The 56,154-nt window shown below is 67.2% G+C and carries 54 protein-coding genes (2 of these 54 cut by a window edge); 25 read left to right on the forward strand and 29 right to left on the reverse strand.

Annotation, left to right across the window (positions count from 1 at the left end; all coding sequences use genetic code 11):
* Both H556_RS0102640 and parC read right to left on the reverse strand, forming a co-directional pair.
* On the reverse strand, positions 1-104 hold the beginning of the coding sequence (locus H556_RS0102640) for a LemA family protein (protein WP_024352967.1). Its footprint begins 466 nt before the window's first position; only the first 104 of its 570 coding nucleotides appear in the window; its start codon is at positions 102-104; the stop codon falls past the left edge of the window.
* Between the two features lie 151 nt (positions 105-255).
* Positions 256-2,469, reverse strand: a complete 2,214-nt coding sequence (gene parC / locus H556_RS0102645; RefSeq protein ID WP_024352968.1) for a DNA topoisomerase IV subunit A — start codon at positions 2,467-2,469, stop codon at positions 256-258.
* A gap of 103 nt (positions 2,470-2,572) precedes the next feature.
* Here parC and H556_RS0102650 point away from each other — a divergent pair, with 103 nt between their 5' ends.
* Positions 2,573-3,640 (forward strand): NAD(P)H-dependent flavin oxidoreductase, encoded by a 1,068-nt coding sequence (locus H556_RS0102650; protein WP_024352969.1) that lies wholly within the window; start codon positions 2,573-2,575, stop codon positions 3,638-3,640.
* A gap of 31 nt (positions 3,641-3,671) precedes the next feature.
* Here H556_RS0102650 and recO read toward each other — a convergent pair whose 3' ends face one another.
* Positions 3,672-4,403: a DNA repair protein RecO gene (gene recO / locus H556_RS0102655; protein ID WP_024352970.1), complete on the reverse strand. Its 732-nt coding sequence runs from the start codon at positions 4,401-4,403 to the stop codon at positions 3,672-3,674.
* Positions 4,403-4,858, reverse strand: a complete 456-nt coding sequence (locus H556_RS0102660; RefSeq protein ID WP_024352971.1) for a nuclear transport factor 2 family protein — start codon at positions 4,856-4,858, stop codon at positions 4,403-4,405. The genes recO and H556_RS0102660 overlap by 1 nt, the downstream gene beginning before the upstream one ends.
* A 194-nt stretch (positions 4,859-5,052) precedes the next feature.
* On the opposite strand from H556_RS0102660, the gene H556_RS0102665 reads away from it, so the two are divergent.
* Positions 5,053-6,561, forward strand: coding sequence for an acetyl-CoA hydrolase/transferase family protein (locus H556_RS0102665; protein WP_024352972.1), 1,509 nt, complete (start codon positions 5,053-5,055; stop codon positions 6,559-6,561).
* Positions 6,562-6,576: 15 nt separating this feature from the next.
* Here the strand turns inward: H556_RS0102665 and H556_RS0102670 are convergent, their stop codons facing one another.
* The 11 genes from H556_RS0102670 to folK form a co-directional block, all read right to left on the reverse strand.
* A complete protein-coding gene (locus H556_RS0102670; protein ID WP_024352973.1) occupies positions 6,577-7,815 on the reverse strand; it encodes a serine hydrolase domain-containing protein in 1,239 nt (412 codons plus the stop codon).
* Between the two features lie 4 nt (positions 7,816-7,819).
* Positions 7,820-8,785, reverse strand: a complete 966-nt coding sequence (gene era, locus H556_RS0102675; RefSeq protein ID WP_024352974.1) for a GTPase Era — start codon at positions 8,783-8,785, stop codon at positions 7,820-7,822.
* Complete coding sequence (gene rnc / locus H556_RS0102680) at positions 8,782-9,498, reverse strand: ribonuclease III (protein ID WP_024352975.1); 717 nt, start codon at positions 9,496-9,498, stop codon at positions 8,782-8,784. The genes era and rnc overlap by 4 nt, the downstream gene beginning before the upstream one ends.
* On the reverse strand, positions 9,498-10,424 hold the full coding sequence (gene lepB, locus H556_RS0102685; RefSeq protein WP_024352976.1) for a signal peptidase I: 927 nt from the start codon (positions 10,422-10,424) through the stop codon (positions 9,498-9,500). Before lepB ends, rnc begins: the two co-directional genes overlap by 1 nt.
* A 112-nt stretch (positions 10,425-10,536) precedes the next feature.
* On the reverse strand, positions 10,537-10,938 hold the full coding sequence (gene acpS, locus H556_RS0102690; RefSeq protein WP_024352977.1) for a holo-ACP synthase: 402 nt from the start codon (positions 10,936-10,938) through the stop codon (positions 10,537-10,539).
* Positions 10,935-11,693 (reverse strand): pyridoxine 5'-phosphate synthase, encoded by a 759-nt coding sequence (locus tag H556_RS0102695; protein WP_024352978.1) that lies wholly within the window; start codon positions 11,691-11,693, stop codon positions 10,935-10,937. The genes acpS and H556_RS0102695 overlap by 4 nt, the downstream gene beginning before the upstream one ends.
* Before the next feature lie 15 nt (positions 11,694-11,708).
* Positions 11,709-12,293: an orotate phosphoribosyltransferase gene (gene pyrE / locus H556_RS0102700; RefSeq protein WP_024352979.1), complete on the reverse strand. Its 585-nt coding sequence runs from the start codon at positions 12,291-12,293 to the stop codon at positions 11,709-11,711.
* A 45-nt stretch (positions 12,294-12,338) separates the two neighbouring features.
* Positions 12,339-13,118: a TIGR00730 family Rossman fold protein gene (locus H556_RS0102705; RefSeq protein ID WP_024352980.1), complete on the reverse strand. Its 780-nt coding sequence runs from the start codon at positions 13,116-13,118 to the stop codon at positions 12,339-12,341.
* 36 nt (positions 13,119-13,154) lie between these two features.
* A complete protein-coding gene (locus H556_RS0102710) occupies positions 13,155-15,308 on the reverse strand; it encodes a RelA/SpoT family protein (RefSeq protein ID WP_169469179.1) in 2,154 nt (717 codons plus the stop codon).
* A 170-nt stretch (positions 15,309-15,478) separates the two neighbouring features.
* Complete coding sequence (gene rpoZ, locus H556_RS0102715; RefSeq protein WP_024352982.1) at positions 15,479-15,838, reverse strand: DNA-directed RNA polymerase subunit omega; 360 nt, start codon at positions 15,836-15,838, stop codon at positions 15,479-15,481.
* A 130-nt stretch (positions 15,839-15,968) separates the two neighbouring features.
* Positions 15,969-16,523, reverse strand: coding sequence for a 2-amino-4-hydroxy-6-hydroxymethyldihydropteridine diphosphokinase (folK, locus tag H556_RS0102720; RefSeq protein ID WP_029673151.1), 555 nt, complete (start codon positions 16,521-16,523; stop codon positions 15,969-15,971).
* A gap of 22 nt (positions 16,524-16,545) precedes the next feature.
* On the opposite strand from folK, the gene H556_RS0102725 reads away from it, so the two are divergent.
* Together H556_RS0102725 and H556_RS0102730 are read left to right on the forward strand one after the other, a co-directional pair.
* Positions 16,546-17,127 carry a LabA-like NYN domain-containing protein gene (locus tag H556_RS0102725; protein ID WP_024352984.1) on the forward strand — a complete coding sequence of 194 codons (582 nt, stop codon included), beginning with the start codon at positions 16,546-16,548 and terminating at the stop codon, positions 17,125-17,127.
* On the forward strand, positions 17,124-17,768 hold the full coding sequence (locus H556_RS0102730; protein ID WP_024352985.1) for a uracil-DNA glycosylase: 645 nt from the start codon (positions 17,124-17,126) through the stop codon (positions 17,766-17,768). The genes H556_RS0102725 and H556_RS0102730 overlap by 4 nt, the downstream gene beginning before the upstream one ends.
* Positions 17,769-17,772: 4 nt before the next feature.
* Here H556_RS0102730 and H556_RS0102735 read toward each other — a convergent pair whose 3' ends face one another.
* Positions 17,773-18,981, reverse strand: a complete 1,209-nt coding sequence (locus tag H556_RS0102735) for an N-acetylmuramoyl-L-alanine amidase family protein (protein WP_024352986.1) — start codon at positions 18,979-18,981, stop codon at positions 17,773-17,775.
* Between the two features lie 449 nt (positions 18,982-19,430).
* Between H556_RS0102735 and H556_RS0102740 the strand changes: the two genes are divergently transcribed.
* Genes H556_RS0102740 through H556_RS0102750 form a run of 3 tightly spaced genes read left to right on the forward strand, consistent with a single transcriptional unit; the run spans position 19,431 to position 24,461 of the window.
* Positions 19,431-22,139, forward strand: coding sequence for an Rne/Rng family ribonuclease (locus H556_RS0102740; RefSeq protein ID WP_024352987.1), 2,709 nt, complete (start codon positions 19,431-19,433; stop codon positions 22,137-22,139).
* Between the two features lie 54 nt (positions 22,140-22,193).
* On the forward strand, positions 22,194-23,618 hold the full coding sequence (locus tag H556_RS0102745) for a M48 family metalloprotease (RefSeq protein WP_024352988.1): 1,425 nt from the start codon (positions 22,194-22,196) through the stop codon (positions 23,616-23,618).
* A 45-nt stretch (positions 23,619-23,663) separates the two neighbouring features.
* The gene (locus tag H556_RS0102750) at positions 23,664-24,461 is read left to right on the forward strand and encodes a thioredoxin domain-containing protein (RefSeq protein ID WP_024352989.1); all 798 of its coding nucleotides are present in this window, start codon (positions 23,664-23,666) and stop codon (positions 24,459-24,461) included.
* Between the two features lie 25 nt (positions 24,462-24,486).
* On the opposite strand, the gene H556_RS0102755 is transcribed toward H556_RS0102750, so the two are convergent.
* Positions 24,487-25,275, reverse strand: coding sequence for a thiazole synthase (locus H556_RS0102755; protein ID WP_024352990.1), 789 nt, complete (start codon positions 25,273-25,275; stop codon positions 24,487-24,489).
* 107 nt (positions 25,276-25,382) lie between these two features.
* A complete protein-coding gene (gene thiS, locus H556_RS0102760; RefSeq protein WP_024352991.1) occupies positions 25,383-25,580 on the reverse strand; it encodes a sulfur carrier protein ThiS in 198 nt (65 codons plus the stop codon).
* A 149-nt stretch (positions 25,581-25,729) separates the two neighbouring features.
* On the opposite strand from thiS, the gene H556_RS0102765 reads away from it, so the two are divergent.
* The 5 genes from H556_RS0102765 (at position 25,730) to aat (ending at position 29,284) form a co-directional block, all read left to right on the forward strand.
* A complete protein-coding gene (locus H556_RS0102765) occupies positions 25,730-26,080 on the forward strand; it encodes a DUF1493 family protein (protein ID WP_024352992.1) in 351 nt (116 codons plus the stop codon).
* 147 nt (positions 26,081-26,227) lie between these two features.
* Positions 26,228-26,683 (forward strand): type II 3-dehydroquinate dehydratase, encoded by a 456-nt coding sequence (aroQ, locus tag H556_RS0102770; RefSeq protein ID WP_024352993.1) that lies wholly within the window; start codon positions 26,228-26,230, stop codon positions 26,681-26,683.
* 40 nt (positions 26,684-26,723) lie between these two features.
* Positions 26,724-27,212, forward strand: a complete 489-nt coding sequence (gene accB / locus H556_RS0102775; RefSeq protein ID WP_024352994.1) for an acetyl-CoA carboxylase biotin carboxyl carrier protein — start codon at positions 26,724-26,726, stop codon at positions 27,210-27,212.
* Positions 27,213-27,217: 5 nt separating this feature from the next.
* On the forward strand, positions 27,218-28,570 hold the full coding sequence (gene accC, locus H556_RS0102780) for an acetyl-CoA carboxylase biotin carboxylase subunit (protein ID WP_024352995.1): 1,353 nt from the start codon (positions 27,218-27,220) through the stop codon (positions 28,568-28,570).
* Positions 28,571-28,576: 6 nt separating this feature from the next.
* Positions 28,577-29,284, forward strand: a complete 708-nt coding sequence (aat, locus tag H556_RS0102785; RefSeq protein WP_024352996.1) for a leucyl/phenylalanyl-tRNA--protein transferase — start codon at positions 28,577-28,579, stop codon at positions 29,282-29,284.
* On the opposite strand, the gene H556_RS0102790 is transcribed toward aat, so the two are convergent.
* Together H556_RS0102790 and H556_RS0102795 are read right to left on the reverse strand one after the other, a co-directional pair.
* A complete protein-coding gene (locus tag H556_RS0102790; protein ID WP_024352997.1) occupies positions 29,251-29,949 on the reverse strand; it encodes a DUF2155 domain-containing protein in 699 nt (232 codons plus the stop codon). The two genes, aat and H556_RS0102790, sit on opposite strands and share 34 nt — an antisense overlap.
* Complete coding sequence (locus tag H556_RS0102795) at positions 29,946-30,338, reverse strand: NADH:ubiquinone oxidoreductase subunit NDUFA12 (protein ID WP_024352998.1); 393 nt, start codon at positions 30,336-30,338, stop codon at positions 29,946-29,948. The genes H556_RS0102790 and H556_RS0102795 overlap by 4 nt, the downstream gene beginning before the upstream one ends.
* A gap of 219 nt (positions 30,339-30,557) precedes the next feature.
* Here H556_RS0102795 and H556_RS0102800 point away from each other — a divergent pair, with 219 nt between their 5' ends.
* The 3 genes from H556_RS0102800 (at position 30,558) to H556_RS0102810 (ending at position 34,762) form a co-directional block, all read left to right on the forward strand.
* Positions 30,558-33,188: a TSCPD domain-containing protein gene (locus H556_RS0102800; RefSeq protein WP_024352999.1), complete on the forward strand. Its 2,631-nt coding sequence runs from the start codon at positions 30,558-30,560 to the stop codon at positions 33,186-33,188.
* Between the two features lie 102 nt (positions 33,189-33,290).
* Entirely contained in the window at positions 33,291-33,785 is a 495-nt protein-coding gene (locus tag H556_RS0102805; protein ID WP_029673152.1) for a pentapeptide repeat-containing protein, read from the forward strand.
* 65 nt (positions 33,786-33,850) lie between these two features.
* The gene (locus H556_RS0102810; protein WP_024353001.1) at positions 33,851-34,762 is read left to right on the forward strand and encodes a pentapeptide repeat-containing protein; all 912 of its coding nucleotides are present in this window, start codon (positions 33,851-33,853) and stop codon (positions 34,760-34,762) included.
* Between the two features lie 63 nt (positions 34,763-34,825).
* Here H556_RS0102810 and aspS read toward each other — a convergent pair whose 3' ends face one another.
* Positions 34,826-36,658: an aspartate--tRNA ligase gene (aspS, locus tag H556_RS0102815; protein ID WP_024353002.1), complete on the reverse strand. Its 1,833-nt coding sequence runs from the start codon at positions 36,656-36,658 to the stop codon at positions 34,826-34,828.
* Between the two features lie 196 nt (positions 36,659-36,854).
* On the opposite strand from aspS, the gene H556_RS0102820 reads away from it, so the two are divergent.
* From H556_RS0102820 to H556_RS0102830, 3 genes are all read left to right on the forward strand, one after another.
* Entirely contained in the window at positions 36,855-37,514 is a 660-nt protein-coding gene (locus H556_RS0102820) for a P-loop NTPase family protein (protein ID WP_024353003.1), read from the forward strand.
* 79 nt (positions 37,515-37,593) lie between these two features.
* A complete protein-coding gene (locus H556_RS0102825; protein WP_024353004.1) occupies positions 37,594-39,828 on the forward strand; it encodes an RNA degradosome polyphosphate kinase in 2,235 nt (744 codons plus the stop codon).
* Entirely contained in the window at positions 39,825-41,315 is a 1,491-nt protein-coding gene (locus H556_RS0102830; protein WP_024353005.1) for a Ppx/GppA phosphatase family protein, read from the forward strand. Before H556_RS0102825 ends, H556_RS0102830 begins: the two co-directional genes overlap by 4 nt.
* Before the next feature lie 209 nt (positions 41,316-41,524).
* Here the strand turns inward: H556_RS0102830 and rnd are convergent, their stop codons facing one another.
* On the reverse strand, positions 41,525-42,679 hold the full coding sequence (gene rnd / locus H556_RS0102835) for a ribonuclease D (protein ID WP_024353006.1): 1,155 nt from the start codon (positions 42,677-42,679) through the stop codon (positions 41,525-41,527).
* 81 nt (positions 42,680-42,760) lie between these two features.
* On the opposite strand from rnd, the gene purM reads away from it, so the two are divergent.
* A complete protein-coding gene (purM, locus tag H556_RS0102840) occupies positions 42,761-43,798 on the forward strand; it encodes a phosphoribosylformylglycinamidine cyclo-ligase (RefSeq protein ID WP_024353007.1) in 1,038 nt (345 codons plus the stop codon).
* A gap of 244 nt (positions 43,799-44,042) precedes the next feature.
* On the opposite strand, the gene H556_RS0102845 is transcribed toward purM, so the two are convergent.
* Positions 44,043-45,635, reverse strand: a complete 1,593-nt coding sequence (locus H556_RS0102845) for a S10 family peptidase (protein ID WP_024353008.1) — start codon at positions 45,633-45,635, stop codon at positions 44,043-44,045.
* A gap of 202 nt (positions 45,636-45,837) precedes the next feature.
* On the opposite strand from H556_RS0102845, the gene purN reads away from it, so the two are divergent.
* On the forward strand, positions 45,838-46,428 hold the full coding sequence (gene purN / locus H556_RS0102850) for a phosphoribosylglycinamide formyltransferase (protein WP_024353009.1): 591 nt from the start codon (positions 45,838-45,840) through the stop codon (positions 46,426-46,428).
* 109 nt (positions 46,429-46,537) lie between these two features.
* Positions 46,538-48,595, forward strand: coding sequence for a M13 family metallopeptidase (locus H556_RS0102855; RefSeq protein ID WP_155802400.1), 2,058 nt, complete (start codon positions 46,538-46,540; stop codon positions 48,593-48,595).
* Positions 48,596-48,676: 81 nt separating this feature from the next.
* On the opposite strand, the gene H556_RS0102860 is transcribed toward H556_RS0102855, so the two are convergent.
* Both H556_RS0102860 and ndk read right to left on the reverse strand, forming a co-directional pair.
* A complete protein-coding gene (locus H556_RS0102860; protein WP_024353011.1) occupies positions 48,677-48,889 on the reverse strand; it encodes a hypothetical protein in 213 nt (70 codons plus the stop codon).
* 186 nt (positions 48,890-49,075) lie between these two features.
* Entirely contained in the window at positions 49,076-49,495 is a 420-nt protein-coding gene (ndk, locus tag H556_RS0102865; protein WP_024353012.1) for a nucleoside-diphosphate kinase, read from the reverse strand.
* 103 nt (positions 49,496-49,598) lie between these two features.
* Here ndk and H556_RS0102870 point away from each other — a divergent pair, with 103 nt between their 5' ends.
* Together H556_RS0102870 and H556_RS0102875 are read left to right on the forward strand one after the other, a co-directional pair.
* Positions 49,599-51,485, forward strand: a complete 1,887-nt coding sequence (locus H556_RS0102870) for an ABC-F family ATP-binding cassette domain-containing protein (protein WP_024353013.1) — start codon at positions 49,599-49,601, stop codon at positions 51,483-51,485.
* Positions 51,485-51,730 (forward strand): DUF2164 family protein, encoded by a 246-nt coding sequence (locus H556_RS0102875; RefSeq protein ID WP_024353014.1) that lies wholly within the window; start codon positions 51,485-51,487, stop codon positions 51,728-51,730. Before H556_RS0102870 ends, H556_RS0102875 begins: the two co-directional genes overlap by 1 nt.
* Positions 51,731-51,792: 62 nt before the next feature.
* On the opposite strand, the gene H556_RS0102880 is transcribed toward H556_RS0102875, so the two are convergent.
* From H556_RS0102880 to H556_RS0102895, 4 genes are read right to left on the reverse strand one after another with little or no spacing between them, the layout of a single operon-like run.
* Positions 51,793-52,098: a hemolysin gene (locus H556_RS0102880; protein ID WP_024353015.1), complete on the reverse strand. Its 306-nt coding sequence runs from the start codon at positions 52,096-52,098 to the stop codon at positions 51,793-51,795.
* Between the two features lie 17 nt (positions 52,099-52,115).
* Complete coding sequence (locus H556_RS16600) at positions 52,116-52,502, reverse strand: hypothetical protein (protein WP_245559403.1); 387 nt, start codon at positions 52,500-52,502, stop codon at positions 52,116-52,118.
* A complete protein-coding gene (locus tag H556_RS0102890) occupies positions 52,484-52,945 on the reverse strand; it encodes a DNA polymerase III subunit chi (RefSeq protein WP_024353016.1) in 462 nt (153 codons plus the stop codon). The genes H556_RS16600 and H556_RS0102890 overlap by 19 nt, the downstream gene beginning before the upstream one ends.
* Before the next feature lie 25 nt (positions 52,946-52,970).
* A complete protein-coding gene (locus H556_RS0102895) occupies positions 52,971-54,446 on the reverse strand; it encodes a leucyl aminopeptidase (RefSeq protein ID WP_024353017.1) in 1,476 nt (491 codons plus the stop codon).
* A 158-nt stretch (positions 54,447-54,604) separates the two neighbouring features.
* On the opposite strand from H556_RS0102895, the gene H556_RS0102905 reads away from it, so the two are divergent.
* Positions 54,605-55,738, forward strand: coding sequence for an LptF/LptG family permease (locus tag H556_RS0102905; RefSeq protein ID WP_024353018.1), 1,134 nt, complete (start codon positions 54,605-54,607; stop codon positions 55,736-55,738).
* Positions 55,735-56,154 carry the start of an LPS export ABC transporter permease LptG gene (gene lptG / locus H556_RS0102910; protein WP_024353019.1) on the forward strand. It continues 684 nt past the right edge of the window, so only the first 420 of its 1,104 coding nucleotides appear in the window; it begins with the start codon at positions 55,735-55,737; the stop codon falls past the right edge of the window. The genes H556_RS0102905 and lptG overlap by 4 nt, the downstream gene beginning before the upstream one ends.

Raw genomic sequence — 56,154 nt, forward strand, 5'->3', positions numbered from 1 at the left:
GACTGGTTGGCGGTCTGATCCAGCTTCACCAGCCGGTTATAGGCGCCGACCACGACGAACAGCAGAATGGCGACGATGACGCCGATGATGATCAGGGTGATCATTGAGCCTCCTCCAGAGTTTCAGACGGAATATGGGGGGACTTCCCCGCCGCGCCCAATGAATTCGACGTCACCCTTCCCTCTCCCCGCGCAACAGGAAGGCAAACGCGCGCGCGCCTTCTCCCTCCCCATGAAGGGGAGGGAGAAGGATAGATCAGCGAAACTTCCTCAGCCCGCGCGGACCCTGCCGCCCCGCCCCGGCGCGCTTGCCCAGCCAATCCTTCCAGTCTGGCCAGTTGCGGCGGCGACCGCCGCCATCGACCCATTCCGGCCCGGCCTCGGCGTTAAACACCGTCACATCGGCCAGACCGCCCTGCTTGTAGTTCTGCAGCTTCACGCCCTTGCCACGGCCCATTTCGGGCAGGTCCGCCAGGGGGAAGACCAGCGTCTTGATGTTCTCGCCGATGACGGCGACGTGGTCGGCCTGCGGGTTCGAGGGCACGCGCAGCATGACCAGCATCTCGCCGTTCAACACCTGCTTGCCGCCGCGCTTCTGGGCCAGAAGGTCGTTCTCGGGCGCGACGAAGCCGTAGCCCGCCTTGGAGGCAATCAACAGCTTCGCGTCCGGCTCATGCGCCACGACGTTGATGATGTCGGCCTTCTCGTCCAGGTCGATCATCAGGCGCAACGGCTCGCCATGTCCGCGCCCGGAAGCCAGCTTGTCGGCGCCGATGGTGAAGATGCGCCCGTCCGATGCCCCTACCAACAGCTTGTCCGTCGTGAAGGCGGGGATCAGGAAGCCCAGCTTGTCGCCTTCCTTGAACTTCAGCTCGGAGGGATCGTCGACCTTGCCCTTGGCGGCGCGGATCCAGCCGCGATCCGACAGGATGACGGTGATCGCTTCGCGCGGGATGAAGGCTTCCGGCGCGACGAAGGCCGAGGCGTCGACCGCCTCGCCGATCAAGGTGCGGCGCGGCGAGATCAGCGCCTTGCGCACGGCCTCCAGTTCCTTGCCGATCGCCTTCCACTGTTTCGCCTCGGAAGACGTCAGCGCCTGCAACGCTGCAAGTTCTTCCGACAGCTCCTTGAATTCCTTCTCGATCGTCATTTCTTCGAGACGGGCCAGCTGACGCAGGCGGGTGTCGAGAATGAAGTCGGCCTGAAGCTCGCTCAGTCCGAAGGTCGCGATCAGGGCCGCCCTGGGCTGCTCTTCCTCGCGGACGATGCGGATGACTTCGTCCAGGTTCAGGAAGACGATGCGAAGGCCTTCCAACAGGTGCAGGCGCTTCTCGACGCGGGCGATGCGCCACTGGCTGCGGCGGTTCAGCACTACACGGCGGTGATCCAGAAAGGCCCGCAGGCATTCTTTCAGCCCCATGACGCGCGGCGTGCCGGTGGCGTCCAGCACGTTCATATTAATGGGGAAGCGCACCTCGAGATCGGACAGCTTGAACAGGCTTTCCATCAGCATTTCAGGCTCGATGGTGCGGTTCTTCGGTTCGAGGATCAGGCGGATATCCTCCGCAGACTCGTCGCGCACGTCGCCCAGCAGGGGCGCCTTCTTGTTCTCGATCAGGTCAGCCAGGGCCTCGATCAGGCGCGACTTCTGCACCTGGTACGGCATCTCGGTGATGACGATCTGATAGGCGCCGCGATCGAGCTTTTCCTCGACCCATTTGGCGCGCAGGCGCACGCCGCCGCGCCCCGTCTCATAGGCGTCCAGGATCGCCGCCTGGCTTTCCACCGAGACGCCGCCGGTCGGGAAGTCCGGTCCCGGCACGATCTGCATCAGGTCGACCGTCGTCGCGTCCGGCCGCTCCAGCAGCAATTGGCAGGCGTCGATCAGTTCGCCCACATTATGCGGCGGGATGGAGGTCGCCATGCCCACGGCGATGCCCGACGACCCGTTGGCCAGCAGGTTGGGGAAGCCCGCCGGCAGGACCACCGGCTCTTCGTCCTGATCGTCATAGGTGGGGCGGAAGTCGACCGCGTCCTGGTCGATGCCGTCCAGCAGCAGGACGGCGGCGGGCGTCAGCTTGCACTCGGTGTAGCGCATGGCGGCTGCGCTATCGCCGTCGATGTTGCCGAAATTCCCTTGGCCGTCCACCAGCGGATAGCGCTGGGCGAAGTCCTGAGCCAGGCGGACCAGCGCCTCATAGATGGAGGCGTCGCCGTGCGGGTGATAGCCGCCCATCACCTCGCCGACGACCTTGGCGCATTTACGCGCGGCCGCCTGCGGGTTCAGCCGCATCTGGTGCATGGCGTACATGATCCGCCGGTGCACCGGCTTGAAGCCGTCGCGCACGTCGGGCAGCGCGCGGTTGGTGATGGTCGACAGGGCGTAGGCCAGATAGCGGCGCGACAGCGCCTCGCCCATCGGTTCTTCGACGATGCGGCCGCCGTCGGGCGTCGGGGTGTGGATGGTCATGCGACTTCGAATCAATGATCGGACGAGGAAAGTCTAGCGCAGCCGGGGCCTGACGCCGGGATTGTCAGCGCCTATCTGTGCAGAAACGCGCGAAGGAGCCCCGATGAAGACCGCCCTGACCGATCGCCTCGGCTTGTCCTTCCCCCTGATCCAGGCGCCGATGGCGGGAACCTCGACCGCCGAACTGGCGGCCGCCGTGTCGAACGCGGGGGCGCTGGGCTCCATCGCCCTGGGCGCCATCGACGCCGAGGCGAGCCGGAAGGCCATCCGGGCGGCGAAGGCGCTGACCGACCGGCCGTTCAACGTCAATCTGTTCTGCCATACGCCGATCGCGGCCGATCCGGTGCACGACGCGGCATGGATCGACAGCCTGCGCCCGATCTTCAGTGAGTTCGACGCGGCGCCGCCCGAACGGCTCAACGACATCTACCAAAGCTTCCTGACCGACGACGCCAAGCTGGCCGTGCTGGTCGAGGAAAGGCCCGCCGTGGTCAGCGTCCATTTCGGCCTGCCGCGCGCCGACCAGATCGCGGCGCTGAAGGCGGCGGGCAGCATCCTGATCGCCAGCGCCACCACGCCCGAGGAAGGCCGCGCCGCTGTCGCCGCCGGGTTCGACATGGTGGTCGCCCAAGGAGTCGAGGCGGGCGGCCATCGCGGCGTCTTCGACCCGGCCGACGATCCGCGCTTTGCGACCCTGCCGCTGACTCGCCTGCTGGCGCGCGACCTGCCGGTTCCGGTCATCGCGGCGGGCGGGATCATGGACGGCGCAGGGATCGCGGCGGCGCTGGCGCTGGGCGCGGCCGGGACGCAGATGGGCACGGCCTTCGCCGCCTGCCCGGAGTCGGCGGCCGATGCGGCGTATCGTTCGGCGCTGGCGGGGCCGGAAGCGGGGCGCACGCGGGTCAGCGCCGCTATCTCGGGCCGCCCGGCGCGCGGAGTGGAGAACGCCTTCATGCGCCGCGCCGATGAGACGAAGATCGCCGCCTATCCCTACGCCTACGATCTCGGCAAGGCGCTGAACGCGGCGGCCAGGGCCAAGGGCGACAACGGCTATGCCCCGCACTGGTCCGGGCAAGCCGCGCCGCTGGGCCGCGCCCTGCCGGCCGCTGAACTGGTCGCGATGCTGGAAAGGGAAACGCGCGAGGCGATTGCTGGGCTGTCCCGCCTCTAACCTGCCACCGGGATGAGCGGCCGTGGGGCAGTTATAGCCGCCCCGACTCGCCCAGCTTGTCGATCATCCACACCCGCGCGGGCGGCAGGGGCCGGTTCAGGGCGTGGAAGACGAACTGCTCAAGGAAATGTCCCGTCAGCTCCAACCCCGCCTTCACGTCGCCCTCGCCCAGCCCCGCCTGCGCGCCCAGCATGAAGGGCGGCAGCGTCAGCAGTTTGTCGGCATAGGGCGCGCCCGCCTCCCGGCTGACGGCGCGGCCGGTGCGGGGGCTGACCCAGACCAGATCGTCCATCGACCCCGTCGAGGCGCAACGCGACAGGTCGAGACCAAACCCCAGATCCTCCAGCAACCCGGCCTCGAACCGCACGAAGATGGCGGGCCAGACCTCCGGCACGGCGAAGGCCCCCATCAGCGCCTCGAAGGCGTAGAAGGCGCCGGGGTGCGGCTCCCGCTCCGGCAGGGCGCCCTGCGCCACCGCTGCCGCGGCGCTCAGCCCGGTCAGGGCCAGCGGGTCGTCGAACAGGGCGGCCGGGCCTTCGCCCACCGGCTCCAGCCGCGCCGAGCCCAACTGATCCGAAGTCCTCGACCGCAGATCAGCCACGACCCGCGCGCCGGGCTGAAGGAAGGGCCGCATCCGGCGCGACGCCCCGCCCGCGACATAGGCGGCGCGGCGGCCGTGCCGCTCGGTCAGCAGATCGACCACAGCGCCCGTATCGCCATGCGCCCGCGCCGACAGCACGAAGGCGTCGTCCTGAACCTCCATCAGTCGGCCTTGATGGCGTCGACGACGGCGCGCGCCCGGTCGTTCGGCACGGCGAAGCTGAGGACATACTGCTCGATCTTCCAGCCGTCGTCAGTCAGGCGCAGCACGCCCGAACCGCGCGTGGTCCCATAGGCGTCATTATCCAGCACCTCATCGAACCAGGCGACGCAGCGGCAGTCGATGGGGGCGATGGTCACGGTCCGTGCTGTCGGCCGATAGGTCCATCCGCGCCCTTGCGAGAAGTAGGGCGTGGCGTAGGCGCGGAACTCCGGCAGGCTCCACCGCTCGCCCGCGTCGGTGCCGATGAAGCGAGCGTCCGGCGTGAAGGTCGCGAAATAGGCCTCGCCGTCCGCGACCGAGGCTGCGGCATGCATGGCGTCCAGCGTCTGCTCGACAGGCGCAGTCTCTGCGGACGCGGCGGACAGTTGAAGCATCATCAGGGCGGCGGTGATCATGGCTTTGTTCTAGTCCTGTTCCGTCAGCGGGGGAAGCACGGCGCGCCTTGTCGCATCCCTGATCTGTCCCGGCCTGCTAACGCCTTTGTGATCACAGACTGTTACGACCAAAGCCGTATTGGAATCAGGGTGATGCGGCGCCTATGTCCGCTACGTTTTCCGAGCCCTTCCCGGCTCCAGTCGTCAGGTTTGCGATGTCCCGCGTCCGTAACGCCGCCCTCAAGTCGAAGATCATGTCCGCCCAGGACGCCGCCGCCCTGATCCCGGCGAACTCGACCGTGGGTATGAGCGGCTTCACCGGCTCGGGCTATCCCAAGGTCGTGCCGATGGCCCTGGCCGAGCGGATCGAGGCCGAGCACGCGGCGGGCAATCCGTTCCGGCTGAAGGTCTGGACCGGCGCCTCGACCGGCCCGGAACTGGACGGCGCCCTGGCCAAGGCCGACGGCATCGAGTTCCGCCTGCCCTACAACTCCGACCCCATCGCCCGCGAGAAGATCAACAAAGGCGAGATGGAATACCTTGACATGCATCTGTCGCAGGTGGCGCCGGTGGCCTGGCAGGGTTTCCTCGGCCCGCTGGAGACGGCGGTGGTCGAAGTCTCGGGCATCCGTGAGGACGGGGCGCTGATCCCCTCGTCGTCCATCGGCAACAACAAGACCTGGCTGGATCGCGCTGACCGCATCATCCTGGAGGTCAACAGCTGGCAGAACGCGGCGCTGGAGGGGATGCATGACATCTACTACGGCACCGCCCTGCCGCCCGCGCGCGTGCCGATCCCGCTGACCAGGCCGACCGACCTGATCGGCGAGACGGTCTTCCGCGTCGATCCGTCCAAGATCGCCGCCATCGTCGAGACCGACAGCCCCGACCGCAACCTGCCCTTCGCCGCGCCGGACGCCAGCGCCACGGCCATCGCCGGGCATCTGATCGAGTTCCTGCAGCACGAGGTGAAGCTGGGCCGCCTGCCCGCCCATCTGCTGCCGCTGCAATCGGGCGTCGGCAATGTCGCCAACGCCGTGCTGGCGGGCCTGGCGGACAGTCCGTTCGAGAACCTGACCGCTTATACGGAGGTGCTGCAGGACGGGATGCTGGACCTGCTGGACAGTGGCAAGCTGACCGTCGCCTCAGCCACCGCCTTCTCGCTCAGCCCCGAGGCCGCCGCCGATCTGAACAGCCGCATGGAGCAGTTCCGCGGCAAGATCATCCTGCGTCCGCAGGAAATCTCGAACCACCCGGAGATCATCCGCCGTCTGGGCTGCATCGCCATGAACGGCCTGATCGAGGCCGACATCTACGGCAACGTCAACTCGACCCACGTCATGGGCTCGCGCATCCAGAACGGTATCGGCGGCTCGGGCGACTTTGCGCGCAACGCCTACATCTCCTGCTTCGTCACGCCGTCGACGGCCAAGGGCGGCAAGATCTCGGCCATCGTCCCCATGGCCAGCCACGTCGACCACATCACCCAGGACGTGCAGGTCATCGTCACGGAACAGGGTCTGGCCGACCTGCGCGGCCTGTCGCCCAAGCAGCGCGCGCGGGTCATCATCGCCAACTGCGCCCACCCCGACTATCGCGACGCACTGAAGGACTATTACGACCGCGCGCTGGAAGGGTCATACGGCCTGCAGTCGCCGCACCTGCTGACCGAGGCGCTGTCCTGGCACCAGCGCTACATCGAAACGGGGTCGATGAAGGCCTGATCGGCCTTCGTCGCCCTAGCGCGCCAGCGCGGCCGGGACCGGGCGGCCGAGAGCCTCGGCCATGGCCTGCTGATTGAGCAAAAGCACCAGGTCGCGCAGGTGGTAGTTGTTCGACAGCACCACCACCGTCACCTCCTGATCCGGCTGATAGGACACCAGGTTGCGGAAACCCGCCCAACTGCCGGTGTGATAGATCTGGCGGTCGCTGAACGGCGCCGAAGTCCGCTCGCCCAGAGCGCTGACATAGAGGCCATAGCCATAGGCGCGGTGCGGGCCGCGCCGCTCCGGCATATCGTCCGGCGCATGGTCGGCGATCAGGTCGGCATAGGCCTTTTGGCTCAGCACATGGCCATGATGCAGGCCACGGTTCCAGGCCAGCATGTCATCCAGCGTCGAGTAAAGCGCCCCTGCCCCCGCCACGATGCTGACGTTGGCGATCGGCTGCGGCGTCAGCCCGGCCGGAAACAGGCCGTAGCCCATAGCCAGTCCCTGAGCGTCGTCGTTCACGTCCGAGCCGGTGTCCTTCATGCCCAGCGGCCTGAGGATGGACTGCTCCATATAGTCTTCGAACGCCATGCCGCTGGCCTTGGCCACGATCACGGCGGCCAGGTTGAAGGCGGCGTTATTGTAGCGGATTTTGGTTCCCGGCTCGAACTGCAGGCCATAGCGGGCCGAGGTCTCGGTCAGTTCCTGCGGCGTGCGACGGGTGACGCGGATGCGCCCCCATTCGGCCTGAGCCATCAGGTCCGGGATGCCCGAGGTGTGCGACAGCAGGTGATGGATGCGCAGCGGCGCCCATGCGGCGGGGCACGGCTCGATCCACTTGCAGACGGGATCGTCAACCGACAGCTTGCCCTCGTCCTGAAGCTTCAGGACAGCGACGGCCGTGAACTGCTTGGACACCGAGGCCAGGCGGAATCGGGTGTCCAGTGCGAACGGCGTGTCCTGCTCATAATTCGCCTTGCCGTAGACCTGGCGGAACAAGACCTGATCGCCTTTGGCCACCAGGACGGCGCCGGTGAACTGTTTGGTCGCAGCCAGGTGATCCAGCCGTTCCTTCAACTGCGGCAGGGCCTCGACCACTTCGACCGGCGGGCGCTTCGGCGTAGCCGGCTGGTTGACGACCGCCGCCTGGGTCTCCGGCGCGACAGCGTTGAGGAACCACGCGCCCGCCCCGGCCGATATCAGGCCGGCGGCGACGAGCGAGCCGAGAAACCAGGGCCTGCCGCCCGCGGTCTTGGGAACGATGAACACGAGACTAGACGTCAAACTCCAGGCCGAACTGGGCGTACAATGCCTTTGAGTCTTGCCATTTGGGATCGACCTTGACGGTCAAAAACAGGTGAACGGGCCGATCCAGGATCTCGATCAGCTCTTCACGCGCCTTCTGGCCGATCCATTTCAGGGTCTGGCCTCCCTTGCCCAGAACGATCGGGCGCTGGCTTTCACGCTCGACATAGATGGTCTGTTCGATGCGGGCCGAGCCGTCGGCGCGGTCCTCGAAGCTGGTCGTCTCGACCGCCGCCGAATAGGGCAGTTCTTCGTGCACGCGCAGATAGACCTTCTCGCGCGTGATCTCGGCGGCCAGAACGCGCAGGGGCACGTCCGCCGACTGGTCTTCGGGGTACAGCCACGGGCCTTCCGGCATGGCCATCGCCAACCGCGTCATCAGATCGTCCACACCGTCGCCGCTCAGCGCCGAGATCATGAAGACCTCGGAATAGACGCCCGTCTCGAACAGGCGCTGCGACAGGGCCAGCAGGGTGTCCCGGCGCATCCCGTCGATCTTGTTCAGCGCCAGAATGACCTTGGTGTCCGTCGCCTGCAGGTTGGCGATGATGGTCTCCGTGTCCTCAGCCGAGCGACGGTCGGCAGGCGTGCCTTCACGGCCCTCGGCGTCGATATGCGACTGGGCGTCGATCAGGTGGACGACGACATCGGCGTCCTGCGCGCCGCCCCAGGCCGAGGCGACCATGGCGCGATCCAGACGGCGGCGCGGCGTGAAGATGCCGGGCGTGTCCACCAGCACGATCTGGGCGTCGCCCTTGATGGCGATGCCGCGCACGGGAAAGCGCGTGGTCTGCACCTTCTGGGTGACGATGGAGACCTTGGAGCCCGTCAACCGGTTCACCAGCGTCGACTTGCCTGCATTGGGCGCGCCGATGATGGCGGCGAAACCCGCGTGCTGGTTGCTGATCTCGGTGGTTTCGGGAGTTTCGGTCAAATCACGCCTTCACGTTTCAAAAGAGCGATGGCTGCGGCCTTTTCCGCCTCCTGTCGCGAACGCCCTTGAGCTCGGGCGGGTTCATATCCTGTCACCGTCGCCTCGACCGTAAAGGTCGGCGCGTGGTCCGAGCCGGTGCGCTGGACCACCGCATAGGTCGGCAGCGGGCGGCCCTGGCCCTGCGCCCATTCCTGCAGGGCGGACTTGGGATTGGTGATGGCCGGCGCCGGGGGCGCCGCCAGTTCTTCGGCCCAGGCGCGCTCGAACACGGCCTGAGCCGCGATCAGGCCGCCGTCGCGATAGACAGCCGCCAGGATCGCCTCAACAGCATCGGCGATGACTCCGGCCTTTCTGCGGCCGCCGGTCTTGGTCTCGCCGGGCGACAGGCGCAGGGCGTCGCCCACGCCCAGCGCCTCGCCCACGCGGGCGCAGGCGCTCTTGTCCACCAGGGCGTGCAGGCGGGCCGAAAGCTGCCCCTCGTCCGCCGCCGGGAAGTCGCGCACCAGACGGTCCGCGACCAGCAGGCCCAGCACCCGGTCGCCCAGGAACTCCAGCCGCTCATTGTCGGCCGGAACCTGCGGCCCGGCGCCCTCGCCTACGCTGGAGTGCGTCAGGGCATGCTCCAGCAGGGAGGCGTCCTTGAAGTCATGCCCCATACGGCGACGCAGGGCCGCCACGGCCTCGGCGCGCACATTCGTGCGTCCGCCCGCCATCAGTCGAGGATCTTGAAGAACCGGCTGAAGCGCACATTGGCGAACCAGCTGACCGGGTTGAACAGCGAGGCGCCCGGCGTCCACGAGAACATGATGATCTCGGCCTTGCCGACCAGATTCTCGGCCGGAACCATGCCCACGCCCGAGGACATCTCGACACGGCTGTCGATGGAGTTGTCGCGGTTGTCGCCCATCATGAAGTAGTGGCCGGCCGGAACCTCATACAGGGGCGTGTCGTCCAGTTCGTTGCCGGGGCCGAAGTCCTGGGTCATGAAGCTCTTGCCGCCCGGCAGGGTCTCGCGCACCTGGGTCACGGCGCGCGGGCCGAACATGTCCGCCATCTCGGCGCGGGTGACCACCACGTCCTGAACCGGCGCGCCGTTGATGTAGAGCTTGTTGGCGATCATCTGCACCTTGTCGCCCGGCAGGCCGATCACGCGCTTGATGTAGTCGGTCTTGTTGTCGCGCGGCAGCTTGAACACGGCGATGTCGCCGCGCGCAGGCTCGCGCCCCAGGATGCGGCCGTTGAACACCGGCGGGCTGAACGGGATCGAGTGCTTGGAATAGCCGTACGACCACTTCGACACGACGATGTAGTCGCCCTCGTACAGGTTCGGCTCCATCGAGGCCGAGGGGATGGTGAAGGGCTGGAACAGCAGCACCCGCAGCACCAGCGCGATCAGCAGGGCGAAAACAACGGTCTTGATGATCTCGACCGTTTCGTTGTTCGCGGACTTTTCTTTCTTCACTCGCTTGGCCTTCCTGGAGCGCCGGGGCGCATAGATCGGGGTCTCGCTGTCGAGCGCCTCGGGGTCATCCCCCATGTCGAAAGGCGCGTCGCCGTCGTCGCTCCAGATCGGCCGTTGGTCTGCCGGATCGAGGGCTGGATCGGCCGCTGCGCCGTTCGCCTTGGGGTCGTCGCTCATCGTCTGCTCGAATCCCCCGCCGAACGCGGGGTTTGAAGGTCGAGGCGTAGTCTCTGAAATCGCCGCGAGCAAGACTTTGGATGATGAAGGAACCGCAACCTTCGCGGCGGCGTCAGGCCCTGGGCAGGGCCTCGATCACCACGAAGGCGAGCGCATAGGGATGTTCGTCGCTGAGGGTCAGGTGGATGCGCGCCTCATGACCCGGCGGCGTCAGGCGGGCCAGATGTTCGGCCGCGTGGCCGGTCAGGGCCAGGGTCGGCTGCCCAGACGGCAGGTTCACTACCCCCATGTCGCGCCAGTAGACGTCGGAGCGCATCCCGGTGCCCAGCGCCTTGGCGCAGGCTTCCTTGGCGGCGAACCGCTTGGCGTAGCTCCACGCCGGGTCGGCCTTCCGGTCCGAACGGGTCCGCTCCAGCTCGGTGAAGACCCGCTGTTTGAAACGGTCGCCGAAACGGTCCAGCGACGCCTGAATGCGCCGGATGTCCGACAGATCGGCGCCGACGCCGATAATCACGACCCGGCCCCGAGCGTGGCCTCGTCCATCGCCGCCCGCATCCGGCGGATGGCGGCGTCCAACCCGACGAAGACCGCCTCCCCGATCAGGAAGTGGCCGATGTTCAGTTCAACGATCTCGGGAATGGCCAGGATCGACCCCGCCGTGGCGTAGTTCAGACCGTGGCCCGCATGGACCTCCAGCCCCAGAATATCGGCCTGGGCGGCGGCGGCGGCGATACGCTCGAACTCGGCTTCACGCTCGGCCGGATCGCCCAGCAGGCAATAGCGGCCGGTGTGGAATTCGACTACCTGGGCGCCGACGGCGGCCGCGGCCTCGACCTGGTCCTCGGACGGCTCGATGAACAGGCTGACGCGGATTTCGGCGTCCGACAGGGCCTTCACCACCGGGGCGATGCGGGCCTCATGACCGGCCACAGCCAGACCGCCCTCGGTCGTGACCTCCTCGCGGCGTTCGGGCACCAGACAGGCGGCGTGCGGCGTGTGGCGCAGGGCGATGGCCAGCATCTCTTCCGTCACCGCCATCTCGAAGTTCAGCGGCTTGTCCGCGCGGCGGCACAGGGCCGTCAGCACGTCGATGTCGGCGTCGGTGATGTGACGGCGATCCTCGCGCAGATGGGCGGTGATGCCGTCGGCTCCGGCCGCCAGCGCCGCCTCGGCCGCGCGGGCCGGATCGGGATGAGCGCCGCCGCGCGCGTTACGAACCGTGGCGACGTGGTCGATATTGACGCCCAGGCGAACCCGCTGACGCTTCATCCCGTTCTCTCTTCTCTACTTGGACAATCGGCGGCTGCCCGGATCCTCGACCGGCAGGGCGGCCAGTTCCGGCGGCAGGGCGTCGGCTGGATAGGCCGGGACCTCCATCGAGGCGAGGGCGATCAGGGGCACGCCCACATCGACCTTGCCGCCCGAGCGATCGACGATGCAGGCGGCGGCGACGACATGGCCGCCCGCCTTCTGGATCGCGGCGATGCATTCGCGCGAAGAAAGCCCCGTGGTGACGATGTCCTCGACCATGACGATCTTCTCGCCCGGCTCGACCGAGAAGCCGCGACGCAGTTTGAATTCGCCGCCCTCGCGCTCGACGTACATGGAGCGGACGTTCAGGTGCTTGGCTGTCTCATAGCCGGGGATGATGCCGCCGACGGCGGGCGAGATCGCCGCATCGACCGGGCCGACCGTGGCAACGATCTTTTCCGCCAACGCCTTGCACAGGCGCTCGCAGCGGGCGCCGTCCATGAAGACCAGGTTCTTCTGCAGGAAGACCGGGCTGTGCAGGCCGGACGAGAGGACGAAATGGCCTTCGCGCAGGGCGCCGGCGTCGCGGAATTCGTTGAGGACGTCTTCAGTGTTCATGAACGCCGTCCTTAGACCCTGAGACGGCCGCCCTCAACCCGCGCCCTATTTGATCTCGTGGCCGGGCTTCAGACCGCCTTCCAGCAGCTTGGCCCACACCGTCTCGGCGTCGTCGGCGAAGGCGAACAGATCCATGTCCGAGGCCTTGACCATGCCGTGCTCGATCAGGGCGTCGAAGTTGACGACCGAGCGCCAGTAGGCCTCGTCGAACAGGATGATGGGGATCGGCGGCGCTTTGTCCGTCTGGCGCAGGGTCAGGATTTCAAACAGCTCGTCCAGGGTGCCGAAACCGCCAGGGAAGACCACCAGCGCATTGGCCCGCATGGCCAGGTGCATCTTGCGCATGGCGAAGTAGTGGAACTGGAACGTCAGCTCCGGCGTCGACCAGGGGTTCGGGAACTGTTCGTGCGGCAGGGTGACGTTGAAGCCGATCGACGGCGCCCCCGCCTCGTGCGCGCCCTGGTTGGCAGCCTGCATGATGCCCGGCCCGCCGCCCGTGGCGATGACGTTGTCGCGCACCTCGCCCGGTTCGCCCCTGAAGGCGCCGCCGCGTTCAGAGGCGATGCGGCCGAACTGACGAGCCTGTTCGTACCAATAGGCGTGGCGGCCGTCGCCATTGACGCCCACGCGGGCGCTGCCGAAGACGACGATGGTCGAGCGCACGCCCCAGGCCTTCAGCGCCTGCTCGGCCTTTTCATATTCCATCAGGAAACGCACGCCGCGCATCGATTCGCCCAGCAGGAAGTCCTGATCCAGGGCGGCCAGACGATAGGAGGGCGAGGCCACCTGGGCTTCGTTGGCGAGTCTTTGTTGTTCGGGAGACATTTCGACCTTTGAGAAAATGGATGGCGTCGGCGCGGCTCAGCCGCGCGCGCGATCGACCGTATCGACGTAAGGATTGGCCCTCAGCGCCGCAATGATCATGGTGGCGTGGCGGGCGTCCTCGACCTCCACGTCGATATCGACGTCATAGAAGTCGTGCTGACGATGGGCCATCGACAGGTTCAGGATGTTGCCGCCCGCCTCGCCGATGATGGAGGCCACCTGCCCCAGCACGCCGCGCGCATTGGTCAGGGTGGCGTGCAGCTTGACCGACCCGACCGCGCTGCGCTCGGCCTGCGGCGTCCATTGCAGGTCCTGCCAGACGGAATCGTCGTCGGCGAACTCCGCAAGGCTCTGGCAGTCGATGGTGTGGACCGTCAGCCCCTTGTCCGGCTCAAGAATGCCCACGATGCGGTCGCCCGGCACCGGCGAACAACACTGACCGAAATGGATGCTGACGCCGGGCGTCAGCCCGCCGCCGCGCACGAACAGACGCGGCGATTCCTCGCCGATGCGCTTGCGCTCCGGCCCGGCTTTCAACTGCCCCTTCAGCGCCGGGAACAGGGTCTCGGCCACCCGCGTCGCCGTCAGCCGCCCTCGGCCGATGGCGTCGAACATGTCTTCTTCGGACGGCATGGCGAAGGTCTTCAGCACCTCGGTCAGCTTGACCTCGCCCAGCGACTTGCCCGCCCGCTCCAGCGTCTGTTCCAGCGTCGCCTTGCCCAGACGCACGAACTCTTCGCGTTCGGAAGTACGAATGTGGCGGCGGATGGCCGAGCGGGCGCGGCCCGTGACCGTCAGGCTGCGCCAGTCGGTCGGAATCTCGCGTTTGGTCCCGCGAATGATCTCGACCACGTCGCCGTTCTGAAGCGCGGTGCGCATGGGCTTCAGCTCGCCGTTGATCTTGACCCCGACGGCCGTGTCGCCGACCTCGGTGTGGACGGCATAGGCGAAGTCCAGCGGCATCCCCCCGCGCGGCAGGGTGATCAGCGTCCCCTTCGGCGTGAAGACGAAGACCTGGTCCAGGTACATTTCGAGCTTGGCGTGCTCGACCCAGTCTTCGCCACCCTCTCCGTGCTCGATCACCTGAACCAGATGGCGCAGGTTCAGCAGGGGGTCGCGGCCGCCATCGGCCTCCATCGCCTCGCGGTCGAAGCCATAGGACTGATTCTTGTAGCGCCAGTGCGCCGCCACCCCGTCCTCGGCCACCCGGTCCATCGCCTCGGTGCGGATCTGCATCTCGATGCGCAGGCCGCCCGGCCCGACCACCGTGGTGTGCAGCGAGCGGTAGTTGTTCGACTTGGGCGTCGAGATGAAGTCCTTGAACCGTTCCGGCACCATCGGCCAGGCGCGGTGGATGACGCCCAGGGCGCGGTAACAGTCGTCCTCGCTCTCCACGATGACGCGGAAGCCGTAGATGTCCGACAGGGACGAAAAGCCGACCGTCTTGCGCTGCAGCTTGCGCCAGATGGAATAGGGCGTCTTCTCCCGCCCCTTGACCCGCGCCTGCACCCCGGCTTCGGCCAGGACGCGCTCGATCTCGGGCGAGACGGCCTCGATGGCGCTGCCGTTCTCGAGCTTCAGGGCTTCCAGACGACGCTGGATGGCGACGCGGGCCGTGGCGTTCAGATGCTCGAACGCCAGTTCTTCCAGCTCGGCGGCGATGGAGTGGATGCCGATCGACCGGCCCAGCGGGGCGTAGACTTCCAGCGTCTCGCGGCTGATGCGCTCGCGCTTCTCCGGCTTAACGAAGTGAAGAGTGCGCATGTTGTGCAGCCGGTCGGCCAGCTTGACCAGCAGCACCCGCACGTCGCGCGAAATGGCCAGGATGAATTTGCGCAGGTTCTCGGCCTGGCGCGTATGCTCGGCCTGAAGCTCCAGCCGCGACAGCTTGGTCACGCCCTCGACCAAGACGGCGATCTCCTCGCCGAACATGTCCGCAATGTCGTCGCGGGTGGCCGAGGTGTCCTCGACCACGTCGTGCAGCAGGGCCGTGACGATGGTCGCCGTGTCCAGCCGATAGTCCGTCAGAATGCCCGCGACCTGGATCGGATGGGCGAAATAGGGATCGCCCGAGGCCCGCAGCTGCGAGCCGTGCATCTTCATCGCATAGACATAGGCGCGGTTCAGCAGCGCCTCATCGGCGGTCGGGTCATAGGCCTTGACCGCCTCGATCAGTTCGAACTGGCGCATGATCGGTGCGCGCTTGGTATCAGACAATGCAGGGCCTTCAGACGACTTCGGCGCCGCCTCGGGAAGAGACGACGCCGATGTCTTGTCCTGCAGATTCGCGGCGGGGTCCATCGGCGAGTCTGTTTGAGACCGCGCCGCCCGTCGAGCTACCTTGGTGACCGGATCGGTCGTCAGTAGCGCTCCTCCTGGCCCCCGTCCCGGTCGCTCTGCAGCGCGCGGATCAGTTCGGCTTCGGCCATGTTCATGTGCTGCGGCTCGGCCAGCAGGGCCACGACTTCGGCTTCGTCCTCGGCCTCGGTGCGCTCATCGACGCGCTGCAGGGTGGTGATGATGTTCTCGCGCAGTTCTTCCGGCACGACGGTCTCGTCGGCCAGTTCGCGCAGGGCGACGACCGGGTTCTTGTCGTTGTCGCGATCCAGCGTCAGCGGGGCGCCGTTGGCGATGTTGCGGGCGCGGTGGCCGGCCATCAGAACCAGACCAAAGCGGTTCGGCACCTTTTCGATGCAGTCTTCGACAGTGACGCGGGCCATGAAAATCCTCTGGCGGCAGGGAGAACCGCACAAAATATAGGTTGAAAGCCGATTGTGCAACGCCGCGAAGGCGTCATTGAGGCGGATCGGCGTCCGTCGCCCCTCCCCTCGCCCGACAGACCATCCCGCGTCAAGCCCTGCGCAGGGGGAAGGCGTCGCGCCCGACCTCGGCTGCATCCGCTAGATCGCGCGCCATCCGGCCGCAGAGCGGATGCCTCCACTCCGGCGCCAACTCGGCCAGCGGCCCCATAACGAACAGCCGCTGGGCCGCGCGCGGATGCGGCAGGATCAGCCCGTCGAGGTCGCCGCTCAGCCGCCCATAGGCGATCAGATCCAGATCCAGCGTGCGCGGCGCGTTGCGCGTGGTGCGCACCCGCCCGCAGACATCCTCGATCCGCGCCAGCGTCCGCATAAGAGTGGGGGCGTCCTGGGCGGTGCTGACGATCGCCACCCCATTCAGGAACGGCGGATCGGTCGGATCGGGCCAGGCCTGCGACGACCACCAGGACGACCGCGCCAGCACATCCACCCCCTCGGCGCGAAACCGGGCCAGCCCTGCCTCCAGCGCCTCAATGCAGGACGACCATGCGCCCTTGTCATTGCAGCCAAGGGCGACGATGACTGCGTCGTCCAGATCGAAGGCTGTTTCGGCCGCGTCGTTCCGGGCGTTCATTTTCTCGACCATTCCGACGGACTCATTTTTCTGCATGACCGACCACCCCGACGACCGCATCGCCCTGTTCCTCGACGGCGCCAATCTCTATTCGGCCGCGCGCGCCCTGAACTGCGATCTGGACTTCAAGAAGCTGTCTCAGCGCTTCACCGGCGAAGGCCGGCTGATCCGCGCCTATTATTACACAGCGGTGATCGAGGGCGAGGAATTCTCGCCGATCCGGCCCCTGGTCGACTGGCTCGACTACAACGGCTTCACCGTCGTGACCAAGCCGGTCAAACGCTATGTCGATGCTCAGGGCCACAGCCGCACCAAGGGCAATATGGACATCGAGATCGCGGTCGACATGCTGGAACTGGCGTCACGCCTGGATCATGCCGTGCTGTTCTCCGGCGACGGCGACTTCCGCCGCCTGGTGCAGGCCATGCAGTCCAAGGGCGTGCGCGTCACCGTCGTCTCGACGGTCAAGAGCCAGCCGCCCCAGATCTCGGACGACCTGCGCCGTCAGGCCGACGCCTTCATCGACCTGGCCGACATCGTCAATGAGGTGGGCAAGCCCAAGGCCCCGATGAATCAGGGCGTGACCCGCACCCTGGATCGGAACGACCGCGCGTGAGCGCTCTTCTGAACCCGGAGCCGCCCCGCGACTGCCCTCTCTGCCCGCGTCTGGTCGCCTATCGGGCCGAGAACGCGCGCCAGAACCCGGACTGGTGGAACGGCCCTGCGCCTTCGTTCGGCGACCCGGACGCGCGCCTGCTGATCGCGGGACTGGCGCCGGGGCGCACCGGCGCCAACCGCACCGGCCGCCCCTTCACCGGGGATCACGCAGGCTGGCTGCTGTACGACACGCTGAAGAAGACCGGCTTCGCGGAAGGTCGCTACGATCCCGACGGCGACGACGATCTGCGACTGGTCGACTGCATGATCACCAACGCCGTGCGCTGCGCCCCGCCTCAGAACAAACCGACGGCGACGGAAGAGAACACGTGCCGCCCCTTCCTTGTGGATCGGCTGGCCGCCCTGCCCCGGCTGAAGGTGATCGTGACGCTGGGCGACGTGTCCCGGCGCAGCATCCTGCGGACGCTGGGCTATCCCGGCTCGGCCATTCCCGCGGGACACGGCGTCGAGGGCAAGGTCGGCGCCTATACGCTGATCAACAGCTATCACTGCTCACGGCTGAACACGAACACGGGCCGCCTGACCGCCGAGATGTTCGAGGACATCTTCAGGCGGGCGAAGGCGGCGCTGGAGGCCTGAGGCTTCAGCCCCCGGCGATCTCGCCGGCGACCATCACCGGGGCGGCGGGTTCGCGGAAATAGCGGTCGATGCCCTCGGCGACCGAGCGCATCAGGCGGCGGCGGGCGCGTTCGTCGGTCAGGACGCGCTCGTCTTCCGGATTGGTGATGAAGCCCATCTCCAGCAGCACGGCGGGCACGTCAGGCGCCAGCAGCACCGCCAGACCCGCGTCGCGATGGCTGCGGCGCAGCAGGGGATGGTTGTCGCCCTCGATATGGGTCAGCAGCACCCGCGCGAACTGGGCCGAGCGGTTCTGGGTGGCGCGCTGGGTCATGTCCAGCAGGATGCGGTCGACCGAGGGATCGCGCCCCGGCAGGCGCAGATCACGCTGCCAGTCTTCGCCCTTGGTGAACTCGCGCACGGCCCGTCCGGCGCCCTGTTCGGACAGGGTGTAGACGCTGGCGCCGCGCAGCGCCGGGTCGGAACCGGCGTCGGCGTGCAGGGAGATGAACAGGTCCGCGCCCGCATCGCGCGCCACCTGAACCCGGCGACCGTGGGCCACATAGATGTCGCCGTCGCGCGTCAGCCGCACGCGATAACGGCCGGTGCGCTCCAGCGCGGCCTTCAGTTCCTGAGCGGCGGCCAGGGTGACGGCCTTTTCCTGAACATGCTGCCCTTGCGCGCCCGGATCGCGGCCGCCGTGGCCCGCGTCGATGACGATCAGGGGTTTCTCAGCACGGGCCTGCTCGCGGCGCGGGGCGACGACGGGCGCAGCCGCCGCGCCTGTCGCCTTCAGGTCGATGACATAGCGATAGTGGTCCACCCCGTCGCCGGGCGGCAGCAGGAAACGACGCTCGATCTCAGCGCCGCGCGCGAGGTCCAGACGCACGCGCGATGAAGAGCCCGAAGCCGACACCTCATAGCCGCGCACCAACCCCGAGCCTGAACCGTCCAGCCCCCGTCCCGGCTGAACGCCCGACAGCGCCAGGATGACCCGCCCGGACGACCCGTCCTCGATCACCTGACCGCGCGTACTGCGGCCCAGATCGACGACGATGCGGGTGCGCTGGGCGTCGCCGCCGAAGCGCAGTCGCATGACTTCTCCGTCCGGCCCGAAGGCCAGCCCACGCCCGGCCGCCAGTACGACCGCGCATACGACGAGAACGGCGACGGCCGTCATCGCCCATTCGCGGACGCCCCAAAGGGCCAGATTGTCACGCCACCGACCGGCCATGAACCGAAGTTACCCTGTAGTTTGTCCCTGCATGATGCCGCCGCAGATTAAGGATTTCGTTAAGACCTCTTACCGTCGCGGTTCTTTTATTTTCCGCCGCATGTGCCTATTATGAGTTCCGCATGCGACTGATCGCGCCGCCCGCAGTTCTGCGGGACCGGGCGCGCCCTCCTCGCGGCGTTGACTTTCACCTATTCCGAGGATCGCCCGGCCTGGCCGACGATCCGGAGAACGGGTTCGGGATGCAGCCCTGATCGGCGCGTTCGGACCCAGGACCGACAACCTTATGGGCCACTACGCCTGCGATCCTCTTCGGCAAGACCTTGCCGCACTCGCTTTCTGCGAGGGGATGACGCGCGCCCCGGCCCCCATTTCCATTCGGCGAGCCGCCCCCATTCCCGCGATTGAACTCGCGGCGCACGGCCTGGCGCGCCTGAGAGAGACCCTTCATGTCAAAAACCATGTTGATCGACGCGGCGCACGCGGAAGAAACGCGCGTCGCGATCGTGGACGGCCGCCAGGTTGAGGAATTCGATTTCGAATCCCGCGCGCGCCGTCAGCTTCGCGGGAACATCTATCTCGCCAAGGTCACCCGCGTAGAGCCCAGCCTGCAGGCCGCCTTCGTCGAATACGGCGGCAACCGCCACGGCTTCCTGGCCTTCAACGAAATCCACCCGGACTATTATCAGATCCCGGTCGCCGACCGCGAAGCCATCATGGCCGAAGCGCAGTCGGACGATGACGACGATCACGACGATCTGGGCCGCGAGAGCGACGACGGCGAATCGGACGGCGGCCTGGCCGACGAGGAGCGCCTGAAGCGTCGCCTGATGCGCCGCTACAAGATTCAGGACGTCATCAAGCGCCGTCAGATTTTGCTGGTGCAGGTCGTCAAGGACGAGCGCGGCGCCAAGGGCGCGGCCCTGACCACCTGGCTGTCGCTGGCTGGCCGCTACTGCGTGCTGATGCCCAACACCGGCAAGGGCGGCGGCATTTCGCGCAAGATCACCAACACCTCGGATCGTCGTCGCCTGAAGGCCGCCGCCGCCGCGCTGAAGGTGCCGCAGGGCATGGGCCTGATCATCCGCACGGCGGGCGCCAAGCGCACCCGCGCCGAGATCAAGCGCGACTATGAATATCTGCTGCGCCTATGGTCGACGATCCGCGAGACGACGCTGGGCTCCAACGCCCCGGCGATGATCTACGAGGAAGAAAACCTGGTCCGCCGCGCCGTGCGCGACATGTATGACAAGGACTTCGACGGCATTCAGGTCGAGGGCGTCGAGGGCTTCAAGCAGGCCCGCGACTTCATGCGCGTGCTGATGCCGTCCCAGGCCAAGAAGATCCACCTCTATCAGGGCTCGCGCCCGCTGTTCGCCTCGAACGGCATCGAAGAGGTGCTGACCCAGATTCACCAGCCGGTCGTGCCGCTGAAGTCGGGCGGCTATCTGGTCATCAACCAGACAGAGGCTCTGGTGGCCATCGACGTGAACTCGGGTCGCGCCACCAAGGAGCGCAACGTCGAGGCCACGGCGACCAAGACCAATATGGAAGCCGCCGTCGAGGCCGCCCGCCAGCTGCGCCTGCGCGACCTGGCCGGTCTGATCGTCATCGACTTCATCGACATGGACGAGGGCAAGAACAACCGCGCGGTTGAGAAGGCCCTCAAGGACGCCCTGGCCAAGGACCGCGCTCGCATCCAGATGGGCCGCATCTCCAGCTTCGGCCTGATGGAGATCAGCCGCCAGCGTCGCCGCCTGGGCGTGATCGAGGGCGCGACCGAGGTCTGCGAATGCTGCCAAGGCGCCGGGCGCGTCCGCTCGGCCGAATCGGCGGCCCTGACCACCCTGCGCGCCGTCGACATCGAGGCCGGAAAGAACGGCGCGGGTTCGGTGAACCTGCGCGTCTCGACCGCCGTGGCGCTGTATATTCTGAACCACAAGCGGGCCTATCTGCAGTCCCTGCTGGAGTTGCGCGGCCTGAACGTCGTCATCCAGATCGACGACAGCCTGGCCCAGGGCGAGCACTCGATCGAGCGCACCGAGACCAATGAGGACTTCGTCGCTCCGGAAAGCCACATCGACCTGGCCGAGCTGGACGACGGCTTCGATGACAGCGCCTTCTCCGACGAGGATGAGGATCACGACGAAGACGAGGACTTCGGCGAAGATCAGGACGAGGCTGAACAGGACTCCGAAGACGAGGACGACGACGAAAGCCGCGCACGTCAGGAACAGGACGATGACGGCCGTGGAGGCCGTCGCCGCCGTCGCCGTCGCGGCGGACGCCGTGAGGACGAAGCCGAAGCCGAAGCCGTCGCCGCAGAGGACGATGACGACGGGCGAGGCGGTCGCCGTCGCCGGGGCCGTCGCGGCGGTCGCCGGGTCCGCGAGGAAGGTGAACGCGACGTCTTCACCTGGGTGCGCGGCCGCACGCCCTCGCTGCAGGACCCCTATGTCTGGTTCGACCCGATCAACCCGACGCCCGTCCGCGCTGAACGCGCTGCAGAGGGGGATGCTGAGCGCAACGACGCACCGCGCGATGTTCACGCCGAACAGGCGAACGAGGGCGAAGGCCGCAACGGCCGCTCGCGCCGTCGTCGCGGTCGTGGTCGCAGCCGAGGCGAGGTAACGCACGACGCCAAGGTCGAGGATCGCGCGGTCAACGAAGGCCTGCCGCCTGTCGGCTCGCCCGACACGCCCATCGCCGTGGTGATCGAAGACGAAACGCCTGCCGTTTCGGCCGACGCCTCGCCCGAAACCGTGACCGAGGCCGCCTCGACGCTGGAACCGGTTGAAGCGCCCAAGCGTCGCCGCGTGCGCCGCAAGGTCACCTCGGCCATCGCCGAGGAACTGAATGAGGTCGCCGCCGAACAACAGGCCGAAGCGCCTGCGGCTGAAGCCGAAACCGTCGCTCAAGAAGCCGAGGTCGAAGCCGAACAACCGGCGCCGGTTCCGGCTGAACTGGACGTCACGCCCGCCGTGGCCGCCCGCATCGAGCAGGCGATCGAAGAGGTCCTGGTCGAAGAAGCCGTCGTCCTGGCTGAACCGATCCCGGCGCCGACGCCTGAAGTCGATATCGCCGCGATCATCGCCGACGATCCGAATCAGATCGGCGCACCGCCCGCCAAGCCGAAACGCGGCTGGTGGCGCCGTTGATCGGACACGATTAGGCTGGAAGCTGCGGGGGAGACCATCGCTCTGGAGTTCTTCATGACCAGGACGCCCCCCGCCGCAACCCGCATCCGGCGCTATCTGGCCGCCGGGGCCTGCGCCCTTGCAGTGCTGACGTCGGCCGCATCAGCGCAGGCCCAGAGCCTGATCCGGGACACCGAGATCGAAGGCATCATCCATGACTGGTCCGAGCCGGTGCTGGACGCCATGGGTCTTGACCCGAACGAGGTCGAGATTCTGCTGGTCAACGACAACGACCTGAACGCCTTCGCCACGCGCGGGCGGATCATGGGGTTGAACACCGGCCTGATTCTGCGGACCAAGAGCCCCAATCAGCTTCTGGGCGTGATCGCCCACGAAGCCGGACACATCAAGAATCGCCACACCCTGCGCGACGGCGCCCAGAACGCCGGGATGCAGCCGATGATCATGACTATGGCGCTGGGCGCCCTGGCCGCGATTGCTGGCGCGCCAGATGCAGGCGCCGCCCTTTTGGCCTCCAGTCAGTATTTCGGCACGCTGGGCGCCCTGCGCTACATGCAGAGTCAGGAAGGCGAGGCTGACATCACCGGCGCTCGCGCCCTTGAACGCGCAGGTGAATCCGGGCGCGGCATGGTCGAGTTCTTCGAGAATTTCCGCTCGCAGGAAATCTTCTCGGACCAGCGCCGTTTCCCCTATTTCCGCAGTCACCCCCTGTCGTCTCAACGGATTGAAGCCCTGCGCCCAGCGGTAGAGGCAGCCTCCAGTTACGACAAACGCGACAGCCCGCAGCGCATGGCCGAGCACGCCCTGGTCCTGGCCAAGATCCGCGCCTTCATGGATGCGCCCAACGCCACCTTGCGCGACTACCCGTCCAGCGACGCCTCCCTGCCCGCCCGCTACGCCCGCGCCATCGCCTGGTTTCGCGACGGCCAGACTCAGAAAGCGCTGGACGCGGTCGACGTGCTGCTGACCGAACAGCCAGAAAACCCCTACTTCTGGGAGCTGAAGGGTCAGATTCTATTCGAGGAAGGCCGTCCGGCCGAGGCGATCGGCGCCCATGAACGCTCCGTCGAGTTGAAGCCGGACGCGCCGCTGCTGCGCATCAACCTGGCCCACGCTCTGATCGAAACCAATGACACGGCCCGGCTGACCGAGGCTGAAGACCAGCTGAAGCGCGCTCTGGCGCTCGAAGGCGACAACAACCTGGCCTGGCGCCTTCTGTCCCAAGCCTATTCCAGCCAGGGTAAGGAGGGTGAGGCGCGCCTGGCCTCGGCTGAATACTGGTTCGCCCTGCGCCGCTCCGAACAGGCAGCCCAGTTCGCCATGCGCGCGCGCGACATGCTGGACCGCAACTCCATCGAATGGCGCCGCGCAACCGATATTGTCCTCGCCTCTGGCGCCACCGAAAAAGACATCACCGACGCCGAGCGCCGCAATGAACAGCGCAGCCGCTCCGGGGTGATCCCGCCCGGCGGGGAATGAGTCATTCCCGCCCCCTGCTGCACTTCTTGATAAGACGAGATCCTGATGACTGAAGACGCGCGCCCCGAACCGACCCCGACCGTCACGCCGAAGAAGGCGCGCCTGGGGCTGTCGGGCACGACGCTGGGCTGGGCCGCCGCCGGGATGTCGGCCGTCGCACTGGCCCTGTCGGCGGCGCCCTATTTGACCGGCGGTTTCGGCGAGCGGGTGCGGGCCTATCTGATCCAGAACCCGCAGGTGCTGGACGAAGTGCTGGCCGCACGTGAAACGGCGGAATCCCAATCGCGCGTTCAGAGCATCAACGCCGCGGCCGCCGCCAATCCGCCCCTGCTGGCCGCCGATCCGCGCGACCCGGCCTTCGGGCCTGAGAACGCCAAGGTGACGGTAATCGAGTTCTTCGACTTCCGCTGCCCCGGCTGCAAGGCGGTGGCCCCCGAATACCGCGCCCTGATGGCCGCCCACCCCGAGGTGCGCTTCGTTTTCAAGGACTGGCCGATCCTGGACCGGGGCGAGGACGTGACGTCCCAATACGCCGCGCGCGCCGCACTGGCCGCGCATCAGCAGGGCAAATACCTCGCCGTCTATGACGCCCTGATGGCCGAGCGCGCGCTGGACCGCGCCGCCATCGACCGCATCCTGACCGACAACGGCGTCGACATGACCAAGGCCAACGCCGCCATCTCGGCCCCCGAGATGACGCGCCACGTCACCGACATCCACACGGCGGCGGCGGCGCTGGGCCTGCAGGGCACGCCGACCTTCTTCATCAACGGCGTCGCCAGCCCCGGCATCGACCCGCGCGAAGTCGGCGCCCTGATCGAAGCGGCCAAGAAAAAGGGCTGACCTTTCGGTCAGCCCCGCTTCATCTTCAGATCAGCCCCGCCAGCGGCGATGATGGATCGGCGTAGAACCGCTTCTTCATACGCCCGGCCAGATAGGATTCGCGCCCGGCGATGACCGCGTGCTTCATGGCGCTGGCCATCAGCAGCGGATCGCGCGCCTCGGCGATGGCCGTGTTCATCAGCACCCCGTCGCAGCCCAGTTCCATGGCGATGGTCGCATCCGACGCCGTGCCGACGCCCGCATCGACCAGCACCGGCACCTTCGATTGCTCGACGATCAGGCGAATGTTGATCGGGTTCTGCACCCCCAGCCCCGAGCCGATCGGCGCGCCCAGCGGCATGATGGCCACGGCGCCCGCGTCCTCCAGCTTGCGCGCATAGACGGGATCGTCGGTGCAATAGACCATGACCTCAAAGCCCTCGGCGGTCAGCAACTTCAGCGACCGCAGCGTCTCCTCCATGTCGGGGAACAGGGTCTTGGGATCCGCCAGAACCTCCAGCTTGACCAGGGTCCAGCCGCCCGCCTCGCGCGCCAGACGCAGGGTCCGCACGGCGTCCTCGCCGGTGAAGCAGCCCGCCGTGTTCGGCAGATAGGTGTATTTCTTCGGGTCGATGAAGTCTGTCAGCACCGGCTGGTTCGGATCGGTCAGGTTCACCCGGCGCACGGCCACGGTGACCATCTCGGCGCCAGACGCCTCGGCCGCCGCCGCGTTCTGGGCGTAGTCGCGATACTTGCCGGTGCCCACGATCAGGCGCGAATTGAAGGTGCGGCCGGCGACGGTCCAGCTGTCGGTGCGGGGAGCGGTGTCAGTCATGCCTAGGGAAGTAGCGCCGCCCGCCGCTGGGGGGAAGCGCCGTTGCGGGATTTGATCGCCCTGCCCTTTTCTACCGCTCATCTCCGTGGGGATGAGCGGATTTAAAGTCAGCCGCCGCCCACGAACTGCACCAGTTCGATCCTGTCGCCCTCGGCCAGCGCCGTCTCGCCGTGCAGCGAGCGCGGCACGATCTCCAGATTGCGCTCGACCGCCACCTTCTTGGGGTCCAGCGACAACTCCTGAACCAGACCCAGAATGGTCGTGGCGCCGGTCTCCCGCGCCTCGCCGTTGACTTCGATACGCAAACTGTTCGCTCCAGGGGATGCAGGGTGGAGAGGCAAAGCCTCTCGGAGACGTCAGATAATGGGGGTTCCGGCGCGGGACATCAAATCCACGACTTCAGTGAGCTTTCGCCCCCATTGCGGACATCGGTCATCTGTCGTTCACTCCCGATATGGCCGACGAAATCGCTCGATCAGCAAATGCCATCCGTGACCACATCGTGGGCACCTTGAGACAGGAATTCTACATCGAGGAGCCGATCAACGATGAGGCTGAACTTTACTATGATCTCCATCTCGCGGGCGATGATTTGGTTGATGCCATTGACGCGATCACGAAGCCGTTCGGGACTGACTTCAGTCTGATGGATTTGCGGCGCTACGCTCCCAACGAGGTGGGGCATAATTTCGGGCTGAACTTTTTGCGTGAATTTCGCGAATGGCGAGGTGAACGCACTTATCGCAGCCTGACCGTGGCAAGCGTCATCCACGCCATTCTGGCCGGATCGTGGAACGATCACTGAGCGGTATTAATCGCCTTCTCAGGCTAAGCTCGCTGCCGCCAACCTCCCCCTACGTCACCCTTTTTCCTCGCCCGCTTTGCGCCGCGCGCCACCTGGGCTACAACGCGCGCTCGATTCCGCGCGGCGGCGCGCCTGTTTTGCGAGCGAATGCCCGAAACTCTCACCCTGTATGTCCTGAACGGGCCGAACCTGAACCTGCTGGGGGTTCGGGAGCCGGATATCTATGGCCGCGAGACGCTGGCCGACGTTCAGGCCATGTGCGAGGCGGCGGCCGACGGCGCCCGCGTCGTTTTCCGTCAGTCGAATCATGAAGGCCAGCTGGTCGACTGGATTCAGGAAGCCCGGCTTGAGGCCGACGCCCTGGTCATTAATCCGGCCGCCTTCACCCACACCTCGGTGGCCCTGCTGGACGCGCTGAAGACGCTGAGCATCCCCGTGGTCGAATGCCACCTGTCGAACCCCGCCGCGCGCGAGGCGTTTCGGCATCACTCCTATGTGTCCCTGGCCGCGACCGGCGTGATCGCCGGCTTCGGCCCCCGCAGCTATGAATTGGCCGTCCGGGCCGCTCTGGATCTGGCGCGTCGCGCCGGGGCCAAGAGCTGACCGCCGCGCGCCGTCTGAAGATCAAGTAGAAGAGACCCCCATGTCCGACGACAAGAACAAGCACATCGACGCCGAACTGGTCCGCAGCCTGGCCGACATCCTGAACGACACCGATCTGACCGAGATCGAAGTCGAGCGCGGCGATCTGAAGATCAAGGTCAAGCGCGAAGTCACCGTCGCCGCCGCCCCGATTCAGTACGCTGCCGCCCCTGCGCCGGTCGCTCACGCTGCCCCGGCCGCCGCGCCTGCCGCGCCGATGGCCGCTGACGCCACCACCATCGTCGCCCGCTCGGGCGAAGAGGTGAAGTCGCCGATGGTCGGCACCGCCTATCTGCAACCCGCGCCGGGTTCGGACCCCTTCATCAAGACCGGCGACAAGGTCAAGAAGGGCCAGACCCTGCTGATCGTCGAAGCCATGAAGACGATGAACCCGATCCAGGCGCCGCGCGACGGCGTCGTGGCTGAGATCCTGGTGGGCGACGCCCAGCCGGTCGAGTTCGGCGAAGCCCTGGTCGTTCTGGAAGCCTGAGCCCCATGTTCACCAAGGTCCTGATCGCCAACCGGGGCGAGATCGCGCTGCGCATCCACCGCGCATGCAAGGAGATGGGAATCTCCACCGTCGCCGTTCACTCCGAGGCCGATCGCGGCGCCATGTGGGTGCGCCTGGCCGATGAGAGCGTCTGCATCGGCCCCGCGCCGGCGGCCAAGTCCTATCTGAACATCCCCTCGATCATCGCGGCGGCGGAAATCACCGGCGCCCAGGCGATCCACCCCGGCTACGGCTTCCTGGCCGAGAACGCCCGCTTCGCCGAGATCATCGAAGCCCACGGCATGACCTTCATCGGTCCCAAGCCGGACCACATCCGCATCATGGGCGACAAGATCACCGCCAAGCAGGCCGTGAAGGACGCCGGCATCCCCGTCGTCCCCGGCTCTGACGGCGAGGTCGAGACGGTCGAACAGGCCATCGAGGCGTCCAAGGCCATCGGCTTCCCGCTGATCGTCAAGGCGGCCGCCGGCGGCGGCGGTCGCGGCATGAAGGTGGCCCAGACGGCTGACGATCTGGTCGAGGCCGTGCAGACGGCTCAGGCCGAGGCTCTGGCCGCCTTCGGCAACGGCGCTGTCTATATGGAGCGCTATCTCCAGAAGCCGCGCCACATCGAGATCCAGGTCATCGCCGACAGCCACGGCAACGTCGTCCACCTGGGCGAACGCGACTGTTCGCTGCAACGCCGCCACCAGAAGGTGCTGGAAGAGGCCCCCTCTCCCGCGCTTTCCGCTGAAGGCCGGATCAAGATCGGCGAGACGGTCAACAAGGCCATCGCCGCCATCGGCTATCTGGGCGCCGGGACCATCGAGTTCCTGTGGGAGGACGGCGAGTTCTTCTTCATCGAGATGAACACCCGCCTGCAGGTCGAGCATCCGGTCACGGAAATGATCACGGGCGTCGATCTGGTACGCGAACAGATCCGCATCGCTGCGGGTATGCCGCTGTCGTTCAAACAGGAAGACATCACCTTCGAGGGCCACGCCATCGAGGTGCGGATCAACGCCGAGAACCCGGACACCTTCACCCCCTCGCCGGGCACGATCACCGAGTTCCACGCGCCGGGCGGTCTGGGCGTGCGTCTGGATAGCGCCATCTACGCCGGCTATTCGATCCCGCCCTATTACGACAGCCTGATCGGCAAGCTGATCGTTCACGGCCGCGATCGTGAAGAGGCGCTGGCGCGCCTGAAGCGTTCGCTGGGCGAGACGGTCATCAGCGGCGTCGACACCACCATCCCCCTGTTCCAGAAGCTGTTGCAGGAGCCGGACATCCTGTCGGGCGACTATGACATCCACTGGCTGGAGAAGTGGGCGGCGGCGCAGAAGGCCAAGGCCTAACCCCTCTTGCCCAAGGCTCCCGACGAGCCCGGCTTCAGCGCGAGCGGCGCCTCTGACGTCTTCGGACCTGAGGCGCTGCTCGCCTGCTATGCGCGGGGCGTCTTCCCGATGGCCGAGGCGCACGACGATCCGCGCGTCTTTCTGGTCGAGCCGGACCAGCGGGGCCTGATACCGCTGGATCGCTTTCACATCCCCTCGCGCCTGCGCCGCACCGTGCGGGGCGAGCCGTTCGACGTGCGGGTCAACACGGCCTTCGCGGCCGTGCTGGACGCCTGCGCCGCCTCTGCGCCGGGCCGCGAGGACACCTGGATCAACGCCCCGATCCGCCGCCTCTATGTCGAACTGCATCAGCGCGGTTTCGCCCACAGCATCGAATGCTGGCGGGACGAGGCGCTGGTCGGCGGTCTTTACGGCGTGACGCTGGGCGGCGCCTTCTTCGGCGAGAGCATGTTCAGCCGAGCGACGGATGCGTCAAAGCTTGCCCTGGTCCATCTGGTCGCGCGCCTGAAAAAGGGCGGTTGGCGACTGCTGGACACGCAGTTCCTGACCGAACATCTGGGCCAGTTCGGCGCCGTGGAAACGCCGCAGGAGGCTTACTTACGGATACTGCCATGGGCCATGCAGGCTACGCCCGACATGGACGCCTTCACCGCGCCCCTGAGCGGGGCTGACGCCGTAGCCTACGCCTTACAGCCCACCACCCAGGCGTCATAGACCGGATGCTGCAGGCCGCTGACGCTGGGCGATGAGGCGAACATCCAGCCCTTGAACACCTGACGCGCCTCGGTCGGCGCCGCCAGACCACGCGGCTGAACCCCGACCTCCATATAGGCGATGGCGTCTTCGGTCATTTCATCGGAGGCCGAGACTTCGCAGGCGCGAGCCTTGAACAGAAGGGTCCTGCCGAACCGCACCGGGCGGCCGCCCACCTCGACCTCGAACCGCATGGTCTCGGCCGTAGTCTTGTCCACCGCCTGGATGACGGCGATGCGGCGGCGCTGACGCACGCCCGGCGGCGAGGCCGGTTCCGTGGGCGCAGGCGCGACCTCTTCGACCGGGATTTCGTCCGGCGCCTCTTCCTGAACGGCCACTTCCTCGCCCTGAGCCACGATGACAGGCGTCGGCGACGTCGCAACGGGCGCGGTCGGCATCACAATGGACGGGCTGTTGGACGGCGCCGGTTGCTGCGGCTGCGTCGCCGGGCCCTGCGGATTCTGCAGCGGCGTACGGGTGGTGTCGCGCAGCATGTCGCCGATCGGATCGGCCGGAGCCGGCGTGGCGTCCTGCGGCAGGTCCATCAGGACGCTGGCCACGCCGGCGCCCGATATCGCCAGTCCCGCGACGACCACCCCGGCCAGCAGGACATGGCGAAGGCTCATTCCGGGCTCCAGGCCTGATAGTCGCCGGTGGCGGCCGGGCGTTGGCCCAGGGCGGCCAGCGAGCCTTGCGGACGACGCGCCATCGGCGTGCCCGTCATGTTCGGCAGGTGATCTTTCTCCCACGCCTGACGCGGCAGCGGACGCTCGGCCGGAGTCTCGTCATAGGTGTAGCGCAGCCAGCCCTGCCATTCCGGCGGCACCTTGGTCGCTTCGGCATAGCCGTCATAGATGACCCAGCGGCGCTTGCGCCCGTCATAGCTGACGGTGTCGCGGGATTCGTAATAGCGATTGCCGAACTCGTCCGTGCCGACCTGCTGGCCGCGTTTGCCAACGGTGAACAGGGTGCCGATCGTGGCGCCGTTCCACCAGGTGAAGATCTTGCTCAGCACGTCGTCGAACTCACTCGAATCCACCGCCCCGGGGAGATCCGGCGGCGCGGGCCGATCATAGAAACCGCGACGCCCTACGTCCAGCGCGGAGCGCACGGGAAACGCCTCAACATCTTGTGGGCAACACCCCCGATAGCCGCAACATCTATTGAACGCTGTCATGATCGCCCGATAGGTTGTCTTCAGGACACGCTCCACCTCCAGCGTGGGAGACGCCTGATGCGCTTCAAGCCCCTGTTTGCTCCCCTGGCCGCCGCCGTCCCCGTCGCGCTGCGCGAGATCGAACGCGCCGACGCCGTCGAGAGCCTGCTGGCGCCCGAGGCCTGGCCCGATGTGCAGGTCGAAGCGTGGATGGACTGGACCGACGCCTCCGCTGCCGCCCAGCCCGACCTGCCGCTGAACGGAGCCCTGCACGATTGGGCGGCCCGTCTCTCCGCCGCAGGGCGCGAGGGCGGAGCCTTCGCCAACGCCGCCGAGTGCGTCCGATTCGAGGCGGAACTGACGGGCGCGGTCCTGCTGGGTCTGGCCGCCGTCAGCGATGCAGATAGGCCCCCCGCAACCGCCCTTCGTCTGGATCTGTCCGAGCCGGAGGCCGAACGCCGTCTGGCCGATCAGGCCGCCGCCTGGCGTCGCGAGCGGCTGGCCGGCCGGGCCGCCGAGGCCCTGGCTCAGGCGCTGGCCAACGTCGCCGACGCCGTGACGCGGTGTGAAGGCGACGCGACCGCCTGTGCCGATCCCGTCTCCAACCCCGCCCTGACCCGCGCCGCCCATGTCGCGCGCCAGTGCGGCGCCGCCGATGCGGACATCCTGCGCGCCATCAAGGGCGAGGGCCTGTCGAGCACCGCCGCGCCGTCCGTCGTCGCCCCGCAGACGCCGATGATCGTGCTGGTGTCACCCGACACGGCCGCCGCCGGCGGGCCGCTGGCGCTGGCCGTGGCCGAAGCGGCGCTGGCAGGCCCCGTCGCCGCCGTCTTCACGCCCGCCGACGCTGACGCAGCGGCCGATACGCCTCTGGCCGCCCGCGCGACGATCAACCTGCCCGCTCTGGCCGCCGCCTTCCCGCAAGCGTTCGACTCGGCTTTGGCCGCTCTGACCGAGTTGCTGGTCACGGCGCTGGACCTGACGCTGGACGCGCAGGGCCGCTGCGCCGCCGCACGCCCCATCGCCCTTGGTCTGGGCGGCCTGACGGACTGGGCCGTGTCGCAGGATGCCGCTGCGCCCGCCCTAGCTGCTCCCGATCTGGCCGCCGCCGCCGTGGCCGCACAGGTCGCGCGCTGCGCCAACGCCGCCTCGGCCGATCTGGCCGCACGGCTCGGCCCCTGCGTGGAGTGGGAGGCGGCGAAGGACGAAACCCTCGCCGCCCTGGCCGAACGCGGCGAGCCGGTCGAAGCTCTGCGCGCCCACGGCCGCCGCCATGCGGCCATCAGCCTGTTCGCCGACGACGCCGAACTGACCTTGCGCCTCGGCGTCTCGCCCTTCGCGGCGACGGATGTCTGGCAGACGGCGGACGGCGAGGTCGAACGTCGCCTCCGACCGTCTCTGGCTGTCGCCCTCTCCCTTGCAGGTGCCGATATCGAAGCCGCCGAGCGCCACCTGTTCGGCCGCCGCACTCTGGCCGAGGCGCCGGGCGTCAGCCATGCCCGCCTGCGCGAACTGGGCTTCACAGACCTGGAGCTCGAAGGCATCGAGCGCGCCCTGTCTTCCGTCGAGGATTTCGCCGCCGCCTTCGCCCCGCCTGTGCTGGACGAGGGTTTCATCGGCGACGTTCTGGGCCTGACCCTGGCGCCAGGCGAAGCCCTGCTGCCGTGTCTGGGCTTTGACGAGGCGGCGATCCGGGCGGCGGCCGATTACGTCTTCGGCCGTCCCGATCTGTCCGACTGGGCCGACGCGCCTGAGGCCCTGCGGCTGCTGCTGTCGCAATCCGGCGAGGCGCTGGAGGCCGGCCTGCGCCGCACCATTGAGCCGTTCAGCGACGCGCCCGACCTGGCGCCCGTCACGCTGGACTGGCGCGCCGATCGTCTGGATCTGGCCCGCGCCCTGGCGGATGCCGCACTGGACGGTCGCCGCGCCGCTGTCCTGCGCCGGGCCGAGGCCCCTGCCGATTTCCGCCTGCGCCTGCCCGAGGTGGAGGCCCCGCGCCGCGAAGCATCCCCCGAGCCCGCACCCCGAACCGTCGAGCGCGTGGTCGAAAAGGTGGTCGAGCGCGACCGCACCCGCCGTCGCCTGCCCGACCGCCGCAAGGGTTATATCCAGAAAGCCTCGGTGGGCGGCCACAAGGTCTACATCCACACCGGCGAATACGAAGACGGCGAACTGGGCGAGATCTTCATCGACATGCACAAGGAAGGCGCCGCCTTCCGCTCGATGATGAACAACTTCGCCATCGCCATCTCCATCGGCCTGCAGTACGGCGTGCCGCTGGACGAGTTCGTGGACGCCTTCGTCTTCACCCGGTTCGAGCCGTCAGGACGGGTCACGGGCAATGACTCCATCCGCTCGGCGACCTCCATCCTCGACTATGTGTTCCGTGAACTGGGCGTCTCCTATCTGGACCGGCGCGAACTGGCCCAGGTGACGCCCGAGGCCGCCAATCTGGACGGCATGGATGGGGGGCCGACCGAAGCGCCCCAGCCCGTGCCCGCCGCCCGCTTCATCTCCAAGGGCTTCGCGCGGGGCGCGGCGCCGGACAACCTGATCGTCGCCCCCTTCGGCCGCAAGGAGCCCTCTGCGCGCACGACGCCGTCCGTACAGGCTGGTCCCTGCCCCGAGTGCGGCGACCTGATGCTGACGGACCGGAACGGGACGCCCGTGTGCGGCGCCTGCGGCGCGGCGCCCAAGGTTCAGGGCTAACAAGGTTCATGGGCTGAAACGGGACGCCCAAAGCGGGACAGGCTGTCCCGAAACGGCGGCCCGCTTCTTGCTGCAACAGGCCCAAAGCCTGGAGCCATTCGCATGATCCGTCCCGCAATCGCCCTTCTCGCCGCCGTCGGCCTGACGCTGACGGCCCTGCCCGCCTCGGCGCAGAACGCCTCGCAGATCGCACAGGTGCGTCGCGGCGCCTCCTGCCCCGGATGCAACCTGTTCCAGGGCGACTTCTCCGGCATGGAGCGCACCGGCCTGAACCTGTCCGGCGCCCGCATTCGTCAGGCGGACATCAGCCTGTCGGTGATGAACCGCACCAACTTCAGCCGCTCTGACCTGCGCGATGTCGAGGCCTATGGCGCCGTCCTGTCCAGCTCGAACTTCAACGGCGCCGACCTGACCAACGCCAGCTTCGTGGGGACCTTCCTGGAAGGCGCAACCTTCACCGGCGCCAAACTGAACGGGACCAATCTGTCGGGCGCCGAAATGGCGCGCGCGCGCGGCCTGACGCAGTCGCAGCTCAATCAGGCCTGCGGCGACCAGAACACGGTTCTGCCTTCTGGCCTACGCATTCCCGCCTGTTGAGCGTCGCCTTCGTTACCGCGATTTAAGTAGGGTTTTTACGGACTAAGGCGCATTCAATAAGGGTGATGAAACGCTCGATTTCTCCCCTGCGCCGTCTGGCCCTCGCCGCCTCAGCCCTCACGGGACTGATGGCGGCCGCCCCCGCCACGGCCGGCGCCGTGGACATGACCTGGGTCCAGGATCGCGACGTCGCCCGCATGGTGTCGCTGGGTGGAAGCTGCACGCGTTGCGAACTGTCGGGCCGCGACCTGTCGGGCGCCACCCTGACCGGCGCCAACTTCGCCCAGGCCACCCTGGTCGGCGCCAATCTGCGCGGCGCTGAACTGGTCGGCTCGAACTTCACAGGGGCGGACTTCAGCCGGGCCGACATGCGCGGCATTGAAATGGTCGGCTCGAACTTCACCAACGCCAAGATGACCGGCGTCCAGCTGATGGGCGCCGAGGCTACGGGCGCCGTCCTGATCCGCGTCGACCTGAGCGGCGCCAATCTGAGCGGGGCCGAGCTTCAGGGCGTGAACATGAACAGCGCCGTCCTGACCCGCGCCCGCCTCAACGACGCCGAGATTTTCGGCGCCACCCTGGCCAACGTGAACGCCAGCGGCGCCGACTTCAGCAACGCCGACATCAAGGCCTCCAACCTGACGGGCGGCAACTTCAACAGCGCCTCCTTCCGCAACGCTGATCTGGACGGCGCGCGCCTATCCGGCGGCGACTTCACCCGCACCGATTTTCGCGGCGCCTCCATGCGCCGTACGGACATCCGCGGTCTGGATCTGACGCGCGCGCGGGGCCTCAGCGCCGATCAGGTCTCCGAGGCGTGCGGCGACGCCGCCACCCGCCTGCCCGGCGACATGACCGCCCGCAACTGCCGTATCAGCGGCGTGCGCGTCATCCGCACCCCGCCTGCCCCTCCGGCGCCGCCCGCCCCGCCTGTTCCGCCGCGCCAGCGCAACCTGGTCATTTCATCAGGCAACTGAAGCCCGGATGTAAAAAGGGAGGGGTCGCCCCCTCCCTTTTCCAATTCAGCCCTGTGGCTTGGATCAGACCTTGATCGGCAGCTGGGTACGGATCGACAGCTCCTTCAACTGACGCTCCTCGACCTCGGCCGGGGCGCTCATCAGCAGGTCCTGGCCCTGCTGGTTCAGCGGGAAGGCGATGACCTCACGGATGGCCTGTTCGCCCGCCAGCAGCATGACGATACGGTCGATGCCCGGCGCCAGACCGCCGTGCGGCGGCGCGCCATAGCGGAAGGCGTTCAGCATGCCGCCGAACTGCTCTTCGACCACCGAGGAATCGTAGCCCGCGATCTCGAAGGCCTTCAGCATGATCTCGGCCCTGTGGTTCCGGATCGCGCCCGAGCACAGCTCATAGCCGTTGCAGACGATGTCGTACTGATAGGCGCGGATGGTCAGCGGGTCCTGCGTCTCCAGCGCCTCCATGCCGCCCTGCGGCATCGAGAAGGGGTTGTGGCTGAAGTCGACCTTCTTCTCTTCTTCCGACCATTCGAACATCGGGAAGTCGACGATCCAGCAGAACTTGAACTGGTCCTCGTCGACCAGCTTCAGCTCCGTGCCGACGCGGGTGCGGGCCAGACCGGCGAACTTGGCGAAGACGCCCGGCTGACCGGCGACGAAGAAGGCGGCGTCGCCCTTGCCCAGACCCAGCGAAGACATCAGGGCCTCGGTCGGCTCCTGACCCAGGTTCTTGGCGATCGGGCCGCCCCACGACTGCTGGTCGTCGGACCAGAAGATGTAGCCCAGACCCGGCTGGCCCTCGCCCTGCGCCCAGGAGTTCATGCGGTCGCAGAAGGCGCGGCTGCCGCCGGTCGGCGCCGGGATGGCCCAGACCGCGTTCTTCTCGTCGGCGCCCAGAATCTTGGCGAACAGGCCGAAGCCGCCCTCGCGGAAGTGATCCGACACGTCCTGCATCTTGATCGGGTTGCGCAGGTCCGGCTTGTCCGAGCCGTACCACTTCATCGACTGCTCGAACGTCAGGCGCTCGAAGCCCTTGTGCTCCATCGTCTGGCCGAAGTCGTTGGTGAAGGTTTGCACGGCGTCGATCGGCGACACCGGCTTGCCTTCGCCGAACTCAGTGAACAGGCCGTGCATCAGCGGCTCGATCGCCTGGAAGACGTCTTCCTGCGTGACGAAGCTCATTTCCACGTCGAGCTGGTAGAACTCCAGCGAGCGGTCGGCGCGCAGGTCTTCATCGCGGAAGCACGGCGCGATCTGGAAATAGCGGTCGAAGCCCGACACCATCAGAAGCTGCTTGAACTGCTGCGGGGCCTGCGGCAGGGCGTAGAACTTGCCCGGGTGCATCCGGCTCGGCACCAGGAAATCGCGCGCGCCTTCCGGTGACGAGGCCGTCAGGATCGGCGTCTGATACTCAAGGAAGCCTTGGGCGACCATGCGGGTGCGGATCGACTGGATCACGCGCGACCGCAGGACGATGTTCCTGTGCAGACGCTCGCGACGCAGGTCGAGGAAGCGGTTGCTCAGGCGAATCTCTTCCGGATATTCCTGCTCGCCGAAGACCGGCATCGGCAGTTCGGCGGCTTCAGACAGGACTTCCACCGACAGGACGCGCACCTCGACCTCGCCGGTCGGCAGGTTGGCGTTGACGGTCGAGCCTTCGCGCAGGACCACCTCGCCATCGACCTTGATCACGCTCTCGGCGCGCAGGCGCTCGACCACCTCAAAGCCCGGCGTCTCGGGGTGCAGCACCAGCTGGGTCAGGCCGTAGTGGTCGCGCAGGTCGATGAACAGCAGGCCGCCGTGGTCGCGCTTGCGGTGGATCCAGCCCGACAGACGAACATTCGCGCCCGCATCCGTCGAACGGAGGGCGCCGCAGGTGTGGGTGCGATAGGCGTGCATATCGGATTTCGTCTGAAAACGGCTGTCGAACAGCGTGAATTAGGAGCGGGGAAAGGCCCACCATCGCCCCCGAAAGTCAAGGCTGACGCCTCAAACGCCCATGATACGCCATCCACAGGGCGAGGCCGGTTGTCCCCGTGATCCCGCCCTATCAACAGAGACGCCCGCGCCCCCGCCCGGCTAGGGTCCAGTCGTTATGAACGCCCCGGCCGCCGAAATCCGACAACTGCGCCTGCCCCTGCAGCAGGAGACGCCCCAGCGCGCCTCGGATCTGGCGATCTCGGCGGCGAACGCAGCGGGCGTGGCGACCCTGGCCGCATGGCCGGAATCGCCCGGCGCCGTCCTGGCCCTGTTCGGCCCGGCCGGTTGCGGCAAGAGCCATCTGGCCGCCGCCTGGGTCGAGCGCACCGGCGCTATCGCCCTGCACGGGGCCGAGGCGGCCCTGGTCGACCCGCTGGAGCTGGAAGGCCGCCCCGTCCTGCTGGACGACGCTCAGGAGGCCGACGACGAAAGCCTGTTCCACCTGATCAACCTGACCCAGTCAGGCGGCGGGGCCCTGCTTTTGGTGTCGCGCGATCCGCCCGCCTCGTGGGCGACGGACCTGCCCGACCTGCGCTCGCGTCTGAACGCCATCCGCACCGTGGGGATAGAGGCGCCCGACGACGTCGTCTTCGCCGCCATGCTGCGCCGCGCCTTCGCCAGCCGGAACATCACCCCGGCCGATGAACTGATCGACTATCTGGTCCGCCGCATCGACCGCTCGGCCGAAGCCGCCGAAGCTGTAGTCGACCGCCTGGACGCCCTGCACCGTCCCGTGACGCGCGTGCTGGCGCGGCAAGTGCTGGACGGGGAATAGCCCTCCCCTCTTACCCGCTCATCCCCGCCGCGACACAATCGCGGTTGCAGCCGTCACGGGCGCGCGCGACAACGGAATCATGACCGATATCGCGCCCATCGCCGTCGACACCACCGGCGAGGAAGTCCCCTCCTCGCGCGCACCGCAGCTGGAGCTGTCCGAGGCGCTGATGGCCTCGCCCGAGCGGTTCATCAACCGCGAGCTGTCGTGGCTGGCGTTCAACGGCCGCGTGCTGGAAGAAGCCGCGAACGAGGGCCACCCCCTGCTGGAGCGGGTGCGGTTCCTGTCCATCTCGGCCAACAACCTGGACGAGTTCTTCATGACCCGGGTGGCGGGCCTGAAGGGGCAGTTCCGCGAGCGCATCCGCGTCGTCTCGCCAGACGGCCTGACCCCCGCCGAGCAGTTGGAGCAGGTCAATGCCGCAGCAGGCGGCCTGATGGCCGAACAACAGCGCCAGTGGCGCGTCCTGCGCAAAGAGATGGCGGCCGCCGGGATCGAAATCGTCGAGCGCGCCCGCATCACCAAGACCGAGCGCGAGCGTCTGGAGCCCGAGTTCCTGAACCAGCTGTTCGCCGTCTTGACGCCGATGGCCATCGACCCGGCGCACCCCTTCCCCTTCCTGCCCAACCTGGGCTTCTCGCTGGCGCTGAAGCTGAGGCGCAACAGCGACAACCGCGTCCTCTACGCCCTGGTGCCGGTGCCGACGCAGGTGCGGCGCTTCTGGGCGCTGGCGACGGACGGGCGTTCGACGCCGGGGCGGACGCGCTACGTCTCGCTGGAAAACCTGCTGCTGCTGTTCATCGACCACATGTTTCCGGGCTGCGAGATCCTGGAAAAGGGCCTGTTCCGCCTGATCCGCGATTCCGACATCGAGATCGAGGAAGAAGCCGAAGACCTGGTCATGGAATTCGAGGAGGCGCTGAAGCAGCGCCGCATGGGCTCGGTCGTCCGCATCAAGATTCAGGCGGACATGCCCGACGACCTGCGCGACTTCATCATCGCCCAGCTTCACGCCCAGCCGCAGGACGTGGTGCTGGTCGACGGCATGCTGGGGCTGGCCCAACTGTCCGAACTGATCCCCAGCGGCCATCCCGACCTGAAGTTCAAGGGCTATGAGCCGCGCTACCCCGAGCGGGTGCGCGACAACGGCGGAGACATCTTCGCGGCCGTGCGCGAAAAGGACATGCTGATCCACCACCCGTTCGAGAGCTTCGACGTGGTGGTCCAGTTCCTTCGTCAGGCGGCGCGCGACCCGCACGTCATCGCCATCAAGCAGACGCTTTATCGCACCTCCAAGGACAGCCCCATCGTCGCCGCCCTGATCGAGGCGGCCGAGAACGGCAAGAACGTCACCGCCCTGGTCGAGCTGAAGGCGCGTTTTGACGAGGAAGCCAACCTGCGCTGGGCGCGCCAGATGGAGCGGGCCGGCGTCCACGTCGTCTTCGGCTTCGTGGAGTACAAGACCCACGCCAAGATGAGCGTAGTCGTGCGGCGCGAGGGCGAATCCCTGCGCACCTACTGCCACTTCGGCACCGGCAACTATCACCCGGTCACGGCCAAGATCTACACGGACCTGAGCCTGTTCACCTGCGATCCGGCGCTGGGCCGCGACGCCACGCGGGTGTTCAACTACATCACCGGCTATGCGGCGCCGGACGAGTTGGAGGCCCTGGTCGTCTCGCCGCTGAACATGAAGACCAGCCTGATCGAAATGATCAGCAAGGAGATGTCGGCCGCCGCCAAGGGCAAGCCCGCCGCCATCTGGGCCAAGATGAACGCCCTGGTCGACCCTGAGATCATCGACGCCCTCTATCGCGCCAGCCAGCAGGGCGTGCGCATCGAACTGGTCATCCGGGGCATCTGCTGCCTGCGCCCCGGCGTGGCGGGCCTGTCGGAAAACATCCGGGTCAAGTCGATCGTCGGCCGCTTCCTGGAGCACAGCCGCATCGTCGCCTTCGCCAACGGCCACGACCTGCCCAGCAACCGGGCGCGGCTCTATATCTCCTCGGCCGACTGGATGCCGCGCAATCTGGACCGCCGGGTCGAGGTGATGACGCCCATTCTGAACGCCACCGTCCACGATCAGGTGCTGGATCAGATCATGGTCGCCAATCTGAAAGACGACGCCCAAAGCTGGGTGCTGGAGCCCGACGGCTCCTATCGACGGCTGATCCCCAGCGGGTCCGAACGACCCTTCTCAGCGCACAAATACTTCATGACCAACCCCAGCCTGTCGGGGCGCGGCCGCAAGGTGAAGACCCTGCCCGGCGCCCTGTCCTATCCGGGCCTCAAGGTGCGGAAGCGCCGCTCATGAGCCCCGAGCGCGAATACGAATCGAAACAGATCGCCGTCATCGACATCGGCTCCAACTCGGTGCGCCTTGTGCTGTACCGGCTGGAGGGCCGCGCGGTCTGGACCATGTTCAACGAGAAGGTGCTGGCCGGTCTGGGCCGCGATCTGGCCGCCACCCGGCGCCTGTCCGAGCCGGGCGTAGTCATGGCCATGACGGCGCTGCGCCGCTTCGCCGCCGTGATCGAGGGCGTCCAGCCCGATCAGGTGCTGGTCGCCGCCACCGCCGCCGTCCGTCAGGCCGAAGACGGCCCTGAATTCTGCGAGCGCGTGGCCGCCGAGACGGGCCTGCACATCCGCGTCCTGAGCGGCGAGGAAGAGGCGAAATATTCGGCGCTGGGCGTTCTGGCGGGCGATCCCGGCGCGCGCGGCGTGGCCGCCGACATGGGCGGCGCCAGTCTGGAGCTGACGCGGATCGGGGATGGTCCGCGCGGCAAGGGCGTGACCCTGCCGCTGGGTCCCTTCGCCCTGCTGGACGACAGAGGCTTCGACGCCGACCGCCTGCGCGGCCGCATCGCCAAGCGGCTGGAGCCGATCGAGGACCATTACGCCACGCCGACGCTCTACGCCGTCGGCGGCGCCTGGCGCAGCCTGGCCCAGATGCATATGGCGATGGTCGAGCATCCGATCCGCATCGTCCACCAATACGCCATGAGCGCCGCCGACGCCCGAGACATGGCCCGGCTGGTCGCGCGCCAGTCCCGCGCCTCGCTGGAGAAGCTGCCCGGCCTGTCCAAACGCCGCGCCGAGACCCTGCCCTACGCCGCCCTGGTGCTGGAGGGGTTGATCGACAGACTGGGGCTGTCGTCTGTCTGCTTCTCGGCCTGGGGCGTGCGCGAAGGACTGCTTTACCACGGCATGGACCCCGCCATGCGGGCGGTCGATCCCCTGCTGGCCGGGTGTTCGGCATGGGGCGGTCGCCAGGGCGTAGACCCCGCCCTGCCCCGCGCACTCGACGGCTGGCTGCAATCCGTGATCTCCGCGCTGCCCGAAGTGTTCGGCGAGGAACGCGACGCCCTGCTGACCTCATCGGTCTGCCGCCTGGCGGACCTGGGCGCGCGCCTGCACCCCGACCACCGCGTCAGCCTCGTGTTCGATCAGGTCCTGTGGTCGCCCATTCCCGGCCAGACCCACGCCGAGCGCGCCTTCATGGCCGTGGCGATGAACGCCCGCTATGGCGGCGAGGCGCGCACGCCCGCGCCGGAAACAGTCGACCGCCTGCTGTCGGAAAAGGGGCAGAAACGCGCACGCGCCCTGGGCCTGGCCATGCGGCTGGCCTGCGACCTGTCGGGCCGCTCGCCCCAGCTTCTGGCCAACGCCACGGCCACGGTCGAGAAGGGCGCCCTGCGCGTCACCGCCGCCAACGGCTACGCCGACATGCTGCTGGGCGAACAGACGAAACGGCGCGCCAAGGCGCTGGCCGAGGCGATGAATCTGGCGCTGAAGATATAAAGCCCTCTCCCGATGGGAGAGGGCTTTAGCCTCCAAGAGCCGAAGGCGATTGGCTAAGGCGAAAGGGTGACGGTTCTCGCGTGAAGTCGGTCGAAGACCGTAGCGTGACGGCTTACGCCGACTGACGGGACAAGCCCCTCACCCTTTCGCGCAAGAACGATCACTTCGCTCTCGTGCGCTCAAGCCCTCTCCCGCCGGGAGAGGGTGGATCAGCCCTCGATCTCGACCACTTCGACGCGGGCGCCGTTCAGCACCAGGGCGATCTCGCCCTTCTTGAGCTTCAGCGCGTCTTCTCCGAACAGTTCGCGGCGCCAGCCCTTCATGGCCTCGATGTCCGCATTATCGTTCAGGGCGATCTTTTCGAGGTCCGAGACCGTGGCGATCAGCTTGGCGGCCACGCCCGCATTGTCGCTCTTGGCCTTAAGCAGCACCTTCAGCAGTTCCACCACCGAGGGCGGCGCGGGCTGGTTGTTGGCCGGGCGTTCCAGCTTGGGCGCATGGGCTTCCGGGTCGGCCAGGACGCGCTTCAGTTCGGCCGCCAGCTCCAGCCCCAGACGCGAGCCGCCGAAGCCCTTGGGCACCGAACGCAGGCGGTTGAAGGCGTCCGGATCGGTCGGCGTCTGGACGGCGATCTCGTCGATGGCCTCATCCTTCAGGATGCGGCCGCGCGGCTGATCGCGCTCCTGCGCCGCGCGCTCGCGCCAGACGGCCGTGGCGACGAAACCGGCCAGGTATTTGGCGTTGAACTTCTTGGGCTTCAGCCGCTTCCAGGCGTTCTCGGGCGAGGTGTCGTACAGCGCCGGGTCCGTGACCGCGCCCATTTCCGACATGACCCAGTCCAGACGGCCTTCCTTCTGCAGCCGGTCGCGCAGTTTGGGATACAGCGCCGACAGGTGCGTCACGTCGCCCAGCGCATAGGTCAGCTGCGCCTCCGACAGCGGGCGGCGCGCCCAGTCGGTGAAACGGCTGCCCTTGTCCAGCTCCTGACGCAGCATCTGGCGGACCAGGGCCTCATAGCTGACCTGATCGCCGAAGCCGGCGGCCATGGCGGCGACCTGGGTGTCGAACAGCGGACGCGGCATGGCGCCCAGCTTGTTGAAAATCTCAACGTCCTGCCGGGCGGCGTGGAAGACCTTCAGAATCGATTCGTCCCGCAGGATGTCGAGGAAAGGTTCCAGATCCAGCCCTTCCGCCATCGGATCGATGATGGCGGCGTCCGTAGGCGAAGCCGCAGCCTGAATCAGGCACAGCTTGGGCCAGTAGGTGGTTTCCCGCATGAATTCCGTATCAACGGTGATGAACGGGGCCTTGGCCAAACGCTCGCAAAAGGCGATCAGCGCGTCATTGGTGGTGATTGGCGTCATTCCGATGCTATAGCCCCGCGCGACGCCGTCGTGGCAAGAGCGCCGCGACAAATTTTCGCCCCCGATTTCGAGCCGTGACCGATGAGCGACACCCCCGAGGCCCTAAAGAACGGCCTGACCTACGCCGATGCGGGCGTCGATATCGACGCCGGAGAACAGCTGGTCGACGCCATCAAGCCGTTGGCGAAGTCCACGCGCCGCCCCGGCGCCGAGGCCTCGCTGGGCGGATTTGGCGCCCTGTTCGACCTGAAAGCCGCCGGTTTTGAAGATCCGCTGATCGTCACCACCACCGACGGCGTCGGCACCAAGCTGAAGATCGCCATCGAGACCAGCCGTCACGACGGCGTGGGCGTCGACCTGGTCGCCATGTGCGTCAACGACCTGCTGGCGCAGGGCGCTGAACCGCTGATGTTCCTGGACTACTACGCCACGGGCAAGCTGGACGTGGACGCCGCGCGCCGCGTCGTCGCCGGCATCGCCGAGGGCTGCCGCCAGTCGGGCAGCGCCCTGGTCGGCGGCGAGACGGCCGAGATGCCGGGCATGTATTCAGGCGGCGACTATGATCTGGCCGGTTTCTCGGTCGGCGCCGTCGAGCGCGGCAAGGTCCTGCCCTATCTGGACCAACAGAAGCCGGGCGACATCATTATCGGCCTGGCCTCCTCGGGTCCGCACTCGAACGGCTATTCCCTGATCCGCAAGGTGGTCGAGAAGTCCGGCCTGGCCTGGGGCGACGACGCTCCCTTCGCCAAGGACCAGTCGCTGGCCCAGGCCCTGATGGAACCGACCCGCATCTATGTGAAGCCGGTTCTGCCGCTGATGAAGGCCGACCTGATCAAGGGCGCGGCCCACATCACGGGCGGCGGTCTGATCGAGAATCCGCCGCGCTGCATCGCCGAGGGCCTTGAGGCCAGCTTCGACTGGGACGCCTGGCCCATGCCCGACGTCTTCCAATGGCTGGCCGAGACGGGCGGCATTTCGGACCACGAGATGCGCCGCACCTTCAACTGCGGCGTCGGCTTCATCCTGATCGTCGCGCCCGAGAACGTCGAGCCGGTGCTGGCCGCCCTGCTGAACGCAGGCGAGACGGCGTTTGTCTGCGGGCAGCTTCAGGCGGCGTAAAGCCACCCCATTCCGACAAGACAAAAGCCCCCGGCCAACGCTGCCGGGGGCTTTTTTGTGGTCTGATCCCCTTCATCCCCGCTCATCCCGGCGGACGCCGGGATCCAGTGCTTTGGCTCAGGACGCCGCGCTTGCGGTTCTCATTGCCCCAGCCTCCGCCGGGATGAGCGGAAGAGAGCGTAGTCGCAAAAAAGGCCCCGGTCGCACTGACCGGGGCCTTCTTCATTTCAGGCTGTCGCCGGGATCAGCGCAGGCCGCCGTTGACCGTCTCGTCGTAGAATTTCGACAGGTCGACGTGCAGTTGCTCCAGCGCCGGGCGGGCCGTGTACATCATGTGGCCGCCTTCATAGTAGGTGAACTCCAGGTTCCGGCGCAGGTGCGGCTCCAGCATCATCTGGGCCAGATCATACTCCGTGCTGAAGAAGGGCGTGGCGGCGTCGTAATAGCCGTTCAGCGCCAGCACCTTCATGTGCGGATTGCGGCGGATGGCGGTGGCCAGGTCGACGGCCGTGTTCGGCGTGGTCTGCGGGCCGCCGACCGGCGGACGGTGGTTCCAGTCCCAGTTGAAGCCCGGCAGGCCGCGCGCCGACTGGCGGTAATCCACATCGGTCCGATAGTTCAGCGTCGTGGCGATATAGTCGCGGAAGATGCCGAAATAGGCGCCGGTGATGGCGCTGCTCGACGGGTCTTCTTCGGGCGAGGCGCCGACGGCGTTGGCGTCGATGCCGGTATAGCGCATGTCCAGACGGCCGATGGTCTGGCGACGGTCGCGCAGCAGTTCCTTGCGGAAGGGGCTGAGCTCAAGGCGCAGGTTGGCCTGATCCAGAACCGTCGGCGAGATGCCGATCAGGGCGCTCATCTGCTGGGCGATCTGGGCGCGTTCGGCGTCCGAGATCAGGTGTCCCTTCGACAGGGCCGCCGCATAGGGGCCGATGGCGAATTCGCGGGCGCGCTGGACGTGTTCTTCCAGGCTGGGCTTGTTCGGGATCTTGTTGTGATACCAGGCCGTCGCCGCATAGGTCGGCAGCAGGGTGACGAAGTTCTGCGGATAGCCCGGCTGGCGCACGCCGTAGTTCATGATCGACGACAGCAGGACCACGCCGTTCAGCGACATGCCGCGATCTTCCAGCTGGTGCACCAGGGCGCCGGCGCGCAGGGTGCCGTAGCTTTCGCCCAGAACGTATTTCGGGCTGGACCAGCGGTCGAATTTGGTCGTGTAGCGCATGATGGCGCGGGCGAAGGTGTCCGCATCCTGATCCACGCCCCAGAAGGCCGAACCCGGCGTCTCGCCCAGCGGACGCGAATAACCGGCGCCGACCATGTCGATGAAGACCAGGTCGGTCTTGTCCAGCAGGGTCATGTCGTTGGGCGCCAGGTTGAACGGCGCCGGGCGCTCGACCACCGGCTCATCGGTCTGGACCCGCATCGGGCCGAAGGCGCCCATGTGCAGCCACACCGTCGGCGAACCCGGTCCGCCGTTGAACATATAGGTGATCGGACGGCGACCGACCGGCTGGCCGTCCAGCGTATAGGCCACATAGAACAGGCTGGCCGTCGGCATGCCCGCGTCGTTGCGGACCGTTAGCGTGCCCGCCGTCGCCTTGTAGCGCAGGGTGCGGCCGTGGGCGTTGATCGAGTGGCTGGTGGTCACTTCCGATTCATCGGCCGTGGCGCGCGCCCAGTTCTTTTCGATCTGCTCGGCGGTGACGTTGCGCAGACGATCAGAGGCCGAGCGGACCGGCCCCGAGCCGCCGCTGGACGCGGCTTCCTGAGCCATGGAAACGGCCGGCGCGGCCAATAGGGCCGCGGCGCAGGCGGCGGTCAACAGACGACGCATATAGGATACTCCCCCTTGGATGCCGGACTCCCCGGCGCATGGACGCTAACGCCGCCGTTTCCGAAGAAGCAACGGAGTTTGCGTCAGTTCCACGACAATGGTTCGGCGGCGCTGCGCCCTTCTCCCCGACCTGCCGTCCCTCTTGCTAAGTCGCCTCCGGGGCCGCATGGCAGTCACGCCATCTTCCACGCGTGAGCCGCCCATGTCCGTCGCCAAAACCCGTGTCGCCGTCCTGATCTCCGGGACCGGCTCGAACATGGTCAGCCTGATCGAGGCAGGACAGGCGCCGGATGCGTCATATGAAGTCGTGCTGGTGGTCTCCAACATCGCGGACGCCGCCGGTCTGGACAAGGCGCGTGCGCTGGGGGTCGAGGCCGTCGCTGTCGAACACGCCGCCTTCGGCAAGGATAGAGAGGCGCACGAACGCGCCGTGGACGCCCTCCTGCGCGAACATGGCGTCGAGGCCGTGGCCCTGGCCGGTTACATGCGCCTGCTGACGCCGTGGCTGGTGCGCGGGTGGGCGGGCCGGATGCTGAACATCCACCCGTCGCTGCTGCCGCTCTATCCCGGCCTGAACACCCACGCCCGCGCCATAGAAGCGGGGGACCATGAGGCGGGCTGCACCGTTCATATCGTCACCGAAGGCGTCGATGAGGGCCCCGTCCTGGGCCAGGCGCGCGTGCCCATCCTGCCCGGCGACACGGCTGAAATTCTCTCCGAGCGGGTCAAGGCGGCGGAACATCAACTTTACCCCCGAATTCTGATGAATTTTCTGAACGCTCCGAAACCTTAACGATTTTTAATGCGACAGCCGGTCGCAGGCGGGCGCAGTTTGCCGTCAAGCATGAATGCGCCGCCCTGACGGCGCAATCGCGCACGTCTGCACCACTGGGAAAGACCCGATGATGAAAACCCGCCTGATGGGCGCCGCCGCCATGGCCCTCGCCCTCGCCTTCACGGCTCAACCGACCTTGGCCCAGCACGCCCACGCCTCGGCGGCGGCCTCCACCGCGCCCGAGATCAAGCCCTGGGGCTTCGACCTGGACGGCCGCGACCTGACGGTGAAGCCGGGCGACGACTTCAACGCCTACGCCAACGGCGTCTATCTGAAGAACACCGAGATTCCGTCCGACAAGGCCCGCTTCGGCCCGTTCGACGTCCTGTATGAGAATTCACAGGCCCAGCTGCGCGCCATCATTGAGACCAGCGCCGCCAATCCGACCAACGCCAACGCCCAGAAAGTCGGAGCCCTGTACGCCAGCTTCATGGACGAGGCCCGCGTCAACCAACTGGGCGCCCAGCCCCTGGCCGCCGATCTGGCCGCCATCCGCGCCGTGACGAACCATAGCGACATGGCCCGCCTGATGGGCGCCAGCCACGAAGGCTTCGGCGGCTCCCTGTTCGGCCTGGCGGTGTTTGAGGACCTGCAGGATCCGAACATCAACTCGGCCTATCTGGGTCAGGGCGGGCTGGGGCTACCGGACCGCGATTATTATCTGAAGCCCGACTTCGCCTCGCAGCGCGAAGCCTATGTCGCCTATATCACGCGCGCCCTGACCGCCGCCGGTTGGGACCATCCGGCTCAGGCCGCCGCCGACATCCTGGCCTTCGAGACCAAGGTGGCCGAGAAGCACTGGACCACGGTCGAGCGTCGTCAGATCGACAAGATCTACAACCCGACCCCGACCGCGCAACTGGCGACCTTCGCACCGGGCTTCGACTGGGCCGCCTTCCTGCAGGCCTCCAAGGTCGAGAACGTCCCGACCCTGGTGCTGATGGAAAACACCGCCATCCCCGGCATCGCCCAGGTGTTCGCTGATGCCCCGATCGAGACGCTGAAAGCCTGGCAGGCCTTCCAGACCATCGATCAGGCCAGCCCCTATCTGTCCGACGCCTTCGTCGACTCGCGCTTCGAGTTCCGCGGCAAGACCCTGCGCGGCCAGCCCGAGAACCGTCCGCGCTGGAACCGCGGCGTGGTTCTGGTCGACGGCCAGCTGGGCGAGGTGCTGGGCCAGGAATACGTCCGCCTGCACTTCCCGGCTTCGTCCAAGACGCAGATGGAGACGCTGGTCGCCAACCTCAGCGCCGCCATGACCGAGCGCCTGAAGGCCCTGGACTGGATGAGCGAGGCCACGCGCGAGCAGGCCCTGCTGAAGATGTCCAAGTTCGGCGTGAAGATCGGCTATCCTGAGAAGTGGCGCGACTATGATGGTCTGGAGCTGAAGGCCGATGACCTCTACGGCAACGTCGAGCGCGCCGCCGCCTTCGACTGGGCCTGGAACCGCGGCAAGATCGGCCAGCCGGTCGATCCGCTGGAGTGGGGCATGACGCCCCAGACGGTGAACGCCTACTACAACCCGCCGCGCAACGAGATCGTCTTCCCCGCCGCCATTCTGCAGGCGCCCTTCTTCGACCCGAACGCCGATCCGGCGGTCAACTACGGCGGCATCGGCGCCGTGATCGGTCACGAGATCACCCACGGCTTCGATGATCAGGGCCGCAAGACCGACGCCAACGGCGTGCTGCGCGACTGGTGGACGCCTGAGGACGCCGCCCGCTTCGAAGAGCGCGCCAAGACGCTCGGCGCCATCTACGCCGCCGAAGAGCCGGTGCCGGGGATGCACATCAACGGCGACCTGACGATGGGCGAAAACATCGCCGATCTGGGCGGGCTGCTGATGGCGCTGGACGCCTATAAGCGCAGCCTGAACGGTCAACCGGCCCCGGTGATCGACGGCCTGACCGGCGAACAGCGCGTCTTCCTGGGCTGGGCCCAGGTGTGGCGCGAGAAGTCGCGTGACGAGGCTCTGAAAGAGCAGCTGACCACCGACCCGCACTCGCCCGGCATGGCGCGCGCCGCCACCCCGCCACGCAACATCGACGCCTGGTACGCCGCCTTCGACGTCACCCCGGATCAGGCGGAATACATCGCCCCTGAGAAGCGCGCCCGCATCTGGTAAGCGGCGCGTCCGGCGACGGACAAAAGGAAAGGGCGTCGGCTTCGCGGCCGACGCCCTTATTCTTATCGCGCGGCGAAAGCCTTACTCGTGCGGCTTTTTCGGCGTGGTGGCGGCGCCGCCGATGGCGCCGATGGCCGCGCCGGCGACCGTCGCGCCGGTATTGCCGCCGATCGCCTGACCGGCGACCGCGCCGCCCAGGGCGCCCGTGGCGGCGCGTTGTTCCGTGGTGGTGCCGCACGCGGCCAGCAGGGCCGTCAGGCCCAGCACCGGGGCAAGCTTCAGCATCGTCTTCATGGCGGTCATCCTTGTTCTTCTTCGAGAGGGACGGCGTGACCGTAAAAACGAAACGGCCCGCCCCCGGTTCCGGGAGCAGGCCGAATTGTCACAAGCCGCGTCGGGTCGAAAAGGCGGAGCCTTTTGACCGCGGCTTACAAAAAGCTTCCCGAAGGGTCGACGATCGCGGCCCCTCAGAAAAGCCCCTTAGCCGACGATGTCGGCGTCCGTGAAGAACTGCTCGATCTCGATCTTGGCGTTGTCCAGCGAGTCCGAACCGTGGACCGAGTTCTCGCCGATCGACAGGGCGAACAGCTTGCGGATGGTGCCTTCGGCGGCGTCGTTCGGGTTGGTGGCGCCCATGACTTCGCGATACTTGGCGACGGCGTTGTCGCCTTCCAGCACCTGGACGACGACCGGCTCGGCGATCATCTGCGACACCAGTTCGCCGTAGAAGGGACGCTCGGCGTGCACTTCGTAGAACTTCTTGGCTTGGGCTTCGGTCAGCTTGACGCGGCGCTGGCCGACGATGCGCAGGCCGGCGCCTTCGATGACGGCGTTGATGGCGCCCGTCAGGTTGCGGCGGGTGGCGTCCGGCTTGATGATCGAGAACGTACGTTCGGTCATGGGAGTGACTTCTTGTTTGGGAGTTTGAGGGTCGGCGGCTTATAGCGAGCGCCGCACATCTTTCCAATATCCCCGCGCGTAAGCCTTTTTCTTTCCGGTTCCCATGCTGCAGATCAAAAACCTGACCTACAACGCCTGGGGCCGCGAGTTCCTGGACGACGCCTCCGTCAGCCTTCCGCCGGGCTCCAAGGTCGGGCTCGTCGGCCGCAACGGCATCGGCAAATCGACCCTGTTCAAGCTGATCCTGGGCGAGCTGGCCGCCAACGGCGACGAAATCTCCCTGCCCAAGACCGCCCGCATCGGCTCGGTCGATCAGGAACACCCCGCAACGCCCGTCAGCGTGCTGGACACCATCCTTGAGGCCGACGTCGAGCGCCACGACCTGTTGACCCGGCTGGAAACCGCCGAGCCCGAGGATATGGGCGAAATCTGGGGCCGTCTGATCGAGATCGACGCCGACAGCGCCCCCGCCCGCGCCTCGGAAATCCTGGCCGGTCTCGGTTTCAGCCATGACGACATCCTGCGCCCGATGGCCGAGTTCTCGGGCGGGTGGCGGATGCGCGTCGCCCTGGCCGCCGCCCTGTTCGCCGAGCCGGACATGCTGCTGCTGGACGAACCGACCAACTACCTCGATCTGGAAGGCGCCCTGTGGCTAGAGCAGCGGCTGAAGCGTTATCCGCACACGGCCCTGATCATCAGCCACGACCGCGAACTGCTGAACGGCGTCTGCACCCACATCCTGCAACTGTCGAACCGCAAGTTGGACCTCTACACCGGCAACTACGACACCTTCGAAAAGACGCGGGCCGAAAAGCTGCGCCTGATGGAGGCCAACAAGTCCAAGCAGGACGCCGAACGCGCCCACCTGCAGAAGTTCATCGACCGCTTCAAGGCCAAGGCGTCCAAGGCCACCCAGGCCCAGTCGCGCGTCAAGCGGCTGGAGAAGATGCAGCGCATCGAACTGCCGCCCGAAGAGCGCGTCGCCCCCTTCACCCTGCCTTCGCCCGAACGCCCCCTGCCCCCGCCGCTGATCCGGCTGGAGAAGGCCAACGTCGGCTATGAGCCGGGCAGGCCGATCCTGAAGAACCTGAACCTGCGGATGGACCTGGACGACCGCATCGGCCTGCTGGGCGTCAACGGGGCCGGCAAGTCGACCTTCGCCAAGCTGATCGCCAAGGCCCTGACCATCGAGACGGGCGAGTTCCACCGCGACGGCAAGATGCGCGTGGGCTGGTTCCACCAGCACCAGATCGAGGCGATGGACCCGACCGACACGCCGTTGGAGATCATCCGCCGCGCCATGCCGGACGCCTCGGAAAGCAGCCGCCGCAGCCGTCTGGCCCAGTTCGGCCTGCCGTTCGAGAAGCAGGAAACCACCGTCGGCGCCCTGTCCGGCGGCGAGCGCGCGCGCCTGCTGCTGAACCTGGTGGCGATGGATGCGCCGCACATCCTGATCCTCGACGAACCGACCAACCACCTGGACATCGACAGCCGCCGCGCCCTGCTGGACGCGCTGAACGAATATACCGGCGCGGTCATCCTGATCACCCACGACCGCTCGCTGATGGAGCTGGTGGCCGACCGCCTGTGGCTGGCCGCCGACGGCTCGGTGAAACCGTTCGACGGCGACATGGACGACTATCAGAAGTTCGTCCTCGACCGCGCCAAACAGGCCGGCATGAAGCCCAGCCAGGTCAAGCATGAGGAGGTCGCCGCCGAGGCGCCCGCCCCCGTCGCCGCGCCCAAGGCCGAGAAGAAGAAAGGCCCCTCGCCCTCGACACTGCGTCACGCCGTGAAGAAGGCCGAGGACCGGATGGCGCAACTGACCGCCGACCTGGCGCGTCTGGACGACGACCTGGCCAACGCCGCCGTCAACGATCCGAAGAAGCTTGAAGGCCTGACCCGCTCGCGCGCCAAGACCCAGGCCGACCTGGATCAGGCCGAAGCTGACTGGATCGCCGCCGAGGAAGCCCTGGCCGAGGTGTCGTGATGAGCAAGGCCCCGCCGCCCCTGTTGACCAAGGACGAAATGCAGGAGGCGGCCGCCCGCCTGCAAACCTATCTGCGCGACGAGCTGGAGGTCGAGGTCGGCCGCCTGCCCGCCGAAATGCTGGTCGAGTTCATCGGCCGGGACATCGGCCGCCTGTTCTACAACCGCGGCCTGCGCGATGCCGAAACCGTGGTGCGCCAGAAGGTAGAGGACGTCGCCGACGCCCTCTACGGCCTGGAGCGATAGTCCCGCCGCCCTGTTCCCGCTCCCCCCGGCAGACGCCGAGATGAGGGAATATTCTAAGGACCTCAGCCGCAGCTGACGCGGGTCACGATTTCCGTCTTGTCGTCATAGGTGAAGGTCACGCGGTTCTCGCGATAGTCCATCGTCGCCGCGCAACTGCTGCACAGGACGCGGAAAATACGCCCGCGCGGCGCATCGGCCGGAATGGTCGAGCGATTGCGGCCGACATACTCCTGATAGTCGCTGGCCTTGCAGGCCATCGGTGTTGCCTCGCCGCCCGGCGCGGTCGTCGCCCCGCCCCCCTGCGTCGGCGCGCAGGCCGCCAGCGCCAGGAAACCTGCGGCGGCGGTCAGCGTCAGAAATGACTTCATAACGTCGTCCCTCATGATCATCCGCAGCGGACCTGTTCGATCAGGCCCGTGCGCTGGTTGTAGAAGATGTTGAGCCGATAGGGCGAATAGTCCTCGGTGATCGGGCAGGTTGTACAGGCGACCCGACGGTTGACCACATCCACCGGAACGGGGATCTCAGTGCGAGGTTTCCCGATCAGCCACTGAAACTCATCCGCCTTGCACATGGCCTGGCCCGAAGCGTTGCGCACGCCCGGTTCAGACAGATAAGGGCGCTCGGTAGGCGATACGGGCGCAGCGGGCGTGGCCGGCGGATAGTTCGGATGGGCGGCCGTTCGAGTCGGGGTCGTGGTGTTCGTGGGCGGCGAGGCGCAGGCCGCGACAGCCAATGCGCCTGCAACGGCGATCAGGCCGCCTTTTCCCAACGCCCTTCTTCCGATTGTTTCCAATAGGCCAGGTCGGCGCCGTCCGCCTTCAGCGTCCGCCAGCGCCCGCGCGCATGGTTCAGCGCCTGCTCGTCCCGACCGTCGAAGATGATGAAGCAACGTGCGAACTCCTGCGTGGCCCCAAGCTCTGAATCATCGACGATGAACAGCGCCTGAGCGCCGTTCAGATTCTCGCCCGATTCGGACAGAAGCACAGGCTGGCGCGCGGCGTGATCGCCGTCGGCTCGTCCGTGAGGCAGGAAGCTGTTGTCGCGATAGGTCCATAACAGCTCGTCGATGTCGTCGAGCCGATGCGAGGTCGCGCCCCGGATCAGGGCGCGCCAGCCCCGCTGAAGCGTGCGCTCCAGCAGGGTCGGCAGCACCTGGTCCAGCGTCGACCGCTCCAGATGGTAGAACCAGATTTCCGGCTTGGCGTCAGACACCCGGCCCTACCTTCCTGAACAGGGATCAGCCTTCGTAGTGGTCGGCGACCATGCGGTCCAGCAGACGCACGCCATAGCCGACGGCGCCGTCCGGCACGGTCGGGTTCTTGGAGTCTTTCACCCAAGCGGTCGAGGCGATGTCGATGTGCGCCCACGGCACGCCGTTGGTGAAGCGTTGCAGGAACAGGGCGGCGGTGATCGAACCGCCGGCGCGGCCGTTGCCCATGTTCTTCACATCGGCGATCGGGCTGTCGATGTGGCGGTCGTATTCGGCCGGGATCGGCATGCGCCAGGACTTCTCGCCCACCTTCGGGCCAGCATCGGCGATGTTGGCGGCCAGTTCGTCGCTGTTGGTGAAGACGCCCGCATATTCCAGGCCCAGCGAGATGATGATGGCGCCGGTCAGGGTGGCCAGGTCGATCATGAACTTCGGCTTGAAGCGGTCCTGCGTGTACCAAAGGGCGTCGGCCAGAACGAGGCGGCCCTCGGCGTCGGTGTTCAGCACTTCGATGGTCTGGCCCGACATGGAGGTGACCACGTCGCCCGGACGCTGGGCGTTTCCGTCCGGCATGTTCTCGACCAGACCCAGAACGCCAACGACGTTCACCTTGGCCTTGCGGCCCGCCAGGGCGTGCATCAGGCCGGCCACGGCGGCGGCGCCGCCCATGTCCCACTTCATCTCTTCCATGCCGTCGGCGGGCTTCAGGCTGATGCCGCCGGTGTCGAAGCAGACGCCCTTGCCGACGAAGGCGATGGGGGCCTCGCCGTCCTTGCCGCCGTTCCACTGAATGACGGCCAGCTGGCTTTCACGCACCGAGCCCTGGCCGACGCCGAGCAGCGAGCCCATGCCGAGCTTCTCCATCTCGGCCTCGCCCAGGATTTCGACCTTGGCGCCCAGAGCCTCCAGCTCCTTCACGCGGCGCGCGAACTCGGCCGGGTACAGGATGTTGGCGGGCTCCGACACCAGATCGCGCGAGAACAGCACGGCGTCGGCCACGGCCGACAGCGGGCCGAAGGCGGCCTCGGCGGCCTTCACGTCCGAGGTGACCACGCGCACCGTCGTCACCGACGGAATCTTATCGGCCTTCTGCTTGGTCAGGTATTTGGCGAAGCGATAGGCGGCCAGGCGAACGGCGAAACCGGCGCGGGCGGCCAGTTCGGGCGACAGGTGCGACACGTCGATGGTCAGGACTTCGGCGCCCGACAGCTTGGTCGCCTGATAGGCGGCGGCAGCGGCGGTTTCGACCGCCAGATCATCCTGCTTGTCCTGCGCGCCCGCGCCGACCAGCAGGACGGCGTTCGCGTCGATCCCGGCCGGGGCCGCAACGTTCAGGCTGCTGTTGGACGCGCCATTGAAGCGGCTGTTCTTCATCGCCTTGGTCAAGGCGCCCGAGGACGCCTGATCCAGCGCCGCGCCGGCGCCTGCGAGGGCTCGTCCTTCATTCACCAGCACGGCGAGAATTTCTGCGGCGCCGGTCGAAGCGACGAATTCGATTTTCATGAAACTGACTCCAGACCGGAAAAACCTGTCCCGATCACGCTTGAATTTGCCATGGTCGCGGCGACGGTTTCGTCGGGGCGGCCGGATGTGTATTACATGGCTCGCATCGCCCTGGGCTGCAACACGTTCGCAGCCGATTATACGACCTTTCCGGCCTTATGACCCTGATCCAGAGGTATCTTTTCCGCCAGATCGGCCTGCCCGTCGTGGCGGCGGTCGCGGCGCTGGCCGGCATCGGCCTGCTGAGCCAGAGCCTAGATCAGCTGGAAGTCATCGTCGAGCGCGGGCAGAGCGTCTGGGTCATGGTCAAGCTGACCCTTCTGGCCCTGCCGCAGTTGATCGCCGTCATCCTGCCCATCGGCCTGTTCGTCGGCGCCCTGATCGCTCTGACGCGGTTGCAGCGCGAGCAGGAGCTGACCGCCGCCTACGCCGCCGGGGTCAGCCGCTGGGCCCTGATCCGGCCCGCCCTGCAGATCGCCCTGATCGTCACCGTCGTCGCCCTGCTGGTGAACGTCTTCGTCCAGCCCTGGGCGCAGCGCGAGGGCCGTCGTCAGGCCTTCGCCATCCGCACCGACCTGGCCGCCCTGCTGGTCGAGGAAGGCCAGTTCGTACAGGGGCCCGACGGCCTGACCGTCTATGTCCAGCAGATCGAGCAGAACGGTCTGATGAAGAACCTCTTCGTCTACCTGGACAACGGCAAGACGGTCACGACCTGGGACGCCGAAACCGCCCGTTTCGGCCGCGTCGACGGCCTGCCGGTGCTGACCATGCAGAACGGGTCGATGCAGCGCTATTCCTCGCGCGAGGTGCTGAACCAGCTATCGTTCGACCAGCAGGTGTTCGATCTGTCGCCTTACGCCCAGACAAGCGAGCGCATCCGCTTCAAGCCGTCGGATCTGTGGCTGACTGACCTGTTCGACCCGACGCCCGCCCTGCTTGAGACCGCCGGAACGCGCGGCGAGCTGGCGGCCGAGGGCCATTCGCGCCTGGCCTCGCCCTTCTACGCCCTGGCGGCGATGGCCTTTGCGCTGGCGGCCATTCTGGGCGGCGCCTTCAGCCGGACAGGCTACACCGGCCGCATCGCCAAGGCGGCGGGCGCCTTCCTGATCCTGCGCGTCATCGGCTACGGCCTGGTCGCGGCCAGCGCCTGGAATGGGGCCCTGAACACCCTGCAATACGTCGTGCCGTTGGCCGCCACGGCCCTGGCCCTGCGCATCCTGTTCCGCGCGCTCAAGCCGCGCCGTCGCCGCGCCTCATCGCCGCTGGCCCGCGTGAAGGCGAGGACCGCATGAAGCTCCGTCTCGGCCGCATCGAACGCTATGTGCTGATCCAACAGATGAAGTCGCTGGGCGTGGCCTTGGCCGTCATCGCCGCCCTGGTCATGCTGATCGACTTTGTCGAGGTGTCGCGCGGGCTGAACTCTTCTGGCGAGCTGTCCAGCACGCGGATCTTCGGCCTGGTGCTGATGAAATCGCCCTCGGTCATCCTCCAGCTCCTGCCCTTCGTCTTCCTCTTCGGCACCCTGAGCGCCTTCGTCAGCCTGAACCGGCGCAGCGAACTGATCGCCATGCGGGCGGCGGGGGTGTCGGCCTGGCGCTTCGTCCTGCCCGCGGCGGGCGCCGCCGTGCTGCTGGGCGCGCTGACCGTCACCGTTCTGGGCCCTATGGCCGCAGCGGGCGACGGCGTCTGGCAGCGTGAGCGCGGCCGC

This window comes from Brevundimonas naejangsanensis DSM 23858 (assembly GCF_000421705.1).
Classification (GTDB): Bacteria; Pseudomonadota; Alphaproteobacteria; order Caulobacterales; family Caulobacteraceae; genus Brevundimonas; species Brevundimonas naejangsanensis.

Coding starts and splice junctions, on each gene's coding strand:
- parC (WP_024352968.1), bottom strand. CDS start 2,469: ATGACCATCCACACCCCGACGCCCGACGGCGGCCGCATCGTCGAAGAA.
- H556_RS0102650 (WP_024352969.1), top strand. CDS start 2,573: ATGAAGACCGCCCTGACCGATCGCCTCGGCTTGTCCTTCCCCCTGATC.
- recO (WP_024352970.1), bottom strand. CDS start 4,403: ATGGAGGTTCAGGACGACGCCTTCGTGCTGTCGGCGCGGGCGCATGGC.
- H556_RS0102660 (WP_024352971.1), bottom strand. CDS start 4,858: ATGATCACCGCCGCCCTGATGATGCTTCAACTGTCCGCCGCGTCCGCA.
- H556_RS0102665 (WP_024352972.1), top strand. CDS start 5,053: ATGTCCCGCGTCCGTAACGCCGCCCTCAAGTCGAAGATCATGTCCGCC.
- rnc (WP_024352975.1), bottom strand. CDS start 9,498: ATGGCGGGCGGACGCACGAATGTGCGCGCCGAGGCCGTGGCGGCCCTG.
- lepB (WP_024352976.1), bottom strand. CDS start 10,424: ATGAGCGACGACCCCAAGGCGAACGGCGCAGCGGCCGATCCAGCCCTC.
- H556_RS0102695 (WP_024352978.1), bottom strand. CDS start 11,693: ATGAAGCGTCAGCGGGTTCGCCTGGGCGTCAATATCGACCACGTCGCC.
- pyrE (WP_024352979.1), bottom strand. CDS start 12,293: ATGAACACTGAAGACGTCCTCAACGAATTCCGCGACGCCGGCGCCCTG.
- H556_RS0102705 (WP_024352980.1), bottom strand. CDS start 13,118: ATGTCTCCCGAACAACAAAGACTCGCCAACGAAGCCCAGGTGGCCTCG.
- H556_RS0102710 (WP_169469179.1), bottom strand. CDS start 15,308: ATGCGCCAGTTCGAACTGATCGAGGCGGTCAAGGCCTATGACCCGACC.
- rpoZ (WP_024352982.1), bottom strand. CDS start 15,838: ATGGCCCGCGTCACTGTCGAAGACTGCATCGAAAAGGTGCCGAACCGC.
- folK (WP_029673151.1), bottom strand. CDS start 16,523: ATGGTCGAGAAAATGAACGCCCGGAACGACGCGGCCGAAACAGCCTTC.
- H556_RS0102725 (WP_024352984.1), top strand. CDS start 16,546: ATGACCGACCACCCCGACGACCGCATCGCCCTGTTCCTCGACGGCGCC.
- H556_RS0102735 (WP_024352986.1), bottom strand. CDS start 18,981: ATGGCCGGTCGGTGGCGTGACAATCTGGCCCTTTGGGGCGTCCGCGAA.
- H556_RS0102740 (WP_024352987.1), top strand. CDS start 19,431: ATGTCAAAAACCATGTTGATCGACGCGGCGCACGCGGAAGAAACGCGC.
- H556_RS0102745 (WP_024352988.1), top strand. CDS start 22,194: ATGACCAGGACGCCCCCCGCCGCAACCCGCATCCGGCGCTATCTGGCC.
- H556_RS0102750 (WP_024352989.1), top strand. CDS start 23,664: ATGACTGAAGACGCGCGCCCCGAACCGACCCCGACCGTCACGCCGAAG.
- H556_RS0102755 (WP_024352990.1), bottom strand. CDS start 25,275: ATGACTGACACCGCTCCCCGCACCGACAGCTGGACCGTCGCCGGCCGC.
- H556_RS0102765 (WP_024352992.1), top strand. CDS start 25,730: ATGGCCGACGAAATCGCTCGATCAGCAAATGCCATCCGTGACCACATC.
- aroQ (WP_024352993.1), top strand. CDS start 26,228: ATGCCCGAAACTCTCACCCTGTATGTCCTGAACGGGCCGAACCTGAAC.
- accB (WP_024352994.1), top strand. CDS start 26,724: ATGTCCGACGACAAGAACAAGCACATCGACGCCGAACTGGTCCGCAGC.
- accC (WP_024352995.1), top strand. CDS start 27,218: ATGTTCACCAAGGTCCTGATCGCCAACCGGGGCGAGATCGCGCTGCGC.
- H556_RS0102790 (WP_024352997.1), bottom strand. CDS start 29,949: ATGAGCCTTCGCCATGTCCTGCTGGCCGGGGTGGTCGTCGCGGGACTG.
- H556_RS0102800 (WP_024352999.1), top strand. CDS start 30,558: ATGCGCTTCAAGCCCCTGTTTGCTCCCCTGGCCGCCGCCGTCCCCGTC.
- H556_RS0102805 (WP_029673152.1), top strand. CDS start 33,291: ATGATCCGTCCCGCAATCGCCCTTCTCGCCGCCGTCGGCCTGACGCTG.
- H556_RS0102810 (WP_024353001.1), top strand. CDS start 33,851: ATGAAACGCTCGATTTCTCCCCTGCGCCGTCTGGCCCTCGCCGCCTCA.
- aspS (WP_024353002.1), bottom strand. CDS start 36,658: ATGCACGCCTATCGCACCCACACCTGCGGCGCCCTCCGTTCGACGGAT.
- H556_RS0102820 (WP_024353003.1), top strand. CDS start 36,855: ATGAACGCCCCGGCCGCCGAAATCCGACAACTGCGCCTGCCCCTGCAG.
- H556_RS0102825 (WP_024353004.1), top strand. CDS start 37,594: ATGACCGATATCGCGCCCATCGCCGTCGACACCACCGGCGAGGAAGTC.
- H556_RS0102830 (WP_024353005.1), top strand. CDS start 39,825: ATGAGCCCCGAGCGCGAATACGAATCGAAACAGATCGCCGTCATCGAC.
- rnd (WP_024353006.1), bottom strand. CDS start 42,679: ATGACGCCAATCACCACCAATGACGCGCTGATCGCCTTTTGCGAGCGT.
- purM (WP_024353007.1), top strand. CDS start 42,761: ATGAGCGACACCCCCGAGGCCCTAAAGAACGGCCTGACCTACGCCGAT.
- H556_RS0102845 (WP_024353008.1), bottom strand. CDS start 45,635: ATGCGTCGTCTGTTGACCGCCGCCTGCGCCGCGGCCCTATTGGCCGCG.
- purN (WP_024353009.1), top strand. CDS start 45,838: ATGTCCGTCGCCAAAACCCGTGTCGCCGTCCTGATCTCCGGGACCGGC.
- H556_RS0102855 (WP_155802400.1), top strand. CDS start 46,538: ATGATGAAAACCCGCCTGATGGGCGCCGCCGCCATGGCCCTCGCCCTC.
- H556_RS0102860 (WP_024353011.1), bottom strand. CDS start 48,889: ATGAAGACGATGCTGAAGCTTGCCCCGGTGCTGGGCCTGACGGCCCTG.
- ndk (WP_024353012.1), bottom strand. CDS start 49,495: ATGACCGAACGTACGTTCTCGATCATCAAGCCGGACGCCACCCGCCGC.
- H556_RS0102870 (WP_024353013.1), top strand. CDS start 49,599: ATGCTGCAGATCAAAAACCTGACCTACAACGCCTGGGGCCGCGAGTTC.
- H556_RS0102875 (WP_024353014.1), top strand. CDS start 51,485: ATGAGCAAGGCCCCGCCGCCCCTGTTGACCAAGGACGAAATGCAGGAG.
- H556_RS0102880 (WP_024353015.1), bottom strand. CDS start 52,098: ATGAAGTCATTTCTGACGCTGACCGCCGCCGCAGGTTTCCTGGCGCTG.
- H556_RS0102895 (WP_024353017.1), bottom strand. CDS start 54,446: ATGAAAATCGAATTCGTCGCTTCGACCGGCGCCGCAGAAATTCTCGCC.
- H556_RS0102905 (WP_024353018.1), top strand. CDS start 54,605: ATGACCCTGATCCAGAGGTATCTTTTCCGCCAGATCGGCCTGCCCGTC.